Genomic DNA, 54488 nt, shown 5'->3' with positions numbered 1-54488 from the left:
CGCGGGGGTGAAGCCGTGCCGCCCCCCGTCGGGCAAGCCGGCGGGCCATCCCAGATCGACGGGGGTGACCTGCGAGGCCCCGCCCTTCCCGGCCGGCCCCGCGGAGGCGGCCTCGTACTCCGCGACCAGCGCCTGCCCCTTCTCCAGCACCCCCTCCGGCAGCCGCACGGTCCCCTTCGCCGTGGCCACCAGATCCACCCGCGCCCCGATCTCCCGGGCGAACTCGGCCAGCCGCCCCTGGTCGGCGGCCGACCGCATGTCGACCAGCGCCACGACGACGTACCACTTGCGCGGATAGCGCTCGTGCAGCGCGCGGATGGTGTTGAGGACCGTGTTCCCGGTGGAGAACTCGTCGTCGACGAGCACCAGCGGCCCCCGGCCCGCGAGCAGGGTGGGGTCCTCCGGCAGCAGCAGATGCGACGTCGCGTGGGAGTGGGACTCCTCGAAGCCGCCCGCCTGGTGGACGCCCTCGACCGGGCGCCGGGTGGAGTGGAGGTAGGGCGCCTCGCCCACCCCGTCCGCGACCGAGTGCCCGAGCCCGGTGGCCGTCTCCGCGTATCCGAGGACGACGGCGGTCCGTGCCCCGGCCGCGCCCAGCAGCTCCCGCACCCGGCGGCCCAGCGCGAACCCGTGCCCGTGCACGACGGCCGGCGACTGCGGCACATGCTTGCCGAGGACGTTCGACACCAGCAGATGGGCGCGCTTGGGATTGCGCCGCAGCGCGAGCCCCAGCAGCCCGCCCAGTTCCTCGTCCCCGACCAGTTCGACCCCGAGCCGCTCGCCCACCCAGGCACCGGACCAGACCCCGCCGGACGGGTCGGACGTGCCGGTCGTGTCGTTCGCTGCGTTAATCATCGATTCCTTAGTCGGTACGACGTGAGTGCGGACGTCTGTCACATCTGTCCTGGGCGGGAGGTTCAGTCGGGCAGACCCGCGGCCAGCAGGTCCACGAACCCGATGTCCTCGTTGGCCACCCCGAACGCCTCGGCGCGCTGCAGAACCCGTTCCGCCCAGGCGCGGTGCGGCTTGACCTCGTTCATCTTGTTGCGGGAGGCGGAGCGCAGTACCCCACCCCCGTTGCGGTCGGGCCGCACGATGTCCTGGGCGTCGCTGAACTCCTCGTGGCTGACCACGGACAGCGCGTGCACCGGCAGGACGTGCGAGGGATGGATGCAGGTCTTGCCGAGCAGCCCGTTGGCCTGGTCGAGGGAGATCTCGCGCAGCAGACCGTCCAGCGCGTGCTCGATGAGCGACTCGCGCAACTGTCCGGCCCGGTTCGCCAGGAAGGGGCTCGTGCGCAGCTGTGGCTTGAACATGCGCTCCTGGACCCGGAAGTACTCCCACACCGGCCCGGTCACGGTGAACCCGGTGCCGTCGGCGCGCCCCAGCACGTTCACCACGTCCGCGATCACGGAGGCGACGATCTGGACGTCGTACGCGGTCATGTCGGGCGGCCGGCGCAGGGCGTAGGAGGAGCAGAAGTCGGTGACGCCGAGGCGCAGCGCGAGGACCCGGTCACGGTACTTGTCGACGGTGTGGGCGATGCCCTGGAGCGCCTCTACGCGCGTCTCCCTGTACATCAGCTCGGGCGATTCGAGCACCGGCATCCCGAACAGCCGCCGCCCGCTCGTGGCCTCGGCGGCGGTGAGCGCCTCCAGGAACGCGACGCCCCGCTCCTCGGTGAACTTCGGGAACACGAACCCGGACAGCAACCGTACGGCCGGGCCGAATCGGCTGACCAGGTCGGGTATCTGCTCGGGGAAGCGGACCCTGATGAACAGCAGCGGAAGCTCGGCGTCCGGCCGCCCGGCGAGGTCGGCGAACTGCCGGACGAGGTTCTCCTCGGCGCCCACGACCTCCGAGTCGTCGATGGAGTCCTCCAGGCACAGCACCATGGAGACCACGCCACGCCCGGCCTGCTTGACGATGTCGTCGGCCAGCCGCTCCCGGGTCGCCGGGCTGTAGAGCGTGGCACCCAGCGCGGCGGCAAGCACGCGGGCCGGTGAGTCCGCGTCGAAGACTCCCGGCTCCCGGTAGAAGAGACGCTGACGCTCCGCAGGGGCGACGTGCCCGAAATGACGCATGTGATTCCCCCGTGGTTGCTAGGCGGCCGGTCCCGATGGTGGCCGGTAATAGTACGTACAAATGTGTGACATCAGTTCCCACCGGGCGTGAAGTTCTGGTAACCCGGCCATGACGGGCGCTGGACTGTTTCACCGGCGGTTCCCCGCCCCCGCGTTGTCGTGATCAGGACCGAGAGGGCAGGATGACCGCATGACGCACGCGATGCTGAAGGGGTCGAACGTCCCGATCGAAGCCACGGCGGTCCGCGCCGTGCTGCGCTGGGCGCCCGGGCAGGGTGTCCCGGTGGTCGACGCCTCGGCGCTGCTCCTCGGTCCCGACGGCCGCGTACGGTCCGACGAGGACTTCGTCTTCTACAACCAGCCGCGCCACCCCTCGGGCAAGGTGTGGCGGCTCGGCCAGAAGCGCGTGGCCGAAGGCCTCACCGACACGATCCAGACCGACCTGGCGGGTGTCGAGTCCGCTGTCAGCCAGATTCTCCTCGTGGCCTCCGCCGGGGACGTCTCCTTCGACAGCGTGCCGTCCCTGCGCATCCTGCTGTACGACGCCACGGTCACCGACGCCGAGCCGCTGGCGTACTTCGACATCAAGCCCGAGACCGGCGAGGAGACCGCCCTCATCTGCGGCGAGCTGTACCGCCGCGGCGGCGGCTGGAAGTTCCGCGCCCTGGGTGAGGGCTACACCAACGGCCTGGAGGGCCTCGCCACGGACTTCGGCATCTCGGTCGACGAGTCCACCGCCGACCAGACCGCCACGGTCCAGACCCCGGCCCCGGAGATCTCGGCCCCGCTGCCGCCCGAGCAGCCCCCGACCGGCGTCCCGTCCCAGCCCTCGTACGGCTACCCGCCCGCGGCCCCCGCACCACAGCCCACCCAGCCGGCCTACGGCTACCCGCACCCCCAGCCGACCCCCGCCACCGCCAACGGCCCGGCGTACGGCTACCCCCAGCCCACAGCGGCGGCCCTGGACCCGAACTTCCGCCTACCGCCGCAGGGGCCGCAGTTCATCGGCCGCTGAGGGCCTACGGCCGGGGCGCCAGACGCCTTGAGGGGCGGGGGGAACCGCGCGCCCAGTCCTCACCGAACCCGCGGACACGACGCGGCTAGGAACGCTCGGCCTTCGTCTTGTATCCCCGCCCCCACTGCAGCCCCCACCCGTACAACCGGTCGAGTTCGGCCTGGAAGCCATAGACGAACTTCACCTCCCGGCGCACGGTGATCTCCCCCTTGACGTTCTCGATCATCACCACCGCACACGACCGGGCCTGCGGATGCCTCTCGTCCAGGCCTATCTCGATCCGCGGACCGTTGCTCGGATACAACGTCACGACCGCGTGCGTACGGTCGAAAGCCGGCGTCTGGTCGTAGATGTAGACGAACACCAGCATCCGCCTGAACTCGTCCCGGTGGTCCAGGTTGATGTACATCGTCTCGCCGGATCCCGACCCGAACCGGTCGTCCCCGCTGAGCCGCATGTACGGCGGATCGTTGATGTCCCCGAGGAAGCCGCCCAGCGGCTGCACGACCCCCTTCGTCCCGTCGGCCAGCTCATACAGACAGCCGAGGTCGAGGTCGACGTTCACCATGCTCTGGCTGTGCGCCTGCACCTCCTCCGGCCTGAGCGCCTTGAAGGGGTGCCGCAGCACGCTCTGCCGCTTCGGTCCGCCGATGTCGGACGTCCGCATCCGCCAGGACAGGTTGACGCGCAGATGGCCCGCCGCGGCGTTCTGCTTGGAGAGGGACACCTTCTGGTGCCGCTTGGTCAGCTCGATCGCGTTGGTCGCCGCGCTGCCCGCGTCGAACTCCGAGGCCCGCCCGCGCCAGAGGTTGTCCAGGAAACTCATGCCCGCCCCACAACTGCCGTTTCGTCGCGTCAACCACCAGCGGGGCGGCCGACGAGGACGAGTCCTCGTCGGCCGCCCCGCTGGGAGCGTTCCCTCACCCCGCGGGTGGTCACACCCCCGAGGAGACCTCCGCCTTGTCGGCGGCGTCAGCTTTTCCCTCTTCGGCCTCCAGCGCCTTGTTGCGGCGCACCGAGGACCAGAAGGACCAGGCGATCAGGATGACACCGATGGAACCGGTGATGAACTCGTTGATCTCGTACTGGATGGTGACGAGGAGGATCGCGGCGAGGGCGCCGATCGCGTAGTGCGCGCCGTGCTCCAGGTAGACGTAGTCGTCGAGGGTGCCCTGGCGGACCAGGTACACCGTCAGCGACCGGACGTACATCGCGCCGATGCCGAGGCCCAGCGCCATCAGGACGATGTCGTTGGTGATGGCGAAGGCGCCGATGACACCGTCGAAGGAGAAGGACGCGTCCAGGACCTCCAGGTAGAGGAACATGAAGAACGCGGCCTTGCCGGCGAGGGCGACGGCCGAACGCGGCTTGCCCTCGCGCTCCGCCGCCTCCTCCTCCTCGTGCTCGCGCTCCTCTTCCTCCTCCAGCTTGTTCTCGAAGAAGCCGGAGAGACCACCCACGATGAGATAGGTGATGAGACCCGCGAGTCCGGAGATCAGGACCGTCTGCGCCTTGTCGACATGGACGCCGCCGTGCTGGTGGGCGTTGGTGGCGAAGGTCATCGCGGTGACCAGCAGGACGATCATCGCGATACAGGCCGACAGCATGTCGACCTTGCCGAGCTTGGACAGCGGACGCTCCAGCCAGCCCAGCCACTTGATGTCCCGGTCCTCGAAGATGAAGTCCAGGAAGATCATCAGCAGGAACATACCGCCGAAGGCCGCGATCGACGGGTGGGCGTCGGTCACGTACTGCTGGTACTGGTCCTTGTCGGTGAGCGCCAGGTCGACGGCCTCGATCGGACTCACTTTGGCGCTGATGGCGACGATGACGACGGGGAAGACCAGCCGCATACCGAAGACGGCGATCAGGATGCCGACGGTGAGGAAGATCTTCTGCCAGAAGGCATTCATCTTCTTCAGGATGCCGGCGTTGACCACCGCGTTGTCGAACGACAGCGAGATCTCCAGGACGGACAGGATGGCGACGACGCCGAACGCCGCCCATCCGCCGTAGAGAACCGCAGCGACCAAGCCGAGCGCGGTGACCGCGAACGACCAGCCGAAGGTTTTCAGAACCACTGGCTACCCAATCGTGTGTGTACGGGGTTCCCCCGCGCCGCGCGCGGCTTTACCAATTTTTGAACCCGAGTCTAGTCGGGTACCCCTCGCACCCCACACGGCCCCGGCTTTTGCGCATATAGCGCTACGAGACGTTCACACCGAAGTCGAGCGCGATGCCTCGAAGCCCGGACGCGTACCCCTGTCCCACCGCTCGGAACTTCCACTCGCCGCCGTAGCGGTAGACCTCGCCGAAGATCATCGCGGTCTCGGTGGAGGCGTCCTCGGAGAGGTCGTAACGGGCGAGTTCCTGGCCGTCCGCCTGGTTGACGACACGGATGAAGGCGTTGCTGACCTGGCCGAAGGCCTGGCCGCGGTTCTCTGCGTCATGGATGGAGACCGGAAAGACGATCTTGTCGACGGTGGCCGGCACCCGGGAGAGGTCGATGATCAGCGACTCGTCGTCGCCGTCGCCCTCGCCGGTGAGGTTGTCGCCGGTGTGCTCGACCGAGCCGTCGGGGCTCGTGAGGTTGTTGTAGAAGACGAACCACTCGTCCCCCAGCACCCGGCCGCCCTGACACAGCAGTGCGCTGGCGTCGAGGTCGAAAGGGGCTCCGGTGGTGGTCCGGACGTCCCAGCCGAGCCCGACCAACACTTGAGTGAGGTTCGGCGCGGCCTTGGAGAGGGAGACATTTCCTCCCTTGGCGAGTGTGACGCCCATGGTGCTGGTCCTCCCCGATTTTCGAGCTTCAGTTGCTCAACTGTTCAGTTGTGGTCGTACGCGCGGGCGGCCGCCCGCGTCGTACGAGCGCGTCCGGCGCCGCGGTCGGTGACGACGGCGGCGCCGGACGTGGTGAGTCGGCAGGTCCAGGGGGGTCCTCCCCCGTGGCTCAGACGTTCACACCGAAGTCCTGGGCAATGCCGCGCAGACCCGAGGCGTAGCCCTGGCCGATGGCGCGGAACTTCCACTCGGCGCCGTGCCGGTACAGCTCGCCGAAGACCATGGCGGTCTCGGTGGAGGCGTCCTCGGACAGGTCGTAGCGGGCGAGCTCCGCCTCGCCGGCCTGGTTCACCACGCGGATGAACGCGTTGCGGACCTGGCCGAAGGACTGCTGGCGGTTCTCGGCGTCGTAGATCGAGACCGGGAAGACGATCTTCTCGATCTCGGCCGGGACGCCCGCGAGGTTGACCTTGATCTGCTCGTCGTCGCCCTCGCCCTCACCGGTGAGGTTGTCGCCGGTGTGCTCGACCGAGCCGTCCGGGCTCTTCAGGTTGTTGAAGAAGATGAAGTTGGCGTCGCTGCTGACCTTGCCCGACGAGTCCAGCAACAGGGCGCTGGCGTCCAGGTCGAAGTCGGTGCCGGTAGTGGTGCGGATGTCCCACCCCAGACCCACGATGACCGCGGTCAGGCCCGGCGCCTCCTTGGTCAGCGATACATTGCCGCCCTTGCTGAGGCTGACTCCCACGAAGTCCTCCGTTTGGTTTCAGGGGCGGGGAGCCCCGTCGTGCGTTGGTGTCGGATCAACGTGTCGATCCTAGTGACGGGTTCCCGTTCCCTGCAGGGCCGGGAACCCGGGAATCACAGGGTGTCCAGGGCGGCGAGGTACTCGTTCAGGTCGCGGGCGTCCGGCAGGGCGTTGACCACCGACCAGCGGACGACGCCCTCCTTGTCGACGATGAACGTGCCGCGCACCGCGCAGCCCTTGTCCGCGTCGAACACGCCGTACGCCCGGGAGACCTCGCCGTGCGGCCAGAAGTCCGACAGCAGCGGGTACTCCAGGTTCTCCTGCTCGGCGAAGACCCGCAGCGTGTGGATCGAGTCGTTGGACACGGCCAGCAGCTGCACGTCGTCGTGTCCGAACTTCGGCAGGTTGTCCCGCAGCTCGCACAGTTCCCCGGTGCAGACCCCGGTGAACGCGAACGGGTAGAAGAGCACCACCACGTTCTTCTCGCCCCGGAAGTCCGCGAGGCGCACGGTGGCCCCGTGGTTGTCCCTGAGCTCGAAGTCGGGAGCCTTGTCGCCGACCTGGATCGCCATGATGTTCCTGAGTCCCTTCATGGACCGTTCGGGTGGCCCAGCCTACGCAGGGGAAACGTCGCGCCCCTGGAGGGGTGGCCCCTGAGGGGCCCTCTCTCCAGGGGCGCGGGTCACGTCACTTCTTCGACTTCGCTGCCTTCGGCGTCACCAACCGGCTCCCACTCCAGTCCTTGCCGACGCTGACGCTCTTCGACGCGGACAGTCCCGCGGTCGTCGCGGCTTCGGAGATGTCGCTGGGCTCCACATAGCCGTCCCGCCCTGTCTTGGGCGTCAGCAGCAGGATCGAGCCACCCTCCTCGATGTACGTGGTGGCGTCCACCAGTACGTCGGTCAGGTCGCCGTCGTCGTCTCGGAACCACAGCACGACGGCATCGGCCACGTCGTCGTAGTCCTCGTCGACGAGCTCACTGCCTACGACTTCTTCGATGGACTCGCGGAGCTCCTGGTCGACATCGTCGTCGTAGCCGATCTCCTGGACCACCTGCTCGGGCTGGAACCCCAGCCTTGCGGCAGGGTTCGTCCGCTCCTCCGCGTGGTCCGCGGTCGCGCTCACGGGTTGCCTCCTGATCATGTTCGGGTGGGGTCGCCCCCTGGGGAATCAGCCACGCGCGTGCGCGAAGCATTGGCCGTAGTCCACACGGGCGGGACCGATCGCGCAAGTACCCAGCCTTCCAGACCGCCGAAACGGTGACGATCCGGGCCGTGTCACCGCAACTCTCTGCGCGGATTCTCAGCCTCACGTGACACACGCCACACCGTTCTGCCCGTTTTGCGCATTCGGCAACCATCCGGGGGTACGAGCATCGAATACCTCTACTACCTTTGTCGAGCACGAAAGCGCCCTGGTTACCTCTCGGTAGAGATGACGTTTGCGTCCCCGAGGTACACGATGGGGGCGGTGCAGGCACCTAGTGAACGCCCATGAAGAACCCCTGAAGAGCGGCCCTCTGACAGCTAAGGAACAGCGTGGCTTCCGGATCCGATCGCAATCCGATCATCATTGGCGGCCTTCCGAGTCAGGTCCCTGACTTCGATCCCGAGGAGACCCAGGAGTGGCTCGACTCGCTCGACGCCGCCGTGGACGAGCGCGGCCGTGAGCGCGCGCGCTACCTGATGCTACGGCTCATCGAGCGGGCCCGTGAGAAGCGCGTGGCCGTGCCCGAGATGCGCAGCACGGACTACGTCAACACCATCCCGACCAAGGCCGAGCCGTTCTTCCCGGGCAACGAGGAGATCGAGCGGAAGATCCTCAACGCGACCCGGTGGAACGCCGCCGTGATGGTGTCGCGCGCCCAGCGGCCCGGCATCGGCGTCGGTGGCCACATCGCGACCTTCGCCTCCTCCGCCTCCCTCTACGACGTGGGCTTCAACCACTTCTTCCGCGGCAAGGAGGAGGGCGACGGCGGCGACCAGATCTTCTTCCAGGGCCACGCCTCCCCCGGCATCTACGCCCGCGCGTACATGCTGGACCGGCTCGACGACCAGCAGCTGGACGCCTTCCGCCAGGAGAAGTCGAAGGCGCCGTACGGCCTGTCGAGCTACCCGCACCCGCGGCTGATGCCGGACTTCTGGGAGTTCCCGACCGTGTCCATGGGCCTCGGCCCGCTGGGCGCGATCTTCCAGGCGCGGATGAACCGGTACATGGAGGCACGCGGTATCGCGGACACCTCCAAGTCCCATGTCTGGGCGTTCCTCGGCGACGGCGAGATGGACGAGCCGGAGTCGCTCGGCCAGCTGTCGATCGCCGCGCGCGAGGGCCTGGACAACCTCACGTTCGTCGTCAACTGCAACCTCCAGCGCCTCGACGGGCCGGTGCGCGGCAACGGCAAGATCATCCAGGAGCTGGAGTCGCAGTTCCGCGGCGCCGGCTGGAACGTGATCAAGCTGGTCTGGGACCGCTCCTGGGACCCGCTGCTCGCACAGGACCGCGACGGTGTGCTGGTCAACCGGATGAACACCACTCCGGACGGCCAGTACCAGACGTACGCCACCGAGACCGGCGCGTACATCCGCGACCACTTCTTCGGTGACGACCAGCGGCTGCGCGCGATGGTCCAGAACATGACCGACGACCAGATCCTGCACCTGGGCCGCGGCGGTCACGACCACCGGAAGATCTACGCGGCGTACAAGGCCGCCCACGAGCACAAGGGCCAGCCGACGGTCATCCTGGCGAAGACGGTCAAGGGCTGGACGCTGGGCCCGAACTTCGAGGGCCGCAACGCCACGCACCAGATGAAGAAGCTGACGGTCGCCGACCTCAAGGGCTTCCGCGACCGCCTCCACCTGCCCATCTCCGACAAGGAGCTGGAGTCCGGCGCACCGCCGTACTACCACCCGGGGCGGGACTCGGAGGAGATCCAGTACATGCACGACCGCCGCAAGGGCCTCGGCGGGTACGTCCCGACGCGGGTCGTGCGTGCGAAGCCTCTGCCCCTGCCCGAGGACAAGACGTACGCGAGTGTGAAGAAGGGTTCCGGTCAGCAGTCCATCGCCACCACCATGGCGTTCGTACGACTGCTGAAGGACCTCATGCGGGACAAGGAGATCGGCAAGCGGTTCGTACTGATCGCGCCCGACGAGTACCGCACCTTCGGTATGGACTCGTTCTTCCCGAGCGCGAAGATCTACAACCCGCTGGGCCAGCAGTACGAGGCGGTCGACCGCGATCTGCTGCTCGCCTACAAGGAGTCGCCGACGGGGCAGATGCTGCACGACGGCATCTCCGAGGCCGGCTGTACGGCCTCGCTGATCGCGGCCGGTTCGGCGTACGCCACGCACGGCGAGCCGCTCATCCCGGTCTACGTCTTCTACTCGATGTTCGGTTTCCAGCGCACCGGCGACCAGTTCTGGCAGATGGCCGACCAGCTGGCGCGCGGCTTCGTCCTGGGCGCGACCGCCGGCCGTACGACGCTGACCGGTGAGGGTCTGCAGCACGCGGACGGGCACTCGCAGCTGCTCGCCTCGACGAACCCGGGCTGTGTCGCGTACGACCCGGCGTACGGGTACGAGATCGCGTACATCGTGAAGGACGGTCTGCGCCGGATGTACGGCGAGACCGCGGACGGCAAGCCGGGCGAGGACGTCTTCTACTACCTCACCGTCTACAACGAGCCGATCCAGCACCCGGCCGAGCCGGCGGACGTGGACGTGGACGGCATCCTCAAGGGCATCCATCGCGTCAAGGCCGGCGAGTCGGGCTCGATCCCGGGGCAGATCATCGCCTCCGGTGTCGCGGTGCCGTGGGCGATCGAGGCGCAGCGGATCCTGGCCGCCGACTGGAACGTGAAGGCGGACGTCTGGTCGGCGACCTCCTGGAACGAGCTGCGCCGCGAGGCCGTCGAGGTGGAGCGGCACAACCTGCTGCACCCCGAGGAGGAGCAGCGCGTGCCGTACGTGACGAAGAAGCTGAGCGGCGCCGAGGGGCCGTTCGTGGCCGTCTCCGACTGGATGCGGTCGGTGCCGGACCAGATCTCGCGGTGGGTGCCCGGCACGTACCAGTCGCTGGGCGCGGACGGCTTCGGCTTCGCGGACACCCGGGGTGCGGCCCGGCGCTTCTTCCACATCGACGCGCAGTCGATCGTGGTCGCGGTGCTGACCGAGCTGGCACGCGAGGGCAAGGTCGACCGTTCGGTGCTCAAGCAGGCCATCGACCGCTACCAGCTGCTCGACGTGGCGGCGGCCGACCCGGGCGCCGCGGGCGGCGACGCGTAGCCGCTGCGCCCGGCTGAGCCGTACAACACGGTCTGCGGTGTCCAGGGGTGGTGAACCGATGGGTTCACCACCCCTTGCATGTTTTCTACGATGCGGCCATGAAGCAGCGAACCGCCTCGGCACAGCTCCGTTGGGAACAGCACACACAGCGGCCACTGTTCGGCCTGGCCCTGGTCTTCGCCGTCGCGTACGCCGTGCCGATCGTCCGGCCGGACGCTAGCGACCAGGTGGAGTGGTGGTGCGAAGCCGCCGAGTGGGGGGTGTGGGCCGCGTTCGCGCTCGACTACGTCGTCCGGCTGGCGCTCACCGAGCGGCGCCGGGAGTTCGTGCGGACCCGGTGGCTGGACCTGGCGGCCGTGCTGCTGCCGATGATCCAGCCGCTGCGGCTGCTGCGGGTCGTGGCGACGTTGCTGCTGGCGGGGCAGCGGGCGCGGATGGCCTCGCAGATACGGCTCACGACGTATGTCGGCGGGGCGGTCGTCGGGCTGTTGATGTTCGGGTCGCTGGCGGTGCTGTCCGTGGAGCGGGATGCCCCCGGCGGGAACATCGACACGTTGGACGACGCGGTGTGGTGGTCGTTCACGACGATGACGACGGTGGGGTACGGGGACCATGCGCCGACCACCGGGCTGGGGCGGGTGCTGGCGGTCGGGCTGATGCTGTCGGGGATCGCGCTGCTGGGTGTGGTGACGGCGAACATCGCGGCGTGGTTCATATCGCGGTTCGAGAAGGACGACGCGGAGGAGCGGCGTCAGACGGCGGCGATAGTGGAGCTGGCGGAGGAGGTCCGGCTGTTGCGGGCGGAGGTCTCGGCGTTGCGGGCCGCGCCGGGGGCGGCCATGGAGAAGCAGCGCCGATGATTGCGGGTCCACCGTGCGTTCGCGGGTGCGGGTGCGGGTGCGTTCGCGGGTGCGGGTGCGGGTGCAGGTGCGGGTGCGGGTGCTTCGTGGCTGGTCGCGCAGTTCCCCGCGCCCCTGAGAACCTCCACCGCGGCTATCCGGAAAAGGGGCCCTCGGCCGCTGCCGAGAGCCCCTGCCCTTTTCCTCACTCCGACCGGGTCAGAAGAAACCTGCGCCCGGCGTGGCCGTGCCCGCCAGCCAGATGATGGCCAGGACGGTGTCGATGGCACCCAGAACGACCGCGATGATCGCGGGAACGGGGCGGGCGCCGGACCAGGTGCGGTTCATGGCCAGCCAGCCGCAGACGATCGCCACCGGGCCGAGAATGATGCCCAGGACGAAGAATCCCGCGATCGCGCAGATGACTCCGATGATCCCGAGGGTCGCGCGATCCGGCCCGCTCCGTGACCACGTCCGGCCACGTGATCGGGGGTGCCTGCGCGTACCCTGCCCAAAGCCCGCCATCGTCAACAACTCCCTGAACCTCGCGGTCAGTTCGCGTACAGAACGGCGAGTACCCGTCCGGCGTGGTTGAAACCGGGGAGAGTCGGCGGAACTGTCTGCGCGCGCCGCCCCCCTCCGGCAGCGCGCCGCAGACCCCCGGGTCGCTCCGCCGCCAACGACCATGCCGTGCGGAGGACTTGACCCACTGTCACCTGCGGCGCGTACCGGGTGGAAGCGATCTTCAGCGTTGCCACCCTGATAGGCGAATCCGGGCGGAAACCCGCGCGCGAGGCGGCCGCGGAGCTGTCAGATGTGCGCCGCTCCGGCACCCGCCTCCACGTTCTCGCCGCGCTTGGTCAGGAACGCCACGAGGACGGCGATCGCCGCCACACCGGCGGCGACGAGGGACGCCAGGCTCATGCCGGACATGAACGTGTCGTGCGCGACCGTGGCGATCTTCGCGGCGATCTCCGGCGGGGTGCCCTCGGCGACCGGGGGGACACCGACCTGGACGGCCTCGGAGGCCTGGCCGAGCTGGGCCTCGGTGAGCGGCGGGAGCCCGGCGTCCGTCCAGTTGCCCGGCAGGTCACCGTCGACCTTGGAGGCCATCACCGCACCCAGCACGGCCGTACCGAGGCTGCCGCCGATCTGCATCGCGGCCTGCTGGAGGCCGCCGGCGACACCGGACAGCTCCAGGGGCGCGTTGCCGACGATGACCTCGGTGGCGCCGACCATGACCGGGGCGAGGCCGAGACCGAGGAGCGCGAACCAGAGGGACATCACGGCGCTGCCGGTGTCGGTCTCCAGCGTCGACATGCCGTACATGGCGATCGCGGTGAGAGCCATGCCGCCGGCCAGCGGGATGCGCGGTCCGGCCTTGGTGATGATCGCGCCCGCCAGCGGCGAGCCGACGATCATCATGCCGGTGAGCGGGAGAAGGTGCAGACCCGCGTCGATGGGGCTCATCCCGTGCACGTTCTGGAGGTAGAAGGTCACGAAGAACAGGCCGCCCATGAAGGCGATGGCCATCAGGACCATCAGGACGACACCAGCGGACAGGGGGACGGAACGGAAGAGGCCCAGCGGGATCAGCGGCTCCTTGACCTTCGTCTCCCAGAGGGCGAAGAAGCCGAAGCCGGCGACGGACGCGACGACGAAGGTCCACGTCAGGCCGTCGCCCCAACCCCACGTGGGGGCCTTGATGAGCGCCCAGACCAGGCAGAACATGGCCCCGGACAACAGGGCTATGCCCAGGATGTCGAAGGAGCGCGGGGCGTTCTCGGCACGGTGGTCCAGCAGGATCCAGGCGCCCAGCGCCACGGCGAGGACGCCGACGGGGACGTTGATCCAGAACACCGACTGCCAGCTGACGTTCTCCACGAGGAAGCCGCCGAGGATCGGGCCGCCCGCGGTGGAGGCGCCGATGACCATGCCCCAGATGCCGATCGCCATGTTCAGCTTCTCGGCGGGGAAGGTGGCACGGAGCAGGCCGAGTGCGGCCGGCATCAGCAGCGCGCCGAACAGGCCCTGGAATACCCGGAAGACCACGACGAAGGCGACCGAGTCGGACAGGCCGATGGCTCCGGAGGCGGCGGCGAAGCCGACCACGCCGATGAGGAAGGTCTGGCGGTGGCCGAAGCGGTCGCCCAGCTTGCCCGCGGTGATGAGCGTGACCGCCAGCGCGAGGAAGTACGCGTTGGTGATCCACTGGACCTCGGCGAAACTCGCCTTCAGGTCGTCCGCGATGACCGGGTTGGCGATCGCCACGATGGTGCCGTCGAGGGCGACCATCATCACGCCGACGGCCACGGTGAGGAGGGTGAACCAGGGATGGCCGCGCAGGCCCCGGCCCTGGTTCGTCGTCGGGTCCGACGGGACGACTGGCGCCTTGTCCCCCGGTCCCGTCTTGTCGACAGTGGTCTGACTAGTCATACGCGCGAGACTAATGACAGTCACTGACAGTTGACAAACCAGTTCACAAGTCGGTAACTGTCACGTCACTCGCCGCAGGGGCGGGTGGAGACGAGGGTTCATGGAGACGGCGGCGACGACGGCTCAGGAGCGGCCGGGACTGCGCGAGCGGAAGAAGCAGCGCACGCACGACGCGCTGCTGCGCGCCGCCCTGGAGCTGTTCACGAGCCAGGGGTACGAGGCGACGACGGTCGACGAGATCGCCGAGGCCGTCGACGTCTCGCAGCGCACCTTCTTCCGTTACTTCGCGGGCAAGGAGGAGGCCGCGCTCGCGGTGGTGGGCCTCACCCAGGAACACTTCCTGGCAGCCGTGCGCGCCCGGCCGGCGCACGAGGCGCCGCTGGAGGCGATGCGCAACGCCGTCCTGGAGGGCTGGGACGCCATCGGCGAGGCCGTCGACCAGGTCGTTCCCGTCGACCTCCATCTGCGCGCCTACGGCATGATCGAGTCGACGCCCGCGCTGCTGGCCGCGCATCTGCGCCGCTCGGACGAGGTGGCGCGGGAGATCGAGCGGATCATCGCCGAGCGCGAGGGGCTCGACGTGGACACCGACCCCCGGCCGCGGGTGGCGGTGGCCCTCTTCGGCGGGGTGATGCGGGTGACCGAACGCATGTGGGCCCTGGGCGGCGACCTCAGCAAGGACGCGATGCGCGAACTGACCGCCGCGCATCTGGACGCCGTACGGCCGACGTTGGCCGAAAAGTGGCGCACTGGCTGAAAGACGTAGGGAACGGCATCATCGGGACCTTCTCGGCGCACCGCGCGGAACGGGGCGTGATCGAAACGTGATCCCTCTCACTTGGTTAACGCGAGACCCTTCCGTTCTCTTAGTGTGTCCTTTCAGTGACTTCCTTCGACTCCTCCCCGCAACTGAACGTCTGGCGCGCACTACTGGCGCTGGCCGTGGTTTTCGTGATGCTGGCGACCACCGGCTGGACCGCGATCCGCAGCCATCGCGAGGAGTCGCCGCTGCAGGCGTCGCTCTCCTCGTGGCAGCGCGGACACCTCGACGGCCGCGAACTGCCGGACGCCGAATCGTCCCCGCATCGCCTGGCCGCCTTCTTCGCCTCGCTCACCGCGTACCAGCGCACCAGGCTCGCCCACCGGTATCCGCTCGCCGTCGGCAACATGAACGGCGCCCCCGTCGAGCTGCGCTACCGGGCCAACCGCATCGCGCTGAAGCAACAGAGCGATCTTGAACAGGAACGCATGCACGACCAGCGGCTCTCCGAGACCGGCCGGTACGAGGCCGGCCGCCGGATGCACCGCCTCGACATGCTCGCCGTGAGGAAGCGGCACATCCTCGCCTTCAGCCCCGAGGGCAACGGCCGGGTCGCCGAGGTCTTCGGCAGCCTCGACAAGGCGGAGCGCGTCTCGGTCGTCGTCCCCGGCGTCGACACCAACGTCATCAACTTCCAGCGCACCAACCGCCGGTACTCCGCGCCCGTCGGCATGGCCGAAGCGCTCTACGAGGCCGAGCGTTCGGCGAGCCCCGGGACGCGTACGGCCGTGATCGCCTGGGCCGACTACACCGCGCCCACCGGCCTCGGCCTCGACTCGGCCACCGCGCTCCGCGCCGAACAGGGCTCGGTCCGGCTGAACGCGCTGGTGCGGAGCCTGCCCGGCGGTTCCACCGTCGCGCTGGTGTGCCACAGCTACGGCTCGGTGGTGTGCGGGGTGGCCGCACCCTCGCTGCCGTCGCGGGTCACCGACATCGCGGTCGCGGGCAGCCCCGGCATGCGCGCCGAGACGGTCGGACAGCTGCGTACCCCGGCCCGGGTGTGGGCCATGCGGGACGCCGACGACTGGATCCAGGACGTGCCGTACCTGGAGGTCGGCGGGCTCGGCCACGGGGCCGACCCGGTCTCCTCGGAGTTCGGGGCGCGCATCCTGTCGGCGGCCGACGCCCAAGGGCACAGCGGCTATTTCGAGCCGGGTACCGAAAGCCTGTACAACTTCGCCGAAATCGGCATCGGCGCCTATGAGTCGGTGCACTGTGCCCGGAAGGACGACGCGTGCCTTGCGGGTCTGTCCGACAGCACTGCGGCCTGACGCGCGTAGAGGAGGGTAAAAGTGCGGTTCGCCACGGTCGGGACTTCCCCGCGTCGCACGCATACGATGAGCCGCATGGGTGACGTACTGGCCGGATTTCATGCCGCCTGGGAGTTCGAGTCCGACTCCGTGCTCATCCGCTTCGAACGGGGGATTCGCACGCCGAAGCTCTTCCAGGCGCTCGGTGAGCGACGCATCCCCCTGGAGGCGATCGCGGGGGTGACACTGACACCCGGTAAGCGGGGCACCGTCGTACTGCGCGCCGTGCCGCGACCGGGCGCCGATCCGCTGATGGAGGCGGCGGCGGACCAGCTCAAGGAGGGCTCCGACCCGTACCGGCTGGTGCTGCCGGCCGAGCGGGAGACGCTCGCGGAGTACTACGCCGACGAACTGCGGGCCCGGTTGACCGAGTCGGGGCCCGCCGATCGTTTCCTGGTGGCGGCGCCGGAAGTGCCGTTGCACTTCAAGGCGTACGACGGGAAGGCCTCCTTCGACGGGCGGTCCGTGTCGTTCCGGTGGTTCTGGACGGGGGCGTCGTCGGCGAAGTGGAAGGCCGGGGACCAGAGTTTCCCGGTCGCTGCGCTGAGCGGGGTCGAGTGGCGCTCGCCGGAGGTCTTCGAGGGGTATCTGCGATTGCTGCGACGTGATGACTCCAGTGAGCAGCCGCCGCAACCCGACCACGATCCCGCCGCCGTCGTGTTCGGGCTGGGGTACGGGCCGGTGCACGAGTCGTTGCCGTTCGCCGCGGCCGTGTTGGCGGCGGTTCGCTCCGCGGGGCCCGCGGCTGTGGCTGCGGTCGAGGCCGGGCCTCGGCGGGATCCGGCCGACATCGCCGACCGGATCCGGCATCTTGGGGAGTTGCACGAGGCGGGGCTGGTGACGGACGAGGAGTTCAGTGTGAAGAAGGCGGAGCTGTTGGCCGAGTTGTAGCCACTCGCCGTTCGGGGATCGTGTCGTTGCCGGATACGGATACGGGTGCGGGTGCGTCGTGGCTTGTCGCGCAGTTCCCCGCGCCCCTAAAAGCAAGAGCCCTCGCCGCCCCTGGCTGAACAGTTCGCCTCGCCCCGTCTGATGGCTGAACAGCTCGCCTCGCCCTGACCGAACACTTCGCCTCGCCCCGTCTGAAAGCTCCGCCCTACTCCCTTCCTGCCGACGTGAAGCGCATGTCCGCGTAGCGGTCGCCCGCCACCTGTGCCGCTATCGGTTCCAGCAGGGCCAGGTCGTCCTCGGTCAGGGCGATCCTCGTGGCCGCCGCGTTCTCCTCCACCCTGCCGGGCTTGCGGGTGCCCGGAATGGGGACCACCGGGAGGTTGTGCAGGGAGGCCTGTTGCTGGACCCAGGCCAGGGCGATCTGGCCCGGGGTGGCGTCGTGGGTCTCGGCGACCTTGCGGACGGGGTCGAGGAGGGTCGCGTTGGCGGTGGCGTTGTCGCCGGTGAAGCGGGGCTGTTGGCGGCGGAAGTCGTCGGCGGTGAGGTCCTCGGCCTTGGCGAAGGAGCCGGTGAGGAAACCTCGGCCGAGGGGGGAGTAGGCGACGAGGGTGATGCCGAGATCGCGGGCGGTGGGGACGACGTTCGCCTCGATGTCCCGGCTGAAGAGGGACCACTCGGACTGCAGGGCGGCGATGGGGTGCACGGCGTGGGCCGCGCGGAGTTCGGCGGCCGTGACCTCGCTGAGGCCCAGCTGCTTGACCTTGCCCTCGCGGACCAGGTCGGCCATGACGCCGACGCTCTCCTCGATGGGGACGCTCACGTCACGGCGGTGCATGTAGTAGAGGTCGATCACGTCGACGTCGAGGCGGCGCAGGCTCCCCTCGACGGACTCGCGGATGTACGCCGCGTCGTTGCGGATGATCCGCTTGGTCGGGTCGTCGGGGTCGACCGCCAGACCGAACTTGGTGGCGATGACGACGTCGTCGCGGTGCGCCTTGAAGAAGGGGGAGAGGAACCTCTCGTTCTCCCCGGCACCGTACGCGTGCGCCGTGTCGTAGAGCGTGACGCCCAGTTCCAGCGCGCGATCCAGGGTGGCCCTGGACTCCGCCGCGTCCGAGGGGCCGTACGCGAAGCTCATGCCCATACAGCCGAGGCCCTGTACACCGACCTGAGGTCCGTCGGTGCCCAGCCGTGCCTTCGCGATCCTGCCGTCCGTCATGAGGCCCTCTCCGACGCCAGGGCCTGCCCGGCGTCAGCATAGAAGTTGATCTTGCGGTCGAGTACGTTCAGGGTGTCCTGGAGCTCGGCGATCCGGGACAGGACGTCCTGCCGGGTCGCCTTGAGCAGTTCGAAGCGCTCGGAGTAGGTGTGGTCGCCCTCGCGCACCAGTTCCGCGTACCGGACCATGTCGGCGACCGGCATGCCGGTCAGCCGGAGCTTGCCGACGAGGTCGAGCCAGTCGAGGTCGCGGTTGCGGTAGCGGCGCTGGCCGGTGTGGGAGCGGTCGATGTGCGGCATCAGTCCGATCCGCTCGTACCAGCGCAGCGTGTGCGCCGTCAGACCGGTGAGGTCGACGACCTCGCTGATCGTGTACCTGTCCTGCCCGTCCGGCCGCCGAGGCTTCAGCGGTGGACCGGCGCAACCCTCGGTACCGGCGGCACTCGTGGCACTCGTCGTACTCGTGGTCTCCATCACCGTCATGACCCCCACGCTAAAACCCTGGAGTGCGCTCCAAGCAAGCGAATACGGTGAGAAAACACGAGGACGTGACGTGATCCCGCTGGTTAGCGTGCGGGCATGAATCCTGTACGACGTGCCACGGCCGCGGACGCGGCGGAAGTGCTCCGGCTGCGCCAGGTGATGATCGACTCGATGTCGCCCCCGGGAGCGGGTGGTCCGACCGACTGGCACACCGAGTCCCTGCCCACGCTGCGCCGCCGACTCGCCGGTTCCGACGGGGAGTTCGCGGCGTTCGTCGTCGACCGTCCGGAGCGGCCGGGCACGCTCGCCGCGCTGGTGGTGGGAACCATCGACTACCGGATCGGGCGGGCCGGCAATCCGCGTGGCGGGGTCGGGCACGTCTTCAGCGTGGCCACCGACCCGGACTGCCGGCGCCGGGGCTACGCCCGCGCCTGCATGGAGGCCCTGGTCGACTGGTTCCGGGAGTGCGGCGCCGGATACGTCCACCTCACCGCTTCCCCCGACGCCGAGCCGCTGTACGCGTCGATGGGCTTCCTGCGCAGGCCCGACCCCTTGATGCAGCTGGACCTCTGAGCCGCTTAGGCTCGTGCGCATGTCTCTGCAGAGCTTCGCGTTGATCGAGAACTGGCCGGTTCCCACGGCCGCCGCGGCCGTCGTACGGGCGGACGGAACCGTCCTCGGGACCCACGGTCCGCTCGGGCGGCGGTTCGCGCTGGCCTCGGTCACCAAGCCGCTCGCCGCGTACGCCGCGCTGGTCGCGTACGAGGAGGGGGCGATCGAGCTGGACGAGGCGGCGGGCCCGGCGGGGTCGACCGTGCGGCATCTGCTGGCGCACACCTCGGGGCTGGCCTTCGACGAGCACCGGGTGACGGCGGCTCCCGGGGAGCGGCGGCTGTACTCCAACGCCGGGTTCGAGGCGCTCGGGGACCATGTGGCCAAGGCGGCGGACATCCCGTTCGCGGAGTACGCGCGGCAGGCGGTGCTGGAACCGCTGGGGATGACGTCCACCTCCCTCGACGGTTCCCCCGCGAAGGACGGCGTCTCGACCGTCGACGACCTGGTGCGGTTCGCCGCCGAGGTGCAGGCACCCCGGCTGCTGGACCTGCGGACCGTCGCGGAGGCGATGACCGTGCAGTACCCGGGCACGAAGGGCGTCCTGCCGGGCTACGGGCACCAGAACCCCAACGACTGGGGGCTCGGCTTCGAGATCCGGGACTCCAAGGCACCGCACTGGACGGGGACTTCGTCGTCACCGGGGACGTTCGGGCACTTCGGGCAGTCGGGCACCTTCCTGTGGATCGACCCCGTCGCCGGTGTGGCCTGTGTGGCGTTGACGGACCGGGCGTTCGGGCCGTGGGCGGTCGAGGCGTGGACGCCGTTCACGGACGCTGTGCTCGCCGAGGTCGGGAACGGTGTCTGATTCGTGAAGGAAGCGACAACTCTTCGACGGAAGGGGCGGGTGGCCGGTCCGAGCGGTCCCCGGCACCGATCCGTCGGCTAGCCTCCCCCGTGCACATCAGCCGCACAGCTTTCGGGGGAGCATCATGAGCGAGGTTCGCGCGGGCGGGCAGTTCCGGCCGTTGGAGGCCGGGGACCCGACGACCGTGGCGAGCTACCGGCTCGCGGCACGGCTCGGCTCCGGCGGCATGGGCACGGTCTATCTGTCGTACACGCCGGGCGGGCACCCGATCGCGCTGAAGACGATCCGGCCGGAGCTGAGCGAGGACCCCGAGTTCCGCCGCCGGTTCAAGCAGGAGGTACGGGCCGCCCAGCGCGTGCAGGGCCTCTACACCGCCCCCGTCCTCGACCTCGACACCGAGGGCGCGCAGCCCTGGCTGGCCACCGCCTACGTGCCCGGCCCGTCCCTGCACGCGGCGGTCGCCGAGCACGGCGCGCTGCCGCTGAACTCCGTCCTGCTGCTGCTCGCCTGGGTCGCGGAGGCACTGTCGGTCATCCACGGCGCGGGCATCGTCCACCGCGACCTGAAGCCCTCCAACGTGCTGCTCGCCGCCGACGGGCCCCGGGTCATCGACTTCGGCATCGCGCGCGCCGCCGACGCCACCGCCCTGACCGGCACCGGCGTGTCCATCGGCACCCCGGCCTTCATGTCGCCGGAGCAGGCGGCCGGGAAGCCGGTCACGCCCGCGTCGGACATCTTCGCGCTCGGCCAGGTGGCCGCGTTCGCGGCGCGCGGGTCCGGCGCGTACGGCGACGGCCCCTCGCACGCCGTGCTGTACCGGATCGTCCACGAGGAGCCCGACCTGAGCGGCCTCGCCGACGAACTCCGGTTCATCGAGCGCTGCCTGGCCAAGGACCCGGCCGACCGCCCCTCCCCCGCCGAGGTCGTCGCCCTCTGCCAGGAGGCCTCGCCCACCCCGCTGGTGCAGTCGGGCTCCTGGCTGCCGGAGGCGATCGGCGCCGACATCACCCGGCGGGTCTCGGCGTCGGCGGACCTGCTGGCCGCGCGGAACAGGGCCGCGGAGGCCGCCACCTCGGCGACCCAGGCCCCGCCGGCCACCGCCCCGGTGACCCAGCTGAGTTCGCCGTCCGTGGACCACGGCGCGCAGACGATGCACGCGGCCCCGACGATGCACTCCGGGCCGTCCACCCCGCCCCCGCCGGGCCCGGCGGGCCCGCCGTCGACGCCGTACCACCCGCAGTCGGGGCCGCACACCGTGCCGACCGGGCACCAGGCGCCGTACCCGCAGCCGGGGGTCTGGCAGCAGCCGTACCCGCAGGGCCATCCTCAAGGACATCCGCAGGGACATCCGCAGGGGCATCCGCAGGGCCACCCTCGCCCGATGCCCGTCCCGCCGCGCCGCAGCAACGTCGGCAAGTGGATCGGGATCGGCGTCGCGGCGGTGTTCGGCCTGGGGCTGCTCGGGAGCTGCGCGTCGCTCGTGAAGGGCCTCACGGATTCGTCGAGCGGCTCGTCGAGCAGCTCCTCCGGCGGTACGTCGACGGGTTCGGGCGGTGGTTCCGCCGAGTCCTCCGAGTCCAAGCCGAAGGCCGACCCCGAGCCGGTCACCTTCAAGGGCGTCAACATCCCCGGCAACTACTACGTGCGCTTCGCGGACTCCCCGCCCAAGCCCCTCGACAGTGAGCTGGGCGTGTCGTACGAGGACGACGGGGACTTCTACTACTACTCGGACAGCCTGTTCGGGGAGAAGAAGCTGGGCAGCAGCAGCGACAAGCTCGTCCTGCTGAACAACGCCCAGAAGGGGTCCCTCGAAACCTGCCGGAACGAGACCCGGTACACGGACTCCGTCAAGCTCGGCCAGGTCTCCAAGGGCTCCCAGATGTGCGTGCGCACCAACTCCGGCCACATGGGCCTGGTCACCTTCCAGGGCGCGGCGGCGAGCGGCGACCCCAGCGACTACGTGTCGGTGGACATCACGGTGTGGCGCAACGCGGAGGAGCCGACCACCGAGAACTGACGGGCCGTCACTCGCCGAGCTCCCAGACCAGCACCTCGGCCGGGGCGGAGACGGCGACCAGCTCCAGCCCCTTCTCCCCCTCGGCCCGCACGGAGTCCCCGGGCTCCAGCCCGTGCGGCCCGAGCCGCACGGCACCCCGTACGACGTGCACGTACGCCCGCGCCGCGTCCGGCACCGCGGTCCGCTCCCCCGCCGTGCCCAGCCGCCGGACGTGCAGCACGGCGCCCGCCTCGGGAACGGCGTACGGGGTGGAGTCGGCGATGCCGTGGACGATCTCGTACGCGGGGTCGCCGCCCGGGTCCTGCGGGGCCAGCCACATCTGTACGAAGGTGAGCGGCACGGAGCCGTCGTTGCGCTCGACGTGCCGTACCCCGCCCGCCGAGCTGAGCCGCTGGACGTCGCCGGGGCGGACGGCCGTCTCGTGGCCGGTGGTGTCGCGGTGGGTCAGTTCGCCCTCGACGACCCAGGTGACGATCTCGGTATGGCTGTGCGGGTGCTCGTCGAACCCGGCACCGGGAGCGAGCCGCTCCTCGTTGCAGGCGATCACCGCGCCGAAGCGGAGATTGTCGGGGTCGTAGTGCGAGCCGAACGAGAAGGCGTGCAGGGAGGCGATCCCGGCCTCCGGATCACCACCGGGGTAGCGCGCACCGGCGCGCCGCAGCTCCATCACGCACCCACGGTATCCCCGGCCCGAGCGCCGGGCACCGGCCGGCACCGTCCAGCCCGAAAGCGGGGCCCGGGGGCGGCAGCCCCTGGCAGACACGCACCCCCCGGCAGACGAACGCACCTGCGGCCCACACACCCACGGCGCAAGCGAGCGCAGCGATAAGGCAGTCTTGTCCCGTGCCCGAACCCGAAACCAGCAGGCCCGCATCCGTACCGCCCGTCCACCCGCACATCGCGACACTGAAGCGGCTGGAGAAGTCGTCCGGGAGCCTCGCCGCGCAGGCCATCGCGCGGATGGACGAGACGCTGCCCTGGTACCGGGCGATGCCGCCCGAGAACCGGTCGTGGATCGGACTGGTCGCCCAGGCCGGTATCGCCGCGTTCACGGAGTGGTTCCGGCATCCCGACGCCCCGCAGGCCATCTCGACGGACGTGTTCGGGACCGCGCCGCGTGAACTGACCCGGGCGATCACGCTCCGGCAGACCGTGGAGATGGTGCGCACGACCATCGAGGTCATGGAGTCCGCCATCGACGAGGTGGCCGCGCCCGGCGACGAGAGCGTGCTCCGCGAGGCCCTGCTCGTCTACGCGCGGGAGATCGCCTTCGCCACCGCGCAGGTGTACGCGCAGGCAGCCGAGGCACGCGGCGCCTGGGACGCCCGTCTGGAGTCCCTGGTCGTGAACGCGGTGCTCAGCGGTGAGGCCGACGAGGGGGCGGTGAGCAGGGCCGCCGCGCTCGGCTGGAACTCGCCCGACCACGTCTGCGTGGTCCTCGGCACCGCCCCGGACGGCGACAGCGAGCTGACCGTGGAGGCCATCCGGCGCGCGGCCCGGCACGCCAAGCTGCAGGTGCTCACCGGTGTGCTGGGCGACCGGCTGGTGGTGATCGCCGGCGGCAGCAACGACCCGCTGCAGGTCGCGAAGTCGCTGATCGGGCCGTATGCGGCCGGTCCGGTGGTGGCCGGGCCGATCGTCCCCGACCTGCTGGCCGCGACCCGGTCGGCGCAGGCGGCTGCCGCGGGGCTCAAGGCCTGCACGGCGTGGCAGGACGCGCCCCGTCCCGTTGTGGCGGACGATCTGCTTCCGGAGCGCGCGATCGCGGGCGACCCCAGTGCGCGCGAGCAACTGGTGGAGGAGATCTACAGACCGCTGGAGGAGGCCGGCTCCGCTCTCCTGGAGACGCTCAGCGTCTATCTCGAACAGGCCTCAAGTCTTGAGGGCGCGGCCCGGATGCTGTTCGTCCACCCCAACACCGTGCGCTACCGGCTCCGACGTGTGACTGACGTCACCGGCTGGTCGCCCTCCGATGTACGCTCGGCCTTCACCTTGCGGATCGCGCTGATCCTGGGGCGTCTGGTCGATGGGGATCCCCAGCTCTAGGGTTTTGTCGAAGGGCTACAAAACCCCTACGTGTTCTTCGTCCCTGTCCCCACGGGCGGCTGGAGCCGTCCTCAAGAGAGAGTGTGAGAGTGCTCGTACTCGTCGCTCCCGGCCAGGGCGCCCAGACGCCCGGCTTCCTGACTCCTTGGCTCGACCTCCCCGGTGCCGCCGACCGTCTCGGCGCGTGGTCGGACGCCATCGGACTGGACCTCGCCCACTACGGCACCGAGGCCGACGCCGACGCGATCCGCGACACCGCCGTGGCCCAGCCGCTGCTCGTGGCAGCCGGACTGCTGTCCGCCGCCGCCCTGGGCGACGTAGTGCCCGGCGCCGTCGCCGGTCACAGCGTCGGCGAGATCACCGCCGCCGCGTTCGCCGGTGTCCTCGACGACACGGCCGCACTGACCCTCGTGCGCAAGCGGGGCCTGGCCATGGCCGAGGCCGCCGCGATCACCGGGACCGGTATGTCCGCGCTGCTCGGCGGCGACCCCGAGGTGACGATCCCGCACCTGGAGAAGCTGGGACTGACCCCGGCCAACGTGAACGGCGCGGGCCAGATCGTCGCCGCCGGCACCCTGGAGCAGCTGACCGCCCTGGAGGCCGACAAGCCCGAGGGCGTACGGCGCGTGGTCGCCCTCAAGGTCGCCGGCGCCTTTCACACGCACCACATGGCTCCCGCCGTGGACACCCTCGCCAAGGCTGCCGAGGAACTGTCGCCCGGGGACCCCACGGTCACCTATGTCTCGAACAAGGACGGGCAGGCCGTCGCCACCGGCGCCGAGGTGCTCTCCCGTCTCGTCGGTCAGGTCGCCAACCCGGTCCGCTGGGACCTGTGCATGGAGACCTTCAAGGAGCTGGGCGTGACCGCGCTCGTGGAGATGTGCCCCGGCGGCACGCTCACCGGTCTCGCCAAGCGTGCCCTGCCGGGCGTGGCCGCGGTCGCGCTCAAGACACCCGACGACCTCGACGCCGCTCGCGCGCTCATCGCCGAGCACCAGAATTAGGAGCCCTGGAGCCATGTCGAAGATCAGGCCGAGCAAGGGCGCCCCGTACGCACGCATCCTCGGCGTGGGCGGTTACCGCCCGGTCCGGGTGGTGCCCAATGACGTGATCCTGGAGAAGATCGACTCGTCCGACGAGTGGATCCGTTCCCGGTCGGGCATCGAGACCCGGCACTGGGCGAACGACGAGGAGACCGTCGCCGCCATGTCCGTCGAGGCGTCCGGCAAGGCGATCGCCGACGCCGGGATCTCCGCCGAGCAGATCGGCGCGGTCGTCGTCGCGACCGTCTCCCACTTCAGCCAGACCCCGGCCGTCGCCACCGAGATCGCCGACAAGCTCGGCACGGCCAAGGCCGCCGCCTTCGACATCTCGGCCGGCTGCGCGGGCTTCGGCTACGGCCTGACGCTCGCCAAGGGCATGGTCGTGGAGGGTTCGGCGGAGTACGTCCTCGTCATCGGCGTCGAGCGGCTGTCCGACCTGACCGACCTGGAGGACCGGGCCACGGCCTTCCTCTTCGGTGACGGCGCCGGCGCGGTCGTCGTCGGTCCCTCCCAGGAGCCGCACATCGGCCCGACGGTGTGGGGCTCCGAGGGCGACAAGTCCGGCACGATCAAGCAGACGGTCCCGTGGAACGAGTACCGGATCGGTGACCTCGAAAAGCTCCCGCTCGACAGCGAGGGCAATGTCAAGTTCCCCGCGATCACGCAGGAGGGCCAGGCGGTGTTCCGCTGGGCCGTGTTCGAGATGGCGAAGGTCGCCAAGGAGGCGCTGGACGCCGCCGGACTCTCCTCGGACGACCTGGACGTCTTCATTCCCCATCAGGCCAACGAGCGGATCATCGACTCGATGGTGAAGACACTCAAGCTGCCGGAGCACGTCACGGTCGCGCGTGACGTGCGCACCACCGGCAACACCTCGGCCGCCTCGATCCCGCTCGCGATGGAGCGGCTCCTGGCGACCGGTGAGGCGAAGAGCGGCGACACCGCGCTCGTCATCGGCTTCGGGGCGGGTCTCGTGTACGCCGCGACGGTCGTTACCCTCCCCTAGGCACTCGCTGCCGGATCCTGTGGTCCGGCGCGGGACATGCACAACCTGCCGCTGACGCGGCGGGCCGCCCCACCCTCTGAAAACCTCTGAAAACTACGAAGGAGCGCCTCACATGGCCGCCACCCAGGAAGAGATCGTCGCCGGTCTCGCCGACATCGTGAACGAGATCGCCGGCATCCCGGTCGAGGACGTCCAGCTGGACAAGTCCTTCACCGACGACCTGGACGTCGACTCCCTGTCCATGGTCGAGGTCGTCGTCGCCGCCGAAGAGCGCTTCGACGTCAAGATCCCGGACGACGACGTCAAGAACCTCAAGACGGTCGGCGACGCGACCGACTACATCCTGAAGAACCAGGCCTGATCCGCGGATCGGGTTCGGACCGGTCCTGACCGGCCCGTTTGCCCCGCCACCCGGCGGTGGCGCCGCTGAATCCTCGTAACCGTTGGAGAAAATTCCCGTGAGCTCGACCAATCGCACCGTGGTCGTCACCGGTATCGGCGCAACCACACCGCTGGGTGGCGACGCGACTTCCACCTGGGAGGGGCTGATCGCCGGCAAGTCCGGTGTCCGTCCCCTGGAGCAGGAGTGGGCCGCCGACCAGGCGGTCCGTATCGCAGCGCAGATCGCCGTGGAGCCGTCCGAGGTCATTCCCCGGCCGCAGGCCCGCCGTCTGGACCGCTCGGCGCAGTTCGCGCTGATCGCGGCCAAGGAGGCGTGGGCCGACGCCGGTTACACGGAGACCTCGGCCGACGAGGGCGCCGTCGACGCGGACCGCGTCGGCGCGGTCATCGCCTCCGGGATCGGCGGTGTGACGACGCTGCTCGACCAGTACGACGTGCTGAAGGAGAAGGGCGTACGCCGCGTCTCCCCGCACACCGTGCCCATGCTGATGCCCAACGGCCCGTCCGCCAACGTCGGTCTGTACGTCGGCGCGCGTGCCGGTGTGCACACCCCGGTCTCCGCCTGCGCGTCGGGCGCCGAGGCCATCGGCTACGCCATCGAGATGATCCGCACCGGCCGCGCCGACGTCGTGATCGCCGGTGGCACCGAGGCCGCCATCCACCCGCTGCCGATCGCCGCGTTCGGCAACATGATGGCGATGTCCAAGAACAACGAGGACCCGCAGGGCGCCTCCCGTCCGTACGACACCGGCCGTGACGGCTTCGTCCTCGGCGAGGGTGCCGGTGTCGTCGTCCTGGAGTCGGCCGAGCACGCGGCGGCGCGGGGTGCCCGGGTCTACGCCGAGGCCGTGGGCCAGGGCATCTCCGCCGACGGCCACGACATCGTGCAGCCGGAGCCGGAGGGGCGGGGCATCGCCCAGGCCCTGAAGCACCTGCTGGAGAACACCGATCTGGACCCGGCGGAGATCGTGCACGTCAACGCGCACGGGACGTCGACGCCGGCCGGTGACATCGCCGAACTGAAGGCGCTGCGCAAGGTGTTCGGCGACGACACCGACCACTTCGCGGTGTCCGCGACGAAGTCCATGACCGGGCATCTGCTCGGCGGTGCCGGTGGGGTCGAGACGGTGGCGACGGTGCTCGCGCTGTACCACCGGGTGGCTCCGCCGACGATCAATGTGAACGACCTCGACCCGGAGGCCGAGGCCAACGCGGACATCGTGCGCGGTGAGGCCCGCAAGCTGCCGGTCGAGGGTCGTATCGCTGCCCTCAACGACTCTTTCGGGTTCGGTGGGCACAACGTGGTGCTGGCGTTCAGGAGCGTGTGAGTTCTGCCCTGGCCGTACTGAACGGCGTGTGGCCCGGATCCCTCTTCAGGGGTTCGGGCCACAGCTGTCTGTGCCGTCGGGTGCGGGTGGGACGGGGCTGGTCGCGCAGTTCCCCGCGCCCCTTTCGGGGCGCTCCTCAGACCACCTGGTGCAGCCAGCGGACCGGGGCGCCCTCTCCCGCGTATCTGAAGGGCTCCAGCTCGTCGTCCCAGGGCTTGCCGAGGAGTTTGGCGATGTCGGCTTCGAGGTCGGTCTCGCCGCTCCGGGAGCGGGTGAGGGCGGCTCGGAGGCGGTCCTCGGGGATGAGGATGTCGCCGTGGATGCCGGTGACGGCGTGGAAGATCCCGAGGTCGGGGGTGCAGCTGTAGCGCTCGCCCTCGGCGGTGGCGCAGGGCTCGGCGGTGACCTCGAAGCGGATCAGGTGCCAGCCGCGCAGCGCGGACGCGAGCTTGGAGGCGGTACCGGCCTGGCCCTGCCAGGAGAACTCGGAGCGCCAGGTGCCCGGGGCGGCCGGCTGCCGGATCCAGTCGAGGTTCACGCGTGTCCCGAGAACACCGGCGACGGCCCACTCGACGTGCGGGCACAGCGCACGCGGCGCGGAGTGCACGTACAGGACTCCACGTGTCGTCACCGGGGCCTCCACAGAGCAGGACAGTTTGCGATTCGACGGATCGGCGGTGGCGGAGCGGCCACGTGGCGAGGCTACCGTGCGGCAGGGCAAGGAGTGTGACGTACCGTCGGAGCCAACGCCGGGAAGCAGCGGTGTTTCACCCGGCGGGACGCGTGCCGGACCCCCGGCCGGGGGTCCGGGGCCTCTCTCCCGGGAAGACACAGCCACCCGAGGGGACGCTGTGCGGTACGGAACAGTTGCACCTCGCGCCGCATCGTTCTCGCCACCGTTCTCATCGGCCTGCTGTGTCGGGAACTCGCGCGCGTTGTCATGGGTGGGAACTTGCACGCGCAGGACCGACGAGGGGACCAGGGGATGCGGAAGCGACGCCACCGTTCGAGGGCGGTGTTCGGCGCGGCCTTGGCGGCACTCCTGCTGGCCGTGACCGGCTGTGACGCCACCGGTGGTGACTCCCCCGGCCCCGAGGGGACGGGAGCGAGGGCCAAGCCCTCCCCCTCGCCCACCCCCACTCCCGCCTGGGACAGCACCCCCGAGTCGCTGGCCGCCGTCGGCGACTCCATCACCCGTGGCTTCGACGCGTGCCAGGTGCTCTCCGACTGCCCCGAGGTGTCCTGGGCGACCGGCAGCGACGCCTCGGTCGACAGTCTCGCCGTACGGCTGCTGGGCGCGGCCGGAGCGGCACAGCGAAGCTGGAACTACGCGGTGACCGGGGCCCGGATGGCCGACCTGCCGAGCCAGGTGGCGCGCGCGGTGCCCCGTAAGCCGGAGCTGGTCACGGTGATGATCGGCGCGAACGACGCGTGCCGGGCGACCGCCGCCGACATGACCCCGCTCGCCGACTTCCGCGCCGACTTCGAGGACGCGATGGCGACCCTGCGGGACAGCCTGCCCAAGGCCCAGGTGTTCGTGGCGAGCGTGCCGGACCTGAAGCGGCTGTGGTCCGAGGGCCGTACGAACCCGGTCGGCAAGCAGGTCTGGAAGCTGGGCATCTGCCCGTCCATGCTGGCCGACCCCGACCTCCTCACCACGGCGGCCGGCCAGCGGCGCGACGCCGTCCAGGACCGGGTGGAGGCGTACAACGACGTCCTGCGCGAGGTGTGCGCCGAGGACCGCTACTGCCGGTACGACGGGGACGCCGTCTTCGACTACCGCTTCGGGCAGACCCAGCTCAGCCAGTGGGACTGGTTCCATCCGAGCGTGGACGGGCAGGCCCGGCTGGCGGAGATCGCGTACCGGATCATCAGCAGGAAGGGCGCGTGACCTGGGTTTCTGCCGTGACCTAGGGTTTCGCTCATGAGTGAACTTTTCGGCACAGTTTCCGACGGCACGCCCGTTCACCGCTGGACGCTGGAGCGGGGCGGCACCCGGGTGCGGATCCTGACGTACGGCGGGATCGTGCAGTCGGTGGAGGTTCCGGACCGCCACGGCCGGTCGGCGGACGTGGTGCTGGGGTTCGCCGACCTCGACGGGTATCTCCGCCATCAGGGGCCGTTCTTCGGGGCACTCATCGGCCGGTACGCCAACCGGATCGCCGGGGGACGGTTCACCCTCGACGGGCGGGCGTACGAGCTGGCGTGCAACAACCCGCCCAACTCACTGCACGGTGGACCGCTCGGCTACGACAAGCGGGTGTGGAAGGCGGAGGCCGTCGAGGGCGCGGCCGGGGTACGGCTGTCGCGGGTGAGTCCGGACGGGGAGGAGGGCTTTCCGGGGCGGCTGGAGGTCTCCGCGACGTACACGCTGGACGAGGACGGCGGTGCGCTGCGGATCGCCTACGAGGCGGTCACCGACGCGCCGACCGTCGTGAACCTCACCAACCACTCGTACTGGAATCTGGCGGGCGCCGGTGCCGGGAGCGCGGGTGGGCACGAGCTGCGGATCGCCGCGTCGCGGGTGACGCCGGTGGACGCGGATCTGATTCCGACGGGCGAACTGGCGGAGGTGGAGGGGACGCGGTTCGACTTCCGGGCGGCTCGGAAGGTGGGCGGTGGGTACGACCACAACTTCGTGCTCGACAAGGGGGTTACGGGGGAAGCGGAGGTGGTGGCCGAGCTGTGGGAGGCGAGGTCGGGACGGGTGTTGAGCGTGGCGACCACCGAGCCGGGGGTGCAGCTCTACACGGCGGACCATCTTGAGGCGCCCTTCGCGCCCGGGGACGGCGTCGCGCTGGAGACTCAGCACTTTCCTGACTCGCCCAACCGGCCGCAGTTTCCCAGTACTCAGCTGCGGCCGGGGGCCGTGTATCGGTCGGAGACGGTCTATGGGTTCGGGGCGCGTTCGTAGTCAAGTGCGTTCATGAACGGGCGCGTTCATGGTCGAGCGCGATGGGTGGGTGGGGGCGGGTCGCGCAGTTCCCCGCGCCCCTGGTGGAGTTGCGGCTACTCCCGGATCTCGATCGTTGCCGTCACACGGCGATCGGCGATCGAGCGGCCTGCCTCCACCTCGTACGCACCCCTCACCTGGACCCACGCGTCGGCCGCCTCGTCCCAGATTTCGAACGCTCGGCGCGGAAGTCGGACGACCGCCTCCTTCGTCTCCCCCGGGGCCGCCTCCACCGTCGTGAAGCCCGCCAGCCAGCGGGTGGGGCGGTTCTCGTCGGGGGCCGTGGGGGCCAGGTAGAGCTGGATGGTCTCGCGGCCCTTCCGCGTGCCCGTGTTGCGGACCCGTACCGTCGCCGTCGTGCCCGTGACGTCGAGGGACTCGTACGTCCAGTCGGTGTAGCCGAGGCCGTGGCCGAACGGGTACGCGGGGGTCGCGGGGTGCCTGTCCCAGGCCCGGTAGCCGATGAAGACGTCCTCGTCGTAGGGGAGTTCGCCGGCGGTCGGGACGACCTGGGTGACGGGCGCGTCCGGGAGCGAGCCCCAGGTGGTGGGGAGGCGGCCGCCGGGCTCGTGGGCGCCGGTGAGGACGTCGGCGAGAGCGGCGCCGCCCTCCTGGCCGGGGAACCAGGTGAGGAGGGCGGCGGCGACGTCCTCGCGCCACGGGAGTTCCACCGGGGAACCGGAGTTGACGACCACGACGGTGTCGGGGTTGGCGGCGGCCACGGCGCGGACCAGGTCGTCCTGACGGCCGGGGAGACGGAGGTCCTTGCGGTCGAAGCCCTCGGACTCGACGCGGTCGGTGGTGGCGACCACCACGACGGCCGTGTCGGCGGCGCGGGCGGCCTCGACGGCCTCGGCGATCAGGTCGTCCGGGTCGCGCTGCGGCTCCTGGTGGCAGAGCGAGAAGGCGATGACCTTGAAGAGGGCATCGGCGGGGAGTGCCGTGACGTGGGTGAGGGAGATCTCGGTGGGGGTGCCCGGCGTCAGTTCGACCTGAGCCCGGGGGACGGGGGCGCCGAAGAACGTCACGAAGGGGTCGTCCGTGTCGGTGGTCTGGACGTCGTCGAACCGGGTCGTGCCGTCGACGGTGAGGGTGAAGGCGCCGAGGCCCTTGATGCCGAAGGTGTGCGTGCCGGTCTCGCGCGGGGTGAAGGTGCCGGTCAGCTCGACGGTGTGCAGGGCGTCGTGGGTGACGCCGTCGGGGAGGTCCGAACCCATCCACTGGAGCTGCCCGTTGGGGGCGGAGCCGATGCCGAGGACCGTGCCGGTGGTGTCGCGGCAGACGGCTCGCAGGACGAAGCCCTTGTCGGCGACGGCGAGTTCCACGTTGGGGTCCGCGCCGACGGCGTACGTCAGCGTGCCTTCGGGGAGGGCGGCGGTGAGGCCGTCGAGGGGCGAGACGACGTGGGACGGGAAGACCGTGGCGGAGCCGCCGCCGAGTACGCGAGCGTCGCGGGCCGCGGCGCCGATGAGTGCGACCTTCGCGCCCGGCCTCAGGGGCAGGGCCGCCCGACCGTCCCGTACCTCGTTGCGGACCAGGACGAAGGCGCGGCGGGCGATCTCGCGGGCCAGGGCCTCGCCGTCGACCGGGGCGGGGAGTTCGGTGACCACCGGGTCGGCGCCCTCCAGGATGCCGACGCGGGCGGCCAGGCGCAGGACCCGGCGGACCGCCTCGTCGACCTCGGCCTGAGCGACCTCGCCGGCCCGGACTGCGGCCGCCAGGGGCTCACCGTAGACGGTGGCAGGGCCGGGCATGGCGACGTCGAGGCCGCCGGTGAGGGCGCCGGCCGTGGAGCGGGCGGCCATCCAGTCGGAGACGTTGAAGCCGTCGAAACCCCACTCGCCGCGCAGGACCTCGTTCACGAGGTAGCGGTGCTCGGTCATCGTGGTGCCGTTGACCGTGTTGTAGGCGGTCATGATGCCCCAGGGGTGGGCGTTCGCCACGATCGCCTCGAAGGGGGCCAGGTACAGCTCGCGCAGGGCACGTTCACCGACCAGGTTGTTCACCGTGAAGCGGTCGGTCTCGGCGTCGTTGGCCACGAAGTGCTTGACCGTGGTGCCGACTCCGCCGGACTGCACACCGGTCACATAGCCCGAACCGATCTCGCCCGTGAGGTACGGGTCCTCGCTGTACGCCTCGAAGTGGCGGCCGCCCAGCGGGGATCGGTGCAGGTTGACCGTGGGGGCGAGGAGGACGTGGACGCCCTTGCGGCGGGCTTCCTGGGCCAGCAACACACCTGCTCGGCGGGCGAGTTCGGGGTCCCAGGTGGCGGCGAGGGCGGTCGGGGAGGGCAGCGCGACGGACGGGTCGTCGACGGTCCAGCGCACCCCTCGTACGCCGATGGGGCCGTCGGACATCACCAGGGAGTCCAGGCCGATCTCGGGGAGCGCGGGCAGGGTCCACATGTCCTGGCCGGAGAGAAGCCTCGTCTTGGCGTCGAGGTCCAGCTCGGCCAGGGCCTTCTCCACGGCCGCTTCGCGCGTCTCGTCGGCCGGGGTCGGGTGTGTACCCGGGGTTGCCGCCATCGCGGTGCCTCCTCGTCGAGTCCGGTCTGTCTCCCCATCGTGCATCCATTGCCTGTAGAGTGGTAGGTTTCGTTATCCCGACGTTACATTCCCGCCCGTTCGGCGAGGTCGGATGACGTACCGTGACGGCATGAGCGGCACCAGCAGGACCAGGGGCGTCAGGGGTGAGGAACGGCGCGCGGAGATCGTGCTGGCCACCCTGGAGGTGATCGCCGAGCGCGGCTACCGGGGCGCGAGCATGGCCGCGATCGCCGAGCGCGTCGGGCTCACCCAGCAGGGACTGCTGCACTACTTCCCCACCAAGGACGCGCTGCTCGTCGCCGTCCTGGAGGAACGGGACCGGTGGGACGCCGTGCCCGACAGCGCGCTGCGGCTCGACCTGCTCGGCTCCCTCGTCGAGTACAACGCCATGCGGCCCGGCATCGTCCAGACCTTCTCCGCGCTGCTCGGCGAGAGCGTCACCGAGGGGCATCCCGCGCGGGGGTTCTTCACGGAGCGGTACGGGCGGGTGCGGGAGGCGCTGGTGGAGGTGCTGCGCGCCGAGTACGGCGACCGGTTGCCGAGCGGGCTGACGCCGGAGCGGGCGGCGCCACTGCTGGTGGCCGTGATGGACGGTCTGCAGTACCAGTGGTTGCTGGATCCGGGGGCCGTGGACATGCCGGGGGCGTTCCGGGACTTCCTGGCGTTGCTGGGCGAGGACGGCGGGGGGCGCGGGCCGGGGGCCGGTTGACGGAGACCGGTTGACGGAGACCGGGGAGGAGCCCGAGCGGAGGTCGAGGGGCGCCGGCCTGTGCCGACCGGGTGCCGTTGCGCCCACCCGTACCGCCCACCGGCACGGCTGCCCGCAGCCAGGGCGAGGGAACGACGGCAGCCACCTCCACCTTGGGGCGGCATGGCGTGCGCCCCTTCCGTCACGCGATACTGCCGCCGTCCGGAGCAACACCCCCACGGCACGACAGCTACGGAAGGACCCGTACTCCCTTGATATTCCTGACTCTTCCGGCTTCTCCGGCCTCCTCGAACTCCCCCCGCCCGGTCTCCCCGCGCGCTCGGCTCGGCAGGCCCGGCATCCGTGGGGCGGCCGTCGGGCTGGCGGCCCTGCTGGCGGGGCTCTGCACCCCGGCCACGGCCATGGCCTCGCCCACGCCCGTCGCCGCACCCACCGTCGAGGAACAGCGCCTCGACCGGGCCGTGCCTCAGGAGATCCTGCGGCGGTCCGGATTCGGCACCGTGACACCGGAGTTCGGGCGGGCGCTGGGCGGGGCGCGGTCGTACGCGCAGGCCGAGCGGATCGTCGTACGGCAGGGTGCGCGGTTGTGGACGCGGGCCGTGGACCGGGCGCAGGGGCGGGGGCCGGCGGGCGGTGATCTGAGCCGGGACGACGACCGCCCGTTGTACTGGGCGCGGTTGGGGATGACGCGCGAAGTACGGCGGTGGGAACCGGATTTCGAGCTGTCCGACCATCAGAGAGCCGTGCTGCTCGGCAAGTTGGAGCGGGCGTCGCGCGGGCAGGACTCCCTTCGGTATCCGCGGGGCGGCAAGGGTGTGAAGCGGATTCTCGTCACCGGGTTCGATCCGTTCACGCTGGACCGGGACGTGCGGATCTCCAACCCGTCCGGGGCCACGGCCCTCGCCCTCGACGGAACGGTGATCCGGACCGCCGACGGGCCCGCGCGCATCGAGACGGCCGTCTTCCCCGTCCGCTGGCAGGACTTCGCCGACGGCACGGTCGAGCGCACCCTCCGCCGGCAGTTGCCGCGCGTGGACCTCTTCGCGACCGTCAGCCAGGGCCGGGTGGGCCGTTTCGACGTCGAGCGGACCAACGGGGCCTGGCGCGGCGGCTTCGCCGACAACGACAACATCGGCCGCACCGGGACCGTCCCTGTGACCGATCCCGCCACCCAGCCCCAGTGGACGACCACGACCCTGCCGTACGCGGACATCGTCGCCGCGAACACCGGCCGCTTCCCTGTCTACGACAACACGAGCGTGACCGAGATCCCGGCGGGCGGCACGGCGGCGGTCGTACGGCCCGACGGGCCGACCCCGGGATCGACCGCGCGGGCCGGAGGCGGCGGCGACTACCTCTCCAACGAGATCGCCTACCGGGCGACGCTCCTGCGCGACCGGCTGGGGCTGGGCGCATCCCTGCCGGGCGGGCATGTGCACACGCCCGTCCTGCAGTTCGGCGCCGGCAACACGAACCCGGCGACCGGGACGGTGACCGATCCCGAGTTCGTACGGAACCGGCTGGACATCATCGCGCAGGTGCGGGCGATCGTGACCGTGGCGGTGAATGGCCCGGCCGCGTGACGGATCGGGCCACGGGCGGCATCCGTGTCGCCGCCGAGGACGCGCGAGCGGACGACCTGGGGGTCCTCCCACGCCCCTGAGGCAGAGGGACCGCCCCGGACCGTTCTAGGCGTGCCGGTGTCCGGGGTTCACGCGCCGACCTCGGGCTTGCGGAACATCTGGTTCGGGTGGCCGAGGGGGGCCCGGTTCCGCTCGTCCTCGTCGGTCGTCTCCTCGCCGAGCAGGTCGCGGGCCATGAGGGTGGCGCCCGCGACCGCGCCCGGCATCAGGAAGACGGCGACGAACGGCACCAGGAAGGAGAGGGCCAGCGGGGTGCCGAAGCCCCAGATCAGCATCTTGCGGGAGCGCAGGAGGGCGAGGCGGTCGCGGAGTTCGACGCGGCGGCGCTGGAGGGCGACGGCGGTCAGTTCCTCGGCGAGGAAGAACCCGGTCACGAAGAAGCCGATCACGGGGACGACCGTCTGGCCGATGAACGGGACGAAGCCGAGGCCGAAGAGCAGTACGGCCCACAGGAGCGCCCGCACGACGATACGCAGGCTGTCCCGGCCCGAGAGCCACAACTCCTGCCACAGCGGCAGGCCGGACTCCGGTGCGGAGCCGTCCGGTGAGACGTCCCGGTCGACCTTCTCCGAGAGGTTCTCGTAGAAGGGCTGGCCGATGAGGAGGGTCACGGCGGTGAACGTGACGACCGCGAGGGCCAGGGCGAGGGCGAACAGCACGACGGTGAGGAGGCCGCGGAAGAGGCCGAGCCAGGGGCTGGACCAGTCGTCCGCGAAGGGGGTGGCCCAGGTGACGAAGTCCGGGCCCCAGACGCCGAGGGCCACCAGGGCGCCGAGGTAGAGGACGAGTGTGATCAGGCCCGGGATCAGGCCGAAGCCGTACTGCTTCCCGTGCCTGGCCACCCAGCGTTGGCCCTGGACGAGGTACTGGAAACCCACCCCTAGATCGCGCATGGGACGCACTTTACCGAGGGGGATGAAGGGGGGCTTCGGCGGGAGCGTATGGGCGGTACATGCGGATCGTGGGTGACTGGTCGCGCGTACGCGGCGGAGCCGCGCATCGGTACAGCCCCGTGCCCCCTTTGGGTCCGCGCTCCCTTGGGTCCGCGCTCCCTTTGAGCCCGCGGCCCTCAGAGACCGAAGGCTCCGTCCGGCTTGAAGGCCAGCTCCGCGAAGCGTTCGCCTATGAGGCGGTGGGTCTCGGCGTCCGGGTGCAGGTCGTCCGGGAGTGGGAGCCTGTCGGCATCGCGCTCGCCGTAGAGGGCGAGGCCGTCGAGGTAGTGGAGGTTGGGGTCTTCGGGAGAGCGCTGGGCCACGACGGCCGCGAGTTCGTCGCGGATGACGCGGAGGGTCAGTTTTCCGGGGGTCGGGTCCTTCGGGTCGCCCATGGCCCGGAAGCGGAGGCGGCCCTCGGTGAGGCCGGTGAGGTCGGGGGCGCTGGGCCCGGGGGTGTCCTCGTGGATGGGGCAGAGGATCGGGGAGACCACGAGGAGGGGTGCGGTGGGGTGGCCGTCGCGGATCGTGTCGAGGAAGCCGTGGACGGCGGGGGTGAAGGCGCGCAGCCGCATCACGTCGTGGTTCACGAGATTGATGCCGATCTTGACGCTGATCAGGTCCGCGGGGGTGTCCCGCATGGCGCGGGCGGTGAAGGGGTCGGCGAGGGCGCTGCCGCCGAGGCCCAGGTTGATGAGTTCGACGCCTGCGACGGAGGCGGCGTGGGCGGGCCAGATGCCGGTGGGGCCCGCGGCGTCGGAGCCGTGGCTGATCGAGCTGCCGTGGTGCAGCCAGACCCTGCGGCCCGGATCCGGGGCGGGCTCGACGGGGGCGTCGGTGCGCAGGGCGAGAAGTTCGGTGGTCTCGTTGTGCGGGAGCCAGATCTCGATCGTCTTGAGGCCGGCGGGGAGGTCCGTGAAGGTCACGGTGCCGGGTGGGCCGGGTCGGTGCTCCGACGTTCCGGTGGTCATGTCGACGGTGACGGTGTTGCCGTCCGGCACGCTCGCGCGGGCGGTCAGGCGGCCGTCGACGAGGAGGTCGTACAGGCCGTCCGGGCGGGGCGGGGCGCCCACATAGATCCGCTTGGTGCGCAGGGCGTCCAGTTCGACGGCGGTCGCCCGGGTGCGCAGGACCAGGCGTACGCCGGAGGGCTGGGACTCGACCATGGCCAGCTGCGGATCGGCGCACTGGGCACGGGCCCGGGCCGGCAGCCGGTGCGGCAGCACACCGTGCTCGGTGCGCTCCAACTCCAGGGCGCCGCGCAGGAGGTCGGCGGTGATGGGGGTGGTGATCCAGTGAGGGTTCGTGGGGTCTGTGCGGTTCGGAGAGTCCGTGCGGTTCGTGGGGTCTGCGGGGTTCGTGGGCATGGCTCAACCTGACGATCGGTGGGGTGGATTGTCCGGCGGTGAGTGGCGTGGGCCGCCCGGTGGTCAACCGGGTGGAGGGGCCGGCCAGTTGCGCAGCAGGGCGTCGAGGGCGTCCAGGATGCGGTCCCAGCTCTCCTGCGCGTCGGGGGCGCTGTGGCTGAAGCCGCCGGCCGACTCCAGGCTGACGTAGCCGTGGAAGACGCTGCCCAGGAGCCGGACGGCGTGGGTCTGGTCCGGCTCGGTCAGGTCGTAGCCGCGCAGGATCGCCCTGGTCATCTGCGAGTGTCTGCCGCCCGCGCCGGCCGCGGCCGTCCGGGGGTCCAGTCTCAGCTGGGCCGCCGCGTAACGGCCGGGGTGTGCGCGGGCGTAGTCGCGGTACACGTTCCCCAGCGCCGCCAACGCGTCCTTCCCGGCCCGTCCGGCGAGCGCGGCTGTCCCCCGGTCGGCCAGCTCTTCCAGGGCGAGCAGGGCGATCCGGGTCTTGAGGTCCTGGGAGTTCCGCAGATGCGAGTACAGGCTCGCGACCTTGACGTCGAATCGCCGTGCCAGCTCGGAGACGGTCACCTCGTCGAAGCCGATCTCGTCGGCCAGCTCCGCGCCCGCCCGGGCGAGGCGTTCCGGGGTGAGTCCTACGCGCGCCATGGCCGTCCTTTCACTCGACGAGATCGATTATGCGATTGCCTAAATATTTTAGGCAAGAGGCTTCAGCTCTTAGGTAACGCGGCCAGGCACCGGCGAAGCTCCTCCAGCGGGTACGGGGTCTGCCTGCTCTCGTCCCCCAGGCGGCGGAAGAAGGCCGCCATCACCGTGGCGAGCGGGGCGTACCGGGTGATCATCGCTGCGGCCGTGTCCGGGATGCCGGTGGGGCACTCGCCCTGGGCATACGCGCGTATCCGGGCCCCGCGCTCGTCCCGGTCGTAGTCGTACAGGTCCTTGAGCAGCCAGTTCACCAGATGACTGAGGGCGTAGCAGCGGTCGTAGCCGCGGTGGCGGTCGAAGAAGGCGGTCTCCCGCGGGGCGAGGTCGAAGCGGGAGGAGAGGGCGAGGCCGTAGTCCGTGAAGTAGAGGCGGTCGCCGTCGGTCAGGATGTTCTGGAAGTGCGCGTCGAAGTGGAGCAGGCCCCGGCTGTTCATGAACGAGATGCCGGCGGTCAGTTCACGCTCCACCAGGGCGCAGGCCCGGTCGGCGGGCCCGGCGCCGGCGGTCGTCTGTTCGCCGAGCCACTCGTGGAGGTTTTGCGGGATGTACTCCAGGAACAGCGCGACGCTCGCGGAGGAGTCGCGGCGGGCCTCGACGCGCCTGCGTATGCCGGGGCCGCCTCCCCAGTAGGCGACGGCGCGTTCGATGTCGGCCAGTTCCCCGGGGAGGGGCGTGGAGTCAGGCACCACCCGCCAGTGGTACATGAGCGGGAAGCCGTCGTACTCCCCCGCGAGCGCCCAGTTCGTCGTCATCGTGTGGACGGCGAGTTCCCGCCAGGCGCCGAAGCCGGGGCTGCCGACGGCGCCGATGCCGTACTGGCAGAAGGGCGGGAGCCCGAAGAGGTTCGCCGTGGAGTGGATGTTCTCCGGTCGCCGCTCAAGGTCGGTGAGGGGCACCCGCTTCACGAAGACCGGGGTTCCGCCGACCTCCAGCAGCGCCGACTTCCCGCCGATGCCGGAGCCGATCGGGGTGGCCGTGTCGAGGAGCCGGTGCAGGGAGGGGTCGCTGTGCAGGGCCAGGGCGGTGGAGGCCGCGCCGTGGGCGGCCAGGCGCGCTTCGCGTGACATGTCGGGAGGGTTCACTCCCGATGCGTAGCACCTCGACGGGTTCCGGCAGCGGACAAGGTGGGCGAGGGGGACGAAGTGGGGGCGAAGTGGGGGCGAAGCAGGGGCCGATGGGGAGCGATCGAGGCGGTCGTGGTTCCTGCGCCCTCTTGTTGCCCGGGAGTCGAACAGGTAGACCACCTGTGGTCGACCACCCGCAGTAGACACACGCCGTAGACACTCGCAGTCAACACCCGCAGTCCGCACCCGCAGTCATGACCGCGGTCGACACCCGCACCGGCACGTCCGAGGAACCCCACTCCAGGAGGTAGCGTGCGTCCGCCGAGACCCGGCCCGAGATCCGCACTGTTCAGCGTTGCCGCCGTCACCGTCACCGCAGGGTCGCTCCTGATCGCCCCGCACCCTGCGGGCGCCGACCCGAAGCCTCCGGTCCGCGAGGGCTCCGCACTGCCGCAGGGCGCCGCCCAGGCTCCCGCGAGTGCGGCCCGGCGGGCCCTCACCGCACCGGTCGCCGACCTCGCCGACACGGCCGGTTCCGGCCGCGGTTACCCCCGCGAGCAGGTCCTGTCCCCCGACCCGGAGAACCCGGCCGACAAGTCCCTCAAGCTCGGCCTCACCCCCTACCACGCCATCGCCCCGAAGCTGAACGCCCTCCAGGGGCTCGGCGACCGGGTGAGCGTGGAGATCGCCGGGCGGTCGGCCGGCGGTCACCGGCTCTACCTCGTCACCGTCACCGCCCCGGAGACCGCACGCCAGGCCCGCGACCAGGCCCGTATGCGTGAACTCATCGCGGAATCACCGCAGTCGGCGGCCAAGGACCGTGCCGTCAAGAAGTCGTACAAGACGCCCGCCTTCTTCAACAACAACATCCACGGCAACGAGTGGGAGGGCACGGACGCGTCCCTGAAGCTCATCGAGCGGCTGGCGACGGCGACCGACGGCCGGACCAGGGATCTGCTCGCCCACTCCCGGCTGTACTTCAACATCACCGCCAACCCGGACGGCCGGATCGCGGGGACCCGCACAAACGCCAATGGCTTTGACATGAACCGGGACTTCGTCACCGCGTCGCAGCCAGAGGTGCGGGCGATGCGGCAGATCCAGATCGACAAGCAGCCGGCCGTGCTGCTCGACCTGCACGGCTACGTCAACGGCACGCTCATCGAGCCGACCACTCCCCCGCACGGTGAGAACTACGAGTACGACCTCTTCCTCAAGAACACCTACGCCAACGCCCTCGGCATGGAGTCCGCCGTCAACGGCCTCGGCTACACGCCCGGGAAGGACGGCGTCGAGCCGGCCCAGATCCCGTTCCGCGACTCGGAGGAGGGCTGGGACGACTGGCCGCCCGTCTTCACCCCGCAGTACGCGGCCTTCCACGGCACGGTCGCCGCGCACACCGTGGAGATCCCGCTCCAGGTGAACAACGCGGCGTACGAATCGCTGCCGGTCGACGAGCTGCGCCGCCGGTCCGCCGTCAACGTGGACGTGGCCGGCGCGGCCCTGCGCGCGACCCTCGACTTCGTGCGGGAGAAGCGGGCCTCGCTCATCGCCGACCAGATCGAGGTCTTCCGGCGCGGTGCCGCGGGCGCCGCCCAGGTCCCGGTCTCCGAGGAGACCGTCCCCGGGGTGCCCGGCATCGGTCCCGAGGACGTCTACACGACCGAGTTCCCGCGCGCGTACGTCATCCCGGCGGGCGGCGTCCAGCGGTCCGCGACGGCCGCCGCGCGGCTCGTCGACCATCTGCTCGCCAACGACGTACGCGTGACGCGCGCGACGCACTCCTTCCGGCTCGGCGGGCGGTCGTACGCGAAGGGTTCGTACGTCGTCGACATGCGCCAGCCCAAGCGCGGCCTGGCCAACGTGCTGCTCGCCGACGGGCGGGACATCAGCGACAAGGTCTCGGTGATGTACGACATCTCCGGCTGGAGTCTGGGGAGGTTGTGGGGCGCGAGCGTGGTGGGCGTCGAGAGCGGTCGCCTGTCGGCCGTCCCCACCCGCCCGGTGCGGGCGGCGGCCCGCGTCGGCCACGTCGCCCCGCGCGGGGATCTGCGCCTCCGGCTGGACTCCCCGCAGGAGATCGCCGCTCTCAACTCCCTTCTCAGGGACGGGGTTGCGGTGCGGCAGGCGGCCGACGGCAGCGCGCTCGTGCCGTCCTCGGCGCGGCGGAAGGCCGAGGCGCTCGCCCGGTCGTACGACGTGGCCTTCGACGCGACCAGGACCGTCCGGGGCACGCCCCTGCAGCGGGTCCGCGTCGCCGCGGCCGTCACGGCGGGAGAGCTGTTGGCGCTGAGGGAGATGAACTTCGAGGTGGTCCCGGTGTCGACAGCGATGTTGAACGGGGGCTTCGACTGGTCGAAGGCCGATGTGCTGTTCGTGTCGTCCGGACTGTCGTACGGCGGGTTGAACGCGACCGCCCGTACGGCCCTCACCGGGTTCCTCTCCGGCCACGGACTGGTCGGCCGGGGCGCGGCCGGCGCGGCGCTCGCCACGGCCACCGGCCGGCTGAAGGCGACGGCGGTGCAGGGCAACGGGGACGCCAACGGCGTGGTGCGCGTGGTGAATTCGGGCGGCGCGGTGACCGGCGGCGCGCCGGACCACAGCTTCGTCTACGCGCCCGTATGGTTCACCGATCTCGGCGCCGGCGTCACCGTGGAGCAGTCGTACGGCACCGGGAACCCGCTGGTCTCCGGGCACTGGCGGCCGCTGGACGACGGCACCGGCGGCCCGGCAGCGGCGGCGGGCAGGGCGTCCGTGGTCAGCGGCCCGCACGCGGTCCTGTTCGGCACGGAGCCCCTCTTCCGTGACCATCCCAAGGGGGAATTTCCGCAGGTGGGACGGGCGTTGCTGACAGTGTCCTGACCCAGCGGGCCACCCATCACGGCCGATCGTCCAGACAGGAGTGCGATGACGCAGCAGACAGGAGGGGCCACCGTCCACGGCACGGTCGCCGAGGGCTTCGAGGCGGTGCGCGAGGAGTTCGCCGTGTTCGTGGCCGGTGAACGAGGCGACTACGAGGGGCAGTTGACCGCGTATGTGCACGGGCGGCGGGTCGTCGACCTGTGGGCGGGCTCCGAGGAGGAGGCGGAGACGGGCGGCGACACGCTGCACGGCCTGTTCTCCTCCACCAAGGGCGCCGCCCATCTCGTCGTCGCGCTCCTCGTCCAGGACGGCGTACTGGACCTGGACCGTGAAGTCGCCCACTACTGGCCGGAGTTCGCGGCCGAGGGCAAGGGTGCGCTGACCCTGCGGGAGCTGCTCGCGCACCGGGCGGGGCTCGTCGGCACCGACGCCGGGTTCACTCTGGAGGAGCTGGCGGACGACCGCGTCATCGCCGAACGCCTCGCCGTCCAGCGCCCGTTCTGGCGTCCGGGCAGCGCCTTCGGCTACCACGCGCTCGTCATCGGGGCGCTCACCGGAGAGGTCGTACGGCGGGTGACGGGCCGCACGCTCCAGGAGGTGTACGAGGAGCGGATCCGTGCCCCCTACGGCCTCGACCTCTTCCTGGGGCTGCCGGCCGGGCACGAGCCCCGTTTCCGGACCGTGCTGCCGATGACGCCCACGCCCGCGCAGCAGGCCGAGCTGGACGCGGTACCGCGTGGCCCGCACACACTGGCGTCGATCGCGTTCAACTCCCAGGTGCCGGAGCCGGGAGAGCTGACGGACTTCCCCAACGCCCGTGTCGTGCGGGCGAACGGGCAGTCGTCGGCGGGCGGTGTCGGCTCCGCGCGCGGGCTCGCCACGATGTACGCGGCGGCCGTCAGCACGGTGGACGGCCGGCCGCCGCTGCTCAAGCCCGACATCGTCGGCGAGATCGGTCAGATCCACTCCGTCGGTCACGACCTCGTGGCCCGTGCGTTCAGGGCGTTCGGTCTCGGCTTCCAGGCGACCGCGGAGAACCTCTACCCGTTCCTCGGCGCCGGCACCTTCGGCCACAGCGGCGCCGGCGGCTCCCAGGCATTCGCCGACCCCCGCAGCGGCCTCGCCTACGGCTACACCCGGCGCCGCATGGCCTTCCCGGGCGGGGCGGCACCGGAGAACACGGGGCTGGTGCGGGCGGTGCACACGGCGGCGCTGGCGCTCTGAGGGCCGCACGGCCGCTCCCACGCACGCGCGCTCCCGTGCACACGGTCCCGTACGGCTTGTCCCGAAACGGCCCGCCCCGCACACACGAACGGAGTCCGCACCCCACGTCCAGGGATGCGGACTCCGCCATGTGCAACGAACGTGAGCGGGCGTTCGTCACGGGGGTGGGGTCAGAGCTTGACGATCATCTTGCCGGTGTTGTCGCCGCGCAGGACGCCGAGGAAGGCCTCCAGGTTGTTCTCGATGCCCTCGACGACGGTCTCGCGGTACTTGAGCTCGCCGGAGGCGACCCAGGGGCCGACCTCCTGGACGAACTGGGACTGGAAGTCGTAGTGGTCGCCGACGAGGAGGCCCTCGACGCGGAGCCGGTTCTGCAGGATCTTGACCATGTTGCGCGGGCCCGGGGTCGGCTCGGTCGAGTTGTACTGGGAGATCATGCCGCAGATCACGGCCCGGCCCCGCAGGTTGAGCGCACCGATCGCGGCCTCCAGGTGCTCGCCGCCGACGTTGTCGAAGTAGACGTCGATGCCGTCGGGGGCGGCGGCCTTGAGCTGCTCCCAGACCGGGCCGTTCTTGTAGTTGAAGGCGGCGTCGAAGCCGTACTCCTCGACGAGGAGCTTGACCTTGTCGTCGGAGCCGGCGGAGCCGATGACGCGAGAGGCGCCCTTGAGCTTGGCGATCTGGCCGACCTGGCTGCCGACGGCACCGGCGGCGCCGGAGACGAACACGGCGTCGCCCTCCTTGAAGGCGCCGACCCGCAGCAGGCCCGCGTAGGCGGTGAGGCCGGTCATGCCGAGGACGCCGAGGTAGGTGGAGAGCGGCGCGGCGTCCGGGTCGACCTTCACGGCCTGCTTGGCGTCGAACGTGGCGTACTCGCGCCAGCCACCGAAGTGCAGCACGTGGTCGCCGACGGCGATGCCCTCGGCCGACGAGGCGACGACCTCGCCCACGGCACCGCCCTGCATGACCTTGCCCAGCTCGAACGGGGCGACGTACGACTTCGCGTCGCTCATGCGGCCACGCATGTACGGGTCCACGGAGAGGTACTTGTTCCGTACGAGGACCTCACCCGCGCCGGGCTGCCGGATCTCCGCCTCGACCAGGGCGAAGTCCTCGCCCTTGGGCCAGCCGACGGGGCGGCTCAGCAGGTGCCATTCACGGCTGGTGGCGGGGAGGGCGGGGGTCTCGGACATGGGGGTGGACCTTCCTGCGGGTGCGTGATGCATGCGGTGGCGCATACCGTGCGGTTACTTCACTACCTGAAACAACCATGCTCTTTAATATTTCATGTTGTCAAGTAAAGAGGTAGCCTCGAACCCATGCCCACGCAGAGGACGACCCCCCGCATCGACCCGCTGACCATGGAGGTCGTCGAACTCATCGGCACGGTGGTGGCCCGCTACCACGAGGAGTACGAGGACGCCGCCGCGGAACACACGCTCACCGGCGCCCAGGCCCGCCTCCTCGGCCTCCTTTCCCTGGAACCGCTCCCCATGCGCCGTCTCGCCCAGAAACTCCGCTGCGAACCGTCGAACGTGACGGGGATCGTGGACCGGCTGGAGGCTCGAGGGCTGGTCGAGCGCCGCCCCGACCCGAGCGACCGCCGGGTGAAGCTGGCGGCCGCCACGGCGGAGGGACGGCGGGTGGCCGGCAGCCTCCGGAACTCCCTGGACTTCGCCCGGGAGCCGCTGGCGGGGCTGAGCACCGCCGAGCGGGAGGCGTTGCGGGATCTGCTGCGGCGGATGGTGGCGGCGTAGAGGACGCGGAGGCCGGCCCAGGCACGCCCAGGCCCGCCGAGGACGAGCCCGGCCCGATATCGTGTAATGCATGTCTACCCAGAACGACCCTTACGAGTTGAGCGTGGGTGTGCCCTCGGTCGAGGTCTTCCGTCGTCTGCGTACCGACGCCGGCCTGTCGGACAAGGCCCCCGAAGCGGTCGCGCAGGCCCTGCCCCACACGTGGCACGGGGTGATACTCCGGCACGCGGGGCAGCCCATCGGCATGGGGCGTGTCATCGGTGACGGCGGTACCGCGTTCCAGATCGTCGACATCTGCGTCCACCCCGCCCACCAGGGCCGCGGCCTCGGCAAGCGCATCATGGCCGCGCTCACCGAGGAACTGGAGCGCCGGGCGCCCGCCACCGCGTACGTCTCCCTGATCGCGGACGGCCCCGCCCGCTTCCTCTACGAGAAGTTCGGCTTCGCCGACACCGCCACGCACGACTCGATCGGCATGTACCGGGTGATGGACGGGAGTTCCGGACGCGATGGGGCACGGGCGCAGCCGTAGAGAGGGCGGGGCGGGCAAGGCGAATCGCGGTTGCTCCGACGCTCGGGGGCTGTGAGGGTCTGCCCCATGGCCACCTTTCGCGCACCCGACGGCACCCTCCTCGCCCACCGCACGTTCGGGGACGGTCCGCCCCTGGTCTGTCTGCCCGGCGGCCCCATGCGCGCCTCCGCCTATCTAGGGGATCTCGGCGGACTGTCCGCGCACCGGCGGCTGGTGATGCCGGATCTTCGGGGCACCGGGGAGTCGGCGGTTCCGGAGGACACCGGCTCCTACCGCTGCGACCGGCTCGTCGGGGATGTGGAGGCGCTGCGGGAGGACCTGGGCGTCGAGCGGGTCGATCTGCTCGCGCACTGTGCCGGGGCGAATGTGGCGGCGGCCTATGTGCGGGCGTATCCGGAACGGGTCGCCGGGCTCGCGCTCGTCACGCCCAGTCCGATCGGCGTAGGGATCACGGTCGGGATCGAGGACCGGCTCGCGGTCGCCCGGCTGCGCGAGGGCGAGCCATGGTTCGGGGAGGCCTTCGCGGCATTGGAGGAGGTCGCGGCGGGACGGGGCACGGAACGGCACTGGGCGGCCGTCGCGCCCTTCCTGCACGGGCGCCTGGACGAGGCCGCCCAGGCCCTCGACGCCGCCGACGCCGAGCAGCGCAATCCCGAGGCCGCGGCCGTCTTCGGGAGTGAGGGGGCCTTCGACCCGGAGGGTACGCGCGCCGCGTTCCGGCGGTTCGGGGCGCCCGTGCTCGTGCTCGCCGGGGAGGTCGACCTCAACTCGCCGCCCGACGCGATGGGCGAGTACGCCGCGCTGTTCCCGGGGGGCGCCGAGTTCGTCGTACAGCCGGGAGCCGGGCATCATCCGTGGCTGGACGACGGCGACCGGTTCGTGGAGAGCGTCGCGAAGTTCCTGGACCGGGAGAACTGAGAGAGGGGACGCTCGCCCCGCAAGGGCGAGCGTCCCCTCCCGCTCAGGTCTCACTCAGGTCCTGCTCAGGTCCCGGTCAGGTCTTCTTCCGTGCCGTCATCGCCCGCTGGATCAGGATGAACGCGCACAGCAGCACACCCGTGGCGATCTTCGTCCACCAGGAGCTGAGGGTGCCCTCGAACTGGATGATGCTCTTGATGAGGCCCAGGACGAGGACGCCGAACAGGGTGCCGAGGACATAGCCGGAGCCGCCCGTGAGGAGCGTGCCGCCGATGACGGTCGCGGCGATCGCGTCGAGTTCCATGCCGACGGCGTGCAGCGGGTCACCGGACTGGATGTACAGCATGAACAGCAGGCCGGCCAAGGCCGAGCAGAAGCCGCTCACCGTGTACACGGCGATCTTGGTGCCGCCCTGCGGGAGACCCATCAGCATGGCTGACTGCTCGCTGCCGCCGATGGCGTACACCCGGCGTCCGAAGCGGGTGTAGTGCAGCACGTAGAACGCGATGCCGATGACGACCAGGGCCGCGATCGCACCGATCGACAGCTCCCCCAGGCCGAGCGGCACCCGCGTCTGGGCCAGACTGCTCACCGAGGAGTCGCTGATCGCGATCGACTCCTTGCTGATGACCAGGCACAGGCCGCGGAAGAGGAAGAGCCCGGCGAGGGTCACGATGAACGGCTGGATCTCGAAGTTCTGGATCACGTAGCCCATCAGGAAGCCGCCGAACGCTCCGACGGCCAGGGCGAGGAGGACGGCGAGCGGCAGCGGCACCCCCTGGCGCTCCACCAGCCAGGCCGTGAACATCGTCGTGAAGCCGATCACCGAGCCGACGGACAGGTCGATGCCGCCGGACAGGATGACGAAGGTGACACCGACGGCGGCCACCAGCAGGTAGCCGTTGTCGATGAAGAGGTTGAGGAAGACCTGCGGTTCGCCGAACCCGTAGTTCTGGTAGCGGCTCAGGCCCGTGACGTACATCGCGAGGAAGAGCGCGGCGGTCACCAGGACGGGCAGGCGCCGGTCGGCCAGGAGCGCCGAGACCTTGGACGTGGCCGTCGGTGCCGTACCGCTGTCCTGGGCCGGTGGGGTCTTGGTGGTCGCGGTCATCACGACACCTCCATCTTCGGGGCAGCCTCGGCGGGCGTCGTGGCGGTCTTCGCCGGGGCCGCGGGCGACGTGCCGCCGCCGGTCGCGCCGGGCTTGGAGCCGAACCGGGCGCCGAAGACCTTCGCGCGGAACTTCGGGGACTGGAGCAGGCAGACGACGATGACGACGGCGGCCTTGAAGACCAGGTTGGTCTGGGTGGGCACGCCGATCGTGTAGATCGTCGTGGTGAGGGTCTGGATGACCAGGGCGCCGACGACCGTGCCGCCGATGGAGAACCGGCCGCCCAGCAGCGAGGTGCCGCCGATCACCACGGCGAGGATCGCGTCCAGCTCGATCCACAGGCCGGCGTTGTTGCCGTCGGCGGCCGAGGTGTTGGAGCTGATCATCAGGCCCGCGATGCCCGCGCACAGGGCGCAGAAGACGTACACCATGATCTTGATGCGGAGGGACCGGATGCCGACGAGGCGGCTGGCCTCGGCGTTGCCGCCGACCGACTCCACGAGCAGGCCGAGGGCCGTCCTGCGGGTCAGGGCCACGGTGACGGCGACGACCGCCGCGACGACGAAGATGGAGAAGGGCAGCGTCAGCCAGTAGCCGCCGCCGATCAGCTTGTACGGCTCGCTGTTGATGGTGATGATCTGACCGTCGGTGATCAGCTGGGCCACGCCTCGGCCGGCGACCATGATGATGAGGGTCGCGATGATGGGCTGGATGCCCATCCTGGCCACCAGGAAGCCGTTCCACAGGCCGCAGACCACCGCCGCCACCAGGCCGATGCCCATGGCCAGGAACACCCCGGCCAGCGCGTTCTGGTCGGCCTGGTCGCTGATGTACGAACAGGTCAGGGCGCCGGTGATGGCGACGACCGCGCCGACGGAGAGGTCGATGCCGCCGGTGGCGATGACCAGGGTCATGCCGACCGCCACCAGGATCAGCGGCGAGCCGAAGAGCACGATCGAGACGAGGCTGCCGTAGAGGTGGCCGTCCGTCATCCTGATCGAGAAGAAGTCGGGGGTGAAGGGGACGTTGACGAGCAGCAGGGCTACCAGGACCGCGACGGGCCAGAACAGGTGGTGGTGCGTCAGCGCTCGCCAGCGGGACGTCGTGGCTGTCGTGGCCGCGGGTGGGGTGCTCACTGGTGTTCTCCGCTCGCGATGGTCTCCAGGATCCTGCTGGTGGTGATCTCCGGCCCGTTGGTGAGCTTCGCCACCAGCTTGCGGTCGCGCAGCACGCCGATGGTGTGGCTGAGGCGGAGGACCTCCTCCAGCTCGGCCGCGATGTAGAGCACGGACATGCCGTCCTCGGAGAGGGACACCACGAGCTTCTGGATCTCGGCCTTGGCGCCGACGTCGATGCCCCGGGTGGGCTCGTCGAGGATCAGCAGCTTCGGCTGGGTGATCAGCCAGCGGGCGAGCAGCACCTTCTGCTGGTTGCCACCGCTGAGCTGGCCGACGCGGGCCTCGGGGTTGGCGGGCCGGATGTCGAGCGCCTTGATGTACTTGGCGACGAGTTCGTCGCGCTGGGCGGCCGGGATGGGCCGGGTCCAGCCGCGGGACGCCTGGAGGGCCAGGATGATGTTCTCCCGGACCGTCAGATCGGGGACGAGGCCCTCGGTCTTGCGGTTCTCCGAGCAGAACGCGACCCCGGCGCCGATGGCGTCGTTCGGGGCGTTCATCGGGATCTGCTTGCCGCCCACGGTGACCTTGCCGCTGTCGGGCTGGTCGGCGCCGAAGAGCAGCCGGGCGAGTTCGGTGCGGCCCGAGCCGAGCAGACCGGCGAGGCCCACGACCTCGCCCTTCTTGATGTCCAGGTCGAAGGGGGCGATGCCGCCCGTGCGGCCGAGGCCGTCCGCGTGCAGCAGGGTCTCGCCGACGTCGGCGTGCAGCTGCTGCTCGTGGAGCTCCTCGAGCTGGTCCAGATCCTTGCCGATCATCAGCTGGATCAGGCCGACCTGGTCGAGTTCGCTGACCATGTGCTCGCCGACGAGGGTGCCGTTGCGCAGGACGGTCATGCGGTCGCAGATCTCGTAGATCTGGTCGAGGAAGTGGGAGACGAAGAGGATCGCGACACCCTCGTCCTTCAACCGCCGCATCAGACGGAAGAGTTCGAGGACCTCGTCGCGGTCGAGGCTGGACGTCGGCTCGTCGAGGACGAGGACCTTGGTGCCCTTCCCCTCCTCACCGCCGGTGCCCACCGACCGTACGATCGCGACCAGTTGCTGCACGGCCAGCGGGTACGAGGACAGCGGTGCCGTCACGTCGATGTCGAGGCCGAGCCGGTCGACCAGCTCCGCGGCCTCCTTGCGCAGCCGCTTCCACTGGATGCGGCCGAAGCGGGTCGGTTCGCGGCCGATGAAGATGTTCTCCGCCACCGACAGGTTGGGGCAGAGGTTGACCTCCTGGTAGACCGTGTTGATCCCGGCCTGCTGCGCCTGCAGCGGGCTGGCGAACCGCACGGACTCGCCGTCGAGGGTGATCGCGCCGCCGTCCAGGGTGTAGACCCCGGTCAGCACCTTGATCAGGGTGGACTTGCCGGCGCCGTTCTCGCCCATCAGGGCGTGTATCTCGCCGGGGAAGAGCCGGAAGTCGACGCCCGACAGAGCCCTTACGCCCGGGAACTCTTTGACTATGCCCGTCATCTCCAGGACGGGCCGCGGCTCTGCCATAAGTCTCCTAGCGAGGACCACCGGCTTTGCCCGGTGGGGGAATTCACTTATCTGGGCTGTGTTACGTACGTCCCGCCCCAAAAGGGGTCGGTTCGGGCTGGACCGCAACCTTCGTCGGGTTGGAAGCCCTCACATGGGGCGGAGTCACGGCAGCGCCCCTCGTGCGAGGGAATCGCCGCAGGCCCGCAGGGGCCCGGCCGACCGAGGTCTCGGCCGGCCGGAGGCTCCCTGACCGGTGGGTGTGGTGGGTCAGTACTTGCGGGTGGGGAGGGCGTCCTTGGCCTGGTCCTGCATGAAGTCGCTCTCCTTGGTCTTGATCCAGCGATCGACCGTCTCGCCGTCCTTGACCTTCTGCACGACCTCCATCAGCTGGGGGCCGAGCAGCGGGTTGCACTCGACGATGGCGTTGATCTTGCCCTCGGACATGGCGATGAAGCCGTCCTTCACGCCGTCGACCGTGACGATCAGGATGTCCTTGCCGGGCTTCTTGCCGGCCGCCTCGATGGCCTGGATGGCACCGATACCCATGTCGTCGTTGTGCGCGAACAGCACGTCGATGTCCGGGTTGGACTGCAGGAAGGCCGCCATGACCTGCTTGCCGCCGGCGCGGGTGAACTCACCGGTCTGGCTGACGACGATCTCCCAGTCGTCCTTGTGCTCGGCGTCCATGACCTCCTTGAAGCCCTTGGCGCGCTCGATCGCGGGGGCGGCACCGGTGGTGCCCTCCAGCTGCGCGATCTTCACCTTGCCCTTGTGGCCGGCCTTCTCCAGGACCTTCTCCAGGATCTTGGCGGCGCGGCGGCCCTCGTCCGTGAAGTCGGAGCCGACCAGGGTGACGAACAGGGACTCGTCGGAGGTCTCGACGGAGCGGTCGGTCAGGACGACCGGGATCTTCTTGGCCTTGGCCTCCTTCAGCACCGCGTCCCAGCCGGTGACGACCACCGGCGAGAAGGCGATGACGTCCACGCCCTGGGTGATGTAGCTGCGGATGGCGGAGATCTGGTTCTCCTGCTTCTGCTGGGCGTCGGAGAACTTGAGCGTGTAGCCCGCCTCCTTGGCCGCCGACTTCACCGAGTCGGTGTTGGCGCTGCGCCAGCCGCTCTCCGAGCCGACCTGGGAGAAGCCGAGGGTGATCTTCTTGCTGCCACCTTCGCCGCCGGAGCCGGAGGTACCGGTGGAGCTGTCCTCCTTGGCGCAGGCCGTCAGACCCGTCGCGGCCACCACGCCGACCGCCGCGGTGAGGAAGTTACGTCTGTTGAGCATGTCTTCTCCTTTGAAGAGCCGATCCGAGGACGGACCGTTGGTACTCGTGGTGGACCGGCCGCACTGCGTCCAACCTGTCGATCATTGTTCGAAATGTCGGCCATACTGAGAGAGGGAAAGCGTTCGGTTGTTCGATGCCGCGTCAGCCCGGCGGGGCCCCCGGTGGCGGCAGGTACGGGAAGGTGCTGGCGCGGACGACGAGTTGGGGCTCTATGGCGATCCGGGACGGCCCGGCAGGGGTCCGGCCCTCGATCAGGTCGAGCAGCAGGGCGATGCTCCGCTGGCCCACCGTGGCGAAGTCCTGCCGGACGGTGGTGAGCGGCGGGGCGAAGAACTCCGACTCCGGGATGTCGTCGAAGCCGGCCACCGCGACGTCCTGGGGCGTGCGTACGCCCGCTTCCCGCAGCGCGCGCAACACCCCCAGCGCCATCTGGTCGTTGGCGACGAACACGGCGGTCAGACCGCGGCCCACCCAGCCGGCCAGTTCCTGGCCCGCCCGGTAGCCCGACAGCGGGCTCCAGTCCCCGCGCAGCGGCTGCGGCGGCTCGATGCCCGCCTCTTCGAGGGTGGCCCGCCAGCCGACGGTCCGGTCCGCCGCCTCCTGCCAGTCCTCGGGACCGGCGAGGTGCCAGACCCTGCGGTGCCCCGCGGCGAGCAGATGACCGGTGGCCAGCCGCGCGCCCAGTTCCTGGTCCACGTTGACGCTGGGGATCTCCGAACCGGAGCCCGTGCCCACGGCCACCACCGGGAAGGGGTGGCGCAGTTCGGCGAGGGCCGCGACCGCCGACCGTTGCGGGGCGAGGGCGATCACACCCTCCACACCGCCGTCGCTGAGGCGGTCGACGGCCTCGGAGAGCGTCTCCACGGTCAGTTCTCGCAGACTGACCGTCGAGACGAGGTACCCCTCGGCGCGGGCCGCCTCCTCCAGCGCGAACAGCGTGCTGGCCGGCCCGTAGAGCGTGGTGTTGGAGGCGACCACGCCCAGCGTCTGGGTGCGCCGGGTCACCAGGGCCCGTGCGGAGGAGTTGCGACGGTAGCCCATCTCCTCGATCGCGCGCTGCACCCTGGCCCGGGTCTCGTTCCTCACGTTGGGGTGGTCCCCCAGGACGCGGGAGACGGTCTGGTGGGAGACACCGGCCTGGCGGGCCACGTCGGCCATGGTGGGCGGCCGGAGCTGCGAGTGGGTCACGGCCACACCTCCTCGGCGGTCGACAGTGGACAGGTTCTGTACTGCGGGTAAGTCCTGTGGTGGCGATGGATCCCTCGCCACGGACGGGCCTTGTGCGGCGGGCGGATGGTTCCGCGCCGTCGGCTTCACGCCGCGATTCCGGAAAGCCCCAGGTCAGCCGCTGGTAAAGCGAGTTGGGGCGCTGTTGGCACGACGCTCGTACCTCCTCGGATGCCCTGGGGCGTCGACTGATGAATGCGGAGGTCATTGTGAGCGCTAACAATTCATGGCGGTCAAGAGGGCTGCGTCAGGGAAGGCGTCACGGTTGAATAACGCGGCGGCCGGCGCGGGTCGGCCAAAGCGGCCCGGGACACGGCCAAGCCCCCGGGCGCGAACCTGACCCGGGGGCTTCGACCTGCGGTTATCGCTACGCGCACCACCACAGGAACTGCTTGCACGTCGCCGAGGGAGTGGGCACCGGGGCGGGGTCGTCCTCGGTCGGCTCGGTGGTCGGGGTGTCGGTGTCCTCGGGGTCGGAGGTCGGGTTCTGCGCCGAAGGAGGCGGGCTCGCCGTCGCGTTGGACGCCGAGCGGTCCCTGGACTTGTCGGCGTCCTCGGCGTCCTCGGCGTCCTCGGACTTCTCGGACTCCGAGGCGGACGGGGAGGCCGACTTGTCCGGCTTCTTCCCGTCCTTGCCGGCGTCGGCGGAGTCGTCCGAGCCGCCGCCGGCCCGCTCGCCGTCGTCCGCCGCAGCCGTCGGGGAGGCGTCGGAGACATCGTCCACGGAGGCCGCGCGCGGCTCCGCCGGCGGTGCCTCCATGCCGAGTTCGGCGAGACTCAGTCCGCCCACGGCGAGCAGCAGACCGGCCCCGACCATGACCACCCGCCGGCGTCGGCGCCGGTGC

48 protein-coding genes and 1 pseudogene are annotated in these 54488 nt (G+C 70.4%); 23 read left to right on the top strand and 26 right to left on the bottom strand.

Features of this window, described 5'->3' with window-relative positions; genetic code table 11:
* Both AWZ10_RS19395 and AWZ10_RS19390 read right to left on the bottom strand, forming a co-directional pair.
* Positions 1-855, bottom strand: an 855-nt coding sequence (locus AWZ10_RS19395; RefSeq protein WP_208618527.1) for a phosphoribosyltransferase domain-containing protein, incomplete at its 3' end; no start/stop codon positions are given.
* Positions 856-917: 62 nt separating this feature from the next.
* On the bottom strand, positions 918-2084 hold the full coding sequence (locus AWZ10_RS19390; protein ID WP_037704479.1) for an HpcH/HpaI aldolase/citrate lyase family protein: 1167 nt from the start codon (positions 2082-2084) through the stop codon (positions 918-920).
* Positions 2085-2274: 190 nt separating this feature from the next.
* On the opposite strand from AWZ10_RS19390, the gene AWZ10_RS19385 reads away from it, so the two are divergent.
* Positions 2275-3099, top strand: a complete 825-nt coding sequence (locus tag AWZ10_RS19385) for a TerD family protein (RefSeq protein WP_060891675.1) — start codon at positions 2275-2277, stop codon at positions 3097-3099.
* A gap of 85 nt (positions 3100-3184) precedes the next feature.
* On the opposite strand, the gene AWZ10_RS19380 is transcribed toward AWZ10_RS19385, so the two are convergent.
* From AWZ10_RS19380 to AWZ10_RS19355, 6 genes are all read right to left on the bottom strand, one after another.
* Positions 3185-3925, bottom strand: coding sequence for a TerD family protein (locus AWZ10_RS19380; RefSeq protein WP_046706267.1), 741 nt, complete (start codon positions 3923-3925; stop codon positions 3185-3187).
* Positions 3926-4034: 109 nt separating this feature from the next.
* On the bottom strand, positions 4035-5180 hold the full coding sequence (locus AWZ10_RS19375; protein WP_046706268.1) for a DUF475 domain-containing protein: 1146 nt from the start codon (positions 5178-5180) through the stop codon (positions 4035-4037).
* 124 nt (positions 5181-5304) lie between these two features.
* Positions 5305-5880, bottom strand: coding sequence for a TerD family protein (locus AWZ10_RS19370; protein WP_037704475.1), 576 nt, complete (start codon positions 5878-5880; stop codon positions 5305-5307).
* A gap of 169 nt (positions 5881-6049) precedes the next feature.
* Positions 6050-6625: a calcium homeostasis/redox stress adaptation protein gene (locus AWZ10_RS19365; RefSeq protein WP_046706269.1), complete on the bottom strand. Its 576-nt coding sequence runs from the start codon at positions 6623-6625 to the stop codon at positions 6050-6052.
* Positions 6626-6738: 113 nt separating this feature from the next.
* Positions 6739-7197 carry a peroxiredoxin gene (locus AWZ10_RS19360; RefSeq protein WP_046706281.1) on the bottom strand — a complete coding sequence of 153 codons (459 nt, stop codon included), beginning with the start codon at positions 7195-7197 and terminating at the stop codon, positions 6739-6741.
* A gap of 115 nt (positions 7198-7312) precedes the next feature.
* Entirely contained in the window at positions 7313-7750 is a 438-nt protein-coding gene (locus AWZ10_RS19355; protein ID WP_020115348.1) for a DUF3052 domain-containing protein, read from the bottom strand.
* Positions 7751-8163: 413 nt separating this feature from the next.
* Here AWZ10_RS19355 and aceE point away from each other — a divergent pair, with 413 nt between their 5' ends.
* Both aceE and AWZ10_RS19345 read left to right on the top strand, forming a co-directional pair.
* Positions 8164-10911 carry a pyruvate dehydrogenase (acetyl-transferring), homodimeric type gene (gene aceE, locus AWZ10_RS19350; RefSeq protein WP_046706270.1) on the top strand — a complete coding sequence of 916 codons (2748 nt, stop codon included), beginning with the start codon at positions 8164-8166 and terminating at the stop codon, positions 10909-10911.
* A gap of 98 nt (positions 10912-11009) precedes the next feature.
* The gene (locus AWZ10_RS19345) at positions 11010-11771 is read left to right on the top strand and encodes a potassium channel family protein (RefSeq protein WP_046706271.1); all 762 of its coding nucleotides are present in this window, start codon (positions 11010-11012) and stop codon (positions 11769-11771) included.
* Positions 11772-11969: 198 nt separating this feature from the next.
* Here the strand turns inward: AWZ10_RS19345 and AWZ10_RS19340 are convergent, their stop codons facing one another.
* Both AWZ10_RS19340 and AWZ10_RS19335 read right to left on the bottom strand, forming a co-directional pair.
* Positions 11970-12275 carry a hypothetical protein gene (locus AWZ10_RS19340; protein ID WP_046706272.1) on the bottom strand — a complete coding sequence of 102 codons (306 nt, stop codon included), beginning with the start codon at positions 12273-12275 and terminating at the stop codon, positions 11970-11972.
* A 285-nt stretch (positions 12276-12560) separates the two neighbouring features.
* Complete coding sequence (locus tag AWZ10_RS19335) at positions 12561-14186, bottom strand: MFS transporter (protein ID WP_046706273.1); 1626 nt, start codon at positions 14184-14186, stop codon at positions 12561-12563.
* 100 nt (positions 14187-14286) lie between these two features.
* Between AWZ10_RS19335 and AWZ10_RS19330 the strand changes: the two genes are divergently transcribed.
* From AWZ10_RS19330 to AWZ10_RS19320, 3 genes are all read left to right on the top strand, one after another.
* The gene (locus tag AWZ10_RS19330; RefSeq protein ID WP_046706274.1) at positions 14287-14943 is read left to right on the top strand and encodes a TetR family transcriptional regulator; all 657 of its coding nucleotides are present in this window, start codon (positions 14287-14289) and stop codon (positions 14941-14943) included.
* Positions 14944-15068: 125 nt separating this feature from the next.
* Entirely contained in the window at positions 15069-16277 is a 1209-nt protein-coding gene (locus AWZ10_RS19325) for an alpha/beta hydrolase (RefSeq protein WP_046706275.1), read from the top strand.
* A gap of 75 nt (positions 16278-16352) precedes the next feature.
* Entirely contained in the window at positions 16353-17207 is an 855-nt protein-coding gene (locus AWZ10_RS19320) for a DUF4429 domain-containing protein (RefSeq protein WP_060891674.1), read from the top strand.
* A gap of 205 nt (positions 17208-17412) precedes the next feature.
* On the opposite strand, the gene AWZ10_RS19315 is transcribed toward AWZ10_RS19320, so the two are convergent.
* Both AWZ10_RS19315 and AWZ10_RS19310 read right to left on the bottom strand, forming a co-directional pair.
* Positions 17413-18426, bottom strand: a complete 1014-nt coding sequence (locus AWZ10_RS19315; protein WP_046706277.1) for an aldo/keto reductase — start codon at positions 18424-18426, stop codon at positions 17413-17415.
* Positions 18423-18908 (bottom strand): MerR family transcriptional regulator, encoded by a 486-nt coding sequence (locus AWZ10_RS19310; RefSeq protein WP_046706278.1) that lies wholly within the window; start codon positions 18906-18908, stop codon positions 18423-18425. The genes AWZ10_RS19315 and AWZ10_RS19310 overlap by 4 nt, the downstream gene beginning before the upstream one ends.
* 96 nt (positions 18909-19004) lie before the next feature.
* Between AWZ10_RS19310 and AWZ10_RS19305 the strand changes: the two genes are divergently transcribed.
* The 3 genes from AWZ10_RS19305 (at position 19005) to AWZ10_RS19295 (ending at position 22345) form a co-directional block, all read left to right on the top strand.
* Positions 19005-19481 carry a GNAT family N-acetyltransferase gene (locus AWZ10_RS19305; protein ID WP_060891673.1) on the top strand — a complete coding sequence of 159 codons (477 nt, stop codon included), beginning with the start codon at positions 19005-19007 and terminating at the stop codon, positions 19479-19481.
* A 19-nt stretch (positions 19482-19500) separates the two neighbouring features.
* Complete coding sequence (locus AWZ10_RS19300; RefSeq protein WP_060891672.1) at positions 19501-20328, top strand: serine hydrolase domain-containing protein; 828 nt, start codon at positions 19501-19503, stop codon at positions 20326-20328.
* Positions 20329-20452: 124 nt separating this feature from the next.
* Entirely contained in the window at positions 20453-22345 is a 1893-nt protein-coding gene (locus AWZ10_RS19295; protein WP_060891671.1) for a serine/threonine-protein kinase, read from the top strand.
* A 7-nt stretch (positions 22346-22352) separates the two neighbouring features.
* On the opposite strand, the gene AWZ10_RS19290 is transcribed toward AWZ10_RS19295, so the two are convergent.
* Positions 22353-23012, bottom strand: a complete 660-nt coding sequence (locus tag AWZ10_RS19290; RefSeq protein WP_107084679.1) for a pirin family protein — start codon at positions 23010-23012, stop codon at positions 22353-22355.
* Positions 23013-23188: 176 nt separating this feature from the next.
* Here AWZ10_RS19290 and fasR point away from each other — a divergent pair, with 176 nt between their 5' ends.
* From fasR to fabF, 5 genes are all read left to right on the top strand, one after another.
* Positions 23189-24391, top strand: a complete 1203-nt coding sequence (gene fasR, locus AWZ10_RS19285; protein WP_046709036.1) for a fatty acid biosynthesis transcriptional regulator FasR — start codon at positions 23189-23191, stop codon at positions 24389-24391.
* Positions 24392-24480: 89 nt separating this feature from the next.
* Complete coding sequence (locus AWZ10_RS19280; RefSeq protein WP_046709037.1) at positions 24481-25395, top strand: ACP S-malonyltransferase; 915 nt, start codon at positions 24481-24483, stop codon at positions 25393-25395.
* A gap of 13 nt (positions 25396-25408) precedes the next feature.
* The gene (locus tag AWZ10_RS19275; RefSeq protein ID WP_046709038.1) at positions 25409-26440 is read left to right on the top strand and encodes a ketoacyl-ACP synthase III; all 1032 of its coding nucleotides are present in this window, start codon (positions 25409-25411) and stop codon (positions 26438-26440) included.
* A 112-nt stretch (positions 26441-26552) separates the two neighbouring features.
* Positions 26553-26801, top strand: a complete 249-nt coding sequence (locus AWZ10_RS19270) for an acyl carrier protein (RefSeq protein ID WP_037704453.1) — start codon at positions 26553-26555, stop codon at positions 26799-26801.
* 97 nt (positions 26802-26898) lie between these two features.
* Entirely contained in the window at positions 26899-28170 is a 1272-nt protein-coding gene (gene fabF, locus AWZ10_RS19265; protein WP_060891670.1) for a beta-ketoacyl-ACP synthase II, read from the top strand.
* A gap of 136 nt (positions 28171-28306) precedes the next feature.
* On the opposite strand, the gene AWZ10_RS19260 is transcribed toward fabF, so the two are convergent.
* A complete protein-coding gene (locus AWZ10_RS19260) occupies positions 28307-28801 on the bottom strand; it encodes a DUF3145 domain-containing protein (RefSeq protein WP_046709039.1) in 495 nt (164 codons plus the stop codon).
* A gap of 354 nt (positions 28802-29155) precedes the next feature.
* On the opposite strand from AWZ10_RS19260, the gene AWZ10_RS19255 reads away from it, so the two are divergent.
* Positions 29156-30061: an SGNH/GDSL hydrolase family protein gene (locus AWZ10_RS19255; RefSeq protein WP_060891669.1), complete on the top strand. Its 906-nt coding sequence runs from the start codon at positions 29156-29158 to the stop codon at positions 30059-30061.
* A 33-nt stretch (positions 30062-30094) separates the two neighbouring features.
* Positions 30095-31084, top strand: coding sequence for an aldose epimerase family protein (locus AWZ10_RS19250; protein WP_060891668.1), 990 nt, complete (start codon positions 30095-30097; stop codon positions 31082-31084).
* Between the two features lie 95 nt (positions 31085-31179).
* Here AWZ10_RS19250 and AWZ10_RS19245 read toward each other — a convergent pair whose 3' ends face one another.
* On the bottom strand, positions 31180-33648 hold the full coding sequence (locus AWZ10_RS19245; protein ID WP_060891667.1) for a beta-glucosidase: 2469 nt from the start codon (positions 33646-33648) through the stop codon (positions 31180-31182).
* A gap of 112 nt (positions 33649-33760) precedes the next feature.
* On the opposite strand from AWZ10_RS19245, the gene AWZ10_RS19240 reads away from it, so the two are divergent.
* Together AWZ10_RS19240 and AWZ10_RS19235 are read left to right on the top strand one after the other, a co-directional pair.
* The gene (locus tag AWZ10_RS19240; protein WP_060891666.1) at positions 33761-34378 is read left to right on the top strand and encodes a TetR/AcrR family transcriptional regulator; all 618 of its coding nucleotides are present in this window, start codon (positions 33761-33763) and stop codon (positions 34376-34378) included.
* A 338-nt stretch (positions 34379-34716) separates the two neighbouring features.
* On the top strand, positions 34717-35961 hold the full coding sequence (locus tag AWZ10_RS19235) for a pyroglutamyl-peptidase I (RefSeq protein ID WP_060891677.1): 1245 nt from the start codon (positions 34717-34719) through the stop codon (positions 35959-35961).
* 128 nt (positions 35962-36089) lie between these two features.
* On the opposite strand, the gene AWZ10_RS19230 is transcribed toward AWZ10_RS19235, so the two are convergent.
* The 4 genes from AWZ10_RS19230 to AWZ10_RS19215 form a co-directional block, all read right to left on the bottom strand.
* Entirely contained in the window at positions 36090-36914 is an 825-nt protein-coding gene (locus tag AWZ10_RS19230; protein WP_046705781.1) for an EI24 domain-containing protein, read from the bottom strand.
* 176 nt (positions 36915-37090) lie between these two features.
* Entirely contained in the window at positions 37091-38320 is a 1230-nt protein-coding gene (locus tag AWZ10_RS19225; protein WP_060891665.1) for a GDSL-type esterase/lipase family protein, read from the bottom strand.
* Between the two features lie 63 nt (positions 38321-38383).
* Positions 38384-38962, bottom strand: a complete 579-nt coding sequence (locus AWZ10_RS19220) for a TetR/AcrR family transcriptional regulator (RefSeq protein WP_046705782.1) — start codon at positions 38960-38962, stop codon at positions 38384-38386.
* 62 nt (positions 38963-39024) lie between these two features.
* Positions 39025-40086: a hypothetical protein gene (locus tag AWZ10_RS19215; RefSeq protein WP_060891664.1), complete on the bottom strand. Its 1062-nt coding sequence runs from the start codon at positions 40084-40086 to the stop codon at positions 39025-39027.
* 309 nt (positions 40087-40395) lie between these two features.
* Between AWZ10_RS19215 and AWZ10_RS19210 the strand changes: the two genes are divergently transcribed.
* Both AWZ10_RS19210 and AWZ10_RS19205 read left to right on the top strand, forming a co-directional pair.
* Positions 40396-42945: a M14 family zinc carboxypeptidase gene (locus tag AWZ10_RS19210; RefSeq protein WP_079104401.1), complete on the top strand. Its 2550-nt coding sequence runs from the start codon at positions 40396-40398 to the stop codon at positions 42943-42945.
* A 45-nt stretch (positions 42946-42990) separates the two neighbouring features.
* Positions 42991-44169: a serine hydrolase domain-containing protein gene (locus tag AWZ10_RS19205; RefSeq protein WP_060891663.1), complete on the top strand. Its 1179-nt coding sequence runs from the start codon at positions 42991-42993 to the stop codon at positions 44167-44169.
* A 170-nt stretch (positions 44170-44339) separates the two neighbouring features.
* On the opposite strand, the gene AWZ10_RS19200 is transcribed toward AWZ10_RS19205, so the two are convergent.
* The gene (locus AWZ10_RS19200; protein ID WP_060891662.1) at positions 44340-45362 is read right to left on the bottom strand and encodes an NADP-dependent oxidoreductase; all 1023 of its coding nucleotides are present in this window, start codon (positions 45360-45362) and stop codon (positions 44340-44342) included.
* 126 nt (positions 45363-45488) lie between these two features.
* Here AWZ10_RS19200 and AWZ10_RS19195 point away from each other — a divergent pair, with 126 nt between their 5' ends.
* From AWZ10_RS19195 to AWZ10_RS19185, 3 genes are all read left to right on the top strand, one after another.
* Entirely contained in the window at positions 45489-45926 is a 438-nt protein-coding gene (locus AWZ10_RS19195; protein ID WP_046706581.1) for a MarR family winged helix-turn-helix transcriptional regulator, read from the top strand.
* A gap of 70 nt (positions 45927-45996) precedes the next feature.
* Entirely contained in the window at positions 45997-46458 is a 462-nt protein-coding gene (locus AWZ10_RS19190) for a GNAT family N-acetyltransferase (protein ID WP_060891661.1), read from the top strand.
* Positions 46459-46524: 66 nt separating this feature from the next.
* Positions 46525-47376 carry an alpha/beta fold hydrolase gene (locus tag AWZ10_RS19185; RefSeq protein ID WP_060891660.1) on the top strand — a complete coding sequence of 284 codons (852 nt, stop codon included), beginning with the start codon at positions 46525-46527 and terminating at the stop codon, positions 47374-47376.
* Between the two features lie 76 nt (positions 47377-47452).
* On the opposite strand, the gene yjfF is transcribed toward AWZ10_RS19185, so the two are convergent.
* The 6 genes and pseudogenes from yjfF to AWZ10_RS19155 all read right to left on the bottom strand — a co-directional run.
* Entirely contained in the window at positions 47453-48487 is a 1035-nt protein-coding gene (gene yjfF, locus AWZ10_RS19180; RefSeq protein WP_046706578.1) for a galactofuranose ABC transporter, permease protein YjfF, read from the bottom strand.
* A complete protein-coding gene (locus AWZ10_RS19175) occupies positions 48487-49623 on the bottom strand; it encodes an ABC transporter permease (RefSeq protein ID WP_060891659.1) in 1137 nt (378 codons plus the stop codon). Before AWZ10_RS19175 ends, yjfF begins: the two co-directional genes overlap by 1 nt.
* Positions 49620-51152: a sugar ABC transporter ATP-binding protein gene (locus tag AWZ10_RS19170; RefSeq protein WP_046706576.1), complete on the bottom strand. Its 1533-nt coding sequence runs from the start codon at positions 51150-51152 to the stop codon at positions 49620-49622. The genes AWZ10_RS19175 and AWZ10_RS19170 overlap by 4 nt, the downstream gene beginning before the upstream one ends.
* 249 nt (positions 51153-51401) lie before the next feature.
* Positions 51402-52415 (bottom strand): substrate-binding domain-containing protein, encoded by a 1014-nt coding sequence (locus tag AWZ10_RS19165; protein WP_046706575.1) that lies wholly within the window; start codon positions 52413-52415, stop codon positions 51402-51404.
* Between the two features lie 142 nt (positions 52416-52557).
* Complete coding sequence (locus tag AWZ10_RS19160) at positions 52558-53604, bottom strand: LacI family DNA-binding transcriptional regulator (RefSeq protein WP_046706582.1); 1047 nt, start codon at positions 53602-53604, stop codon at positions 52558-52560.
* 406 nt (positions 53605-54010) lie between these two features.
* Positions 54011-54488 (bottom strand): annotated as a pseudogene (locus tag AWZ10_RS19155) (hypothetical protein); the annotation flags it as partial.

It is taken from the genome of Streptomyces europaeiscabiei (assembly GCF_001550375.1).
Lineage (GTDB): Bacteria > Actinomycetota > Actinomycetes > Streptomycetales > Streptomycetaceae > Streptomyces > Streptomyces europaeiscabiei.
This window is presented reverse-complemented; position numbering and strand designations above follow the sequence as displayed.

Excerpts from the sequence above, each read along its gene's own strand:
- AWZ10_RS19390 (WP_037704479.1), bottom strand. The coding sequence starts at position 2,084 with ATGCGTCATTTCGGGCACGTCGCCCCTGCGGAGCGTCAGCGTCTCTTC.
- AWZ10_RS19385 (WP_060891675.1), top strand. The coding sequence starts at position 2,275 with ATGACGCACGCGATGCTGAAGGGGTCGAACGTCCCGATCGAAGCCACG.
- AWZ10_RS19380 (WP_046706267.1), bottom strand. The coding sequence starts at position 3,925 with ATGAGTTTCCTGGACAACCTCTGGCGCGGGCGGGCCTCGGAGTTCGAC.
- AWZ10_RS19370 (WP_037704475.1), bottom strand. The coding sequence starts at position 5,880 with ATGGGCGTCACACTCGCCAAGGGAGGAAATGTCTCCCTCTCCAAGGCC.
- AWZ10_RS19360 (WP_046706281.1), bottom strand. The coding sequence starts at position 7,197 with ATGGCGATCCAGGTCGGCGACAAGGCTCCCGACTTCGAGCTCAGGGAC.
- AWZ10_RS19345 (WP_046706271.1), top strand. The coding sequence starts at position 11,010 with ATGAAGCAGCGAACCGCCTCGGCACAGCTCCGTTGGGAACAGCACACA.
- AWZ10_RS19340 (WP_046706272.1), bottom strand. The coding sequence starts at position 12,275 with ATGGCGGGCTTTGGGCAGGGTACGCGCAGGCACCCCCGATCACGTGGC.
- AWZ10_RS19335 (WP_046706273.1), bottom strand. The coding sequence starts at position 14,186 with ATGACTAGTCAGACCACTGTCGACAAGACGGGACCGGGGGACAAGGCG.
- AWZ10_RS19330 (WP_046706274.1), top strand. The coding sequence starts at position 14,287 with ATGGAGACGGCGGCGACGACGGCTCAGGAGCGGCCGGGACTGCGCGAG.
- AWZ10_RS19320 (WP_060891674.1), top strand. The coding sequence starts at position 16,353 with ATGGGTGACGTACTGGCCGGATTTCATGCCGCCTGGGAGTTCGAGTCC.
- AWZ10_RS19315 (WP_046706277.1), bottom strand. The coding sequence starts at position 18,426 with ATGACGGACGGCAGGATCGCGAAGGCACGGCTGGGCACCGACGGACCT.
- AWZ10_RS19310 (WP_046706278.1), bottom strand. The coding sequence starts at position 18,908 with ATGACGGTGATGGAGACCACGAGTACGACGAGTGCCACGAGTGCCGCC.
- AWZ10_RS19305 (WP_060891673.1), top strand. The coding sequence starts at position 19,005 with ATGAATCCTGTACGACGTGCCACGGCCGCGGACGCGGCGGAAGTGCTC.
- AWZ10_RS19300 (WP_060891672.1), top strand. The coding sequence starts at position 19,501 with ATGTCTCTGCAGAGCTTCGCGTTGATCGAGAACTGGCCGGTTCCCACG.
- AWZ10_RS19295 (WP_060891671.1), top strand. The coding sequence starts at position 20,453 with ATGAGCGAGGTTCGCGCGGGCGGGCAGTTCCGGCCGTTGGAGGCCGGG.
- AWZ10_RS19290 (WP_107084679.1), bottom strand. The coding sequence starts at position 23,012 with ATGGAGCTGCGGCGCGCCGGTGCGCGCTACCCCGGTGGTGATCCGGAG.
- AWZ10_RS19275 (WP_046709038.1), top strand. The coding sequence starts at position 25,409 with ATGTCGAAGATCAGGCCGAGCAAGGGCGCCCCGTACGCACGCATCCTC.
- AWZ10_RS19270 (WP_037704453.1), top strand. The coding sequence starts at position 26,553 with ATGGCCGCCACCCAGGAAGAGATCGTCGCCGGTCTCGCCGACATCGTG.
- AWZ10_RS19255 (WP_060891669.1), top strand. The coding sequence starts at position 29,156 with ATGCGGAAGCGACGCCACCGTTCGAGGGCGGTGTTCGGCGCGGCCTTG.
- AWZ10_RS19250 (WP_060891668.1), top strand. The coding sequence starts at position 30,095 with ATGAGTGAACTTTTCGGCACAGTTTCCGACGGCACGCCCGTTCACCGC.
- AWZ10_RS19245 (WP_060891667.1), bottom strand. The coding sequence starts at position 33,648 with ATGGCGGCAACCCCGGGTACACACCCGACCCCGGCCGACGAGACGCGC.
- AWZ10_RS19240 (WP_060891666.1), top strand. The coding sequence starts at position 33,761 with ATGACGTACCGTGACGGCATGAGCGGCACCAGCAGGACCAGGGGCGTC.
- AWZ10_RS19230 (WP_046705781.1), bottom strand. The coding sequence starts at position 36,914 with ATGCGCGATCTAGGGGTGGGTTTCCAGTACCTCGTCCAGGGCCAACGC.
- AWZ10_RS19225 (WP_060891665.1), bottom strand. The coding sequence starts at position 38,320 with ATGCCCACGAACCCCGCAGACCCCACGAACCGCACGGACTCTCCGAAC.
- AWZ10_RS19220 (WP_046705782.1), bottom strand. The coding sequence starts at position 38,962 with ATGGCGCGCGTAGGACTCACCCCGGAACGCCTCGCCCGGGCGGGCGCG.
- AWZ10_RS19215 (WP_060891664.1), bottom strand. The coding sequence starts at position 40,086 with ATGTCACGCGAAGCGCGCCTGGCCGCCCACGGCGCGGCCTCCACCGCC.
- AWZ10_RS19205 (WP_060891663.1), top strand. The coding sequence starts at position 42,991 with ATGACGCAGCAGACAGGAGGGGCCACCGTCCACGGCACGGTCGCCGAG.
- AWZ10_RS19200 (WP_060891662.1), bottom strand. The coding sequence starts at position 45,362 with ATGTCCGAGACCCCCGCCCTCCCCGCCACCAGCCGTGAATGGCACCTG.
- AWZ10_RS19195 (WP_046706581.1), top strand. The coding sequence starts at position 45,489 with ATGCCCACGCAGAGGACGACCCCCCGCATCGACCCGCTGACCATGGAG.
- AWZ10_RS19190 (WP_060891661.1), top strand. The coding sequence starts at position 45,997 with ATGTCTACCCAGAACGACCCTTACGAGTTGAGCGTGGGTGTGCCCTCG.
- AWZ10_RS19185 (WP_060891660.1), top strand. The coding sequence starts at position 46,525 with ATGGCCACCTTTCGCGCACCCGACGGCACCCTCCTCGCCCACCGCACG.
- yjfF (WP_046706578.1), bottom strand. The coding sequence starts at position 48,487 with ATGACCGCGACCACCAAGACCCCACCGGCCCAGGACAGCGGTACGGCA.
- AWZ10_RS19170 (WP_046706576.1), bottom strand. The coding sequence starts at position 51,152 with ATGGCAGAGCCGCGGCCCGTCCTGGAGATGACGGGCATAGTCAAAGAG.
- AWZ10_RS19165 (WP_046706575.1), bottom strand. The coding sequence starts at position 52,415 with ATGCTCAACAGACGTAACTTCCTCACCGCGGCGGTCGGCGTGGTGGCC.